At 37.5% G+C, this 57,671-nt stretch carries 53 protein-coding genes and 1 tRNA gene (2 of these 54 cut by a window edge); 21 read left to right on the top strand and 33 right to left on the bottom strand.

Annotation, left to right across the window (positions count from 1 at the left end):
• The 3 genes in view from zigA to AAV96_RS13695 are tightly spaced (at most 15 nt apart) and all read right to left on the bottom strand, a layout consistent with a single transcriptional unit that may run on beyond the window.
• Nucleotides 1–1,064: the 5' portion of a zinc metallochaperone GTPase ZigA gene (zigA, locus tag AAV96_RS13705; RefSeq protein WP_046739696.1), read on the bottom strand. Its footprint begins 163 nt before the window's first position; 1,064 of the gene's 1,227 nt are visible here — the first part of the coding sequence; its start codon is at nucleotides 1,062–1,064; its stop codon lies beyond the left edge, outside the window.
• A gap of 15 nt (nucleotides 1,065–1,079) precedes the next feature.
• On the bottom strand, nucleotides 1,080–1,478 hold the full coding sequence (locus tag AAV96_RS13700; protein ID WP_046739695.1) for a transcriptional repressor: 399 nt from the start codon (nucleotides 1,476–1,478) through the stop codon (nucleotides 1,080–1,082).
• A 6-nt stretch (nucleotides 1,479–1,484) separates the two neighbouring features.
• Nucleotides 1,485–2,198, bottom strand: coding sequence for a YcbK family protein (locus tag AAV96_RS13695; RefSeq protein WP_046739694.1), 714 nt, complete (start codon nucleotides 2,196–2,198; stop codon nucleotides 1,485–1,487).
• Between the two features lie 110 nt (nucleotides 2,199–2,308).
• Here AAV96_RS13695 and folE2 point away from each other — a divergent pair, with 110 nt between their 5' ends.
• Genes folE2 through AAV96_RS13670 form a run of 5 tightly spaced genes read left to right on the top strand, consistent with a single transcriptional unit; the run spans nucleotide 2,309 to nucleotide 6,949 of the window.
• The gene (folE2, locus tag AAV96_RS13690; protein ID WP_046739693.1) at nucleotides 2,309–3,211 is read left to right on the top strand and encodes a GTP cyclohydrolase FolE2; all 903 of its coding nucleotides are present in this window, start codon (nucleotides 2,309–2,311) and stop codon (nucleotides 3,209–3,211) included.
• A complete protein-coding gene (hisI, locus tag AAV96_RS13685; protein ID WP_046739692.1) occupies nucleotides 3,205–3,621 on the top strand; it encodes a phosphoribosyl-AMP cyclohydrolase in 417 nt (138 codons plus the stop codon). Before folE2 ends, hisI begins: the two co-directional genes overlap by 7 nt.
• 21 nt (nucleotides 3,622–3,642) lie before the next feature.
• Nucleotides 3,643–4,203, top strand: a complete 561-nt coding sequence (locus AAV96_RS13680; protein ID WP_046739691.1) for a carbonate dehydratase — start codon at nucleotides 3,643–3,645, stop codon at nucleotides 4,201–4,203.
• Nucleotides 4,193–5,548: a dihydroorotase gene (locus AAV96_RS13675; protein WP_046739690.1), complete on the top strand. Its 1,356-nt coding sequence runs from the start codon at nucleotides 4,193–4,195 to the stop codon at nucleotides 5,546–5,548. The genes AAV96_RS13680 and AAV96_RS13675 overlap by 11 nt, the downstream gene beginning before the upstream one ends.
• A 57-nt stretch (nucleotides 5,549–5,605) precedes the next feature.
• Nucleotides 5,606–6,949 carry a PepSY-associated TM helix domain-containing protein gene (locus AAV96_RS13670; RefSeq protein ID WP_046739689.1) on the top strand — a complete coding sequence of 448 codons (1,344 nt, stop codon included), beginning with the start codon at nucleotides 5,606–5,608 and terminating at the stop codon, nucleotides 6,947–6,949.
• Between the two features lie 41 nt (nucleotides 6,950–6,990).
• Here the strand turns inward: AAV96_RS13670 and AAV96_RS13665 are convergent, their stop codons facing one another.
• From AAV96_RS13665 to AAV96_RS13650, 4 genes are all read right to left on the bottom strand, one after another.
• Complete coding sequence (locus tag AAV96_RS13665) at nucleotides 6,991–7,140, bottom strand: hypothetical protein (RefSeq protein ID WP_005217193.1); 150 nt, start codon at nucleotides 7,138–7,140, stop codon at nucleotides 6,991–6,993.
• A 141-nt stretch (nucleotides 7,141–7,281) separates the two neighbouring features.
• A complete protein-coding gene (locus AAV96_RS13660) occupies nucleotides 7,282–9,699 on the bottom strand; it encodes a hypothetical protein (protein ID WP_046739688.1) in 2,418 nt (805 codons plus the stop codon).
• A 267-nt stretch (nucleotides 9,700–9,966) separates the two neighbouring features.
• Nucleotides 9,967–10,632 (bottom strand): response regulator, encoded by a 666-nt coding sequence (locus tag AAV96_RS13655; RefSeq protein ID WP_046739687.1) that lies wholly within the window; start codon nucleotides 10,630–10,632, stop codon nucleotides 9,967–9,969.
• 20 nt (nucleotides 10,633–10,652) lie between these two features.
• A complete protein-coding gene (locus AAV96_RS13650; protein ID WP_046739686.1) occupies nucleotides 10,653–12,782 on the bottom strand; it encodes a sensor histidine kinase in 2,130 nt (709 codons plus the stop codon).
• A 646-nt stretch (nucleotides 12,783–13,428) separates the two neighbouring features.
• On the opposite strand from AAV96_RS13650, the gene mutS reads away from it, so the two are divergent.
• The 4 genes from mutS to AAV96_RS13630 all read left to right on the top strand — a co-directional run bounded on the left by mutS (nucleotide 13,429) and on the right by AAV96_RS13630 (nucleotide 18,348).
• The gene (mutS, locus tag AAV96_RS13645; RefSeq protein ID WP_046739685.1) at nucleotides 13,429–16,086 is read left to right on the top strand and encodes a DNA mismatch repair protein MutS; all 2,658 of its coding nucleotides are present in this window, start codon (nucleotides 13,429–13,431) and stop codon (nucleotides 16,084–16,086) included.
• A 275-nt stretch (nucleotides 16,087–16,361) separates the two neighbouring features.
• Nucleotides 16,362–16,691 (top strand): ferredoxin FdxA, encoded by a 330-nt coding sequence (gene fdxA, locus AAV96_RS13640; protein ID WP_005217258.1) that lies wholly within the window; start codon nucleotides 16,362–16,364, stop codon nucleotides 16,689–16,691.
• Nucleotides 16,692–16,827: 136 nt separating this feature from the next.
• Nucleotides 16,828–17,541 carry a D-Ala-D-Ala carboxypeptidase family metallohydrolase gene (locus tag AAV96_RS13635; protein ID WP_004663009.1) on the top strand — a complete coding sequence of 238 codons (714 nt, stop codon included), beginning with the start codon at nucleotides 16,828–16,830 and terminating at the stop codon, nucleotides 17,539–17,541.
• Nucleotides 17,542–17,679: 138 nt separating this feature from the next.
• Nucleotides 17,680–18,348 (top strand): O-methyltransferase, encoded by a 669-nt coding sequence (locus AAV96_RS13630; RefSeq protein ID WP_004663011.1) that lies wholly within the window; start codon nucleotides 17,680–17,682, stop codon nucleotides 18,346–18,348.
• A 119-nt stretch (nucleotides 18,349–18,467) separates the two neighbouring features.
• Here the strand turns inward: AAV96_RS13630 and AAV96_RS13625 are convergent, their stop codons facing one another.
• From AAV96_RS13625 to AAV96_RS13575, 11 genes are all read right to left on the bottom strand, one after another.
• Entirely contained in the window at nucleotides 18,468–19,310 is an 843-nt protein-coding gene (locus AAV96_RS13625; RefSeq protein ID WP_004663013.1) for a universal stress protein, read from the bottom strand.
• Nucleotides 19,311–19,424: 114 nt separating this feature from the next.
• Complete coding sequence (locus AAV96_RS13620; protein ID WP_046739684.1) at nucleotides 19,425–20,042, bottom strand: acyltransferase; 618 nt, start codon at nucleotides 20,040–20,042, stop codon at nucleotides 19,425–19,427.
• On the bottom strand, nucleotides 20,032–20,634 hold the full coding sequence (locus AAV96_RS13615) for an IMPACT family protein (RefSeq protein WP_046739683.1): 603 nt from the start codon (nucleotides 20,632–20,634) through the stop codon (nucleotides 20,032–20,034). Before AAV96_RS13615 ends, AAV96_RS13620 begins: the two co-directional genes overlap by 11 nt.
• A gap of 83 nt (nucleotides 20,635–20,717) precedes the next feature.
• The gene (locus tag AAV96_RS13610) at nucleotides 20,718–21,908 is read right to left on the bottom strand and encodes an HlyD family type I secretion periplasmic adaptor subunit (RefSeq protein WP_005217271.1); all 1,191 of its coding nucleotides are present in this window, start codon (nucleotides 21,906–21,908) and stop codon (nucleotides 20,718–20,720) included.
• Complete coding sequence (locus tag AAV96_RS13605) at nucleotides 21,905–24,046, bottom strand: type I secretion system permease/ATPase (RefSeq protein ID WP_004663020.1); 2,142 nt, start codon at nucleotides 24,044–24,046, stop codon at nucleotides 21,905–21,907. The genes AAV96_RS13610 and AAV96_RS13605 overlap by 4 nt, the downstream gene beginning before the upstream one ends.
• A complete protein-coding gene (locus tag AAV96_RS13600; RefSeq protein ID WP_046739682.1) occupies nucleotides 24,043–25,578 on the bottom strand; it encodes a TolC family protein in 1,536 nt (511 codons plus the stop codon). Before AAV96_RS13600 ends, AAV96_RS13605 begins: the two co-directional genes overlap by 4 nt.
• A 301-nt stretch (nucleotides 25,579–25,879) precedes the next feature.
• Entirely contained in the window at nucleotides 25,880–26,626 is a 747-nt protein-coding gene (lptB, locus tag AAV96_RS13595; protein WP_004663024.1) for an LPS export ABC transporter ATP-binding protein, read from the bottom strand.
• Nucleotides 26,626–27,174 (bottom strand): lipopolysaccharide transport periplasmic protein LptA, encoded by a 549-nt coding sequence (gene lptA / locus AAV96_RS13590; protein WP_004663026.1) that lies wholly within the window; start codon nucleotides 27,172–27,174, stop codon nucleotides 26,626–26,628. The genes lptB and lptA overlap by 1 nt, the downstream gene beginning before the upstream one ends.
• A complete protein-coding gene (gene lptC / locus AAV96_RS13585) occupies nucleotides 27,158–27,706 on the bottom strand; it encodes an LPS export ABC transporter periplasmic protein LptC (RefSeq protein ID WP_005217281.1) in 549 nt (182 codons plus the stop codon). The genes lptA and lptC overlap by 17 nt, the downstream gene beginning before the upstream one ends.
• Nucleotides 27,707–27,745: 39 nt before the next feature.
• A complete protein-coding gene (locus tag AAV96_RS13580; RefSeq protein ID WP_046739681.1) occupies nucleotides 27,746–28,285 on the bottom strand; it encodes a KdsC family phosphatase in 540 nt (179 codons plus the stop codon).
• A gap of 3 nt (nucleotides 28,286–28,288) precedes the next feature.
• Nucleotides 28,289–29,266, bottom strand: a complete 978-nt coding sequence (locus AAV96_RS13575; protein ID WP_046739680.1) for a KpsF/GutQ family sugar-phosphate isomerase — start codon at nucleotides 29,264–29,266, stop codon at nucleotides 28,289–28,291.
• A gap of 420 nt (nucleotides 29,267–29,686) precedes the next feature.
• Between AAV96_RS13575 and cysS the strand changes: the two genes are divergently transcribed.
• The 3 genes from cysS (at nucleotide 29,687) to AAV96_RS13560 (ending at nucleotide 31,945) form a co-directional block, all read left to right on the top strand.
• Nucleotides 29,687–31,108 carry a cysteine--tRNA ligase gene (gene cysS / locus AAV96_RS13570; RefSeq protein WP_046739679.1) on the top strand — a complete coding sequence of 474 codons (1,422 nt, stop codon included), beginning with the start codon at nucleotides 29,687–29,689 and terminating at the stop codon, nucleotides 31,106–31,108.
• 62 nt (nucleotides 31,109–31,170) lie between these two features.
• Nucleotides 31,171–31,246: transfer RNA gene (locus AAV96_RS13565), tRNA-Gly, on the top strand.
• A 225-nt stretch (nucleotides 31,247–31,471) separates the two neighbouring features.
• Nucleotides 31,472–31,945, top strand: coding sequence for a copper resistance protein NlpE (locus AAV96_RS13560; protein WP_004663035.1), 474 nt, complete (start codon nucleotides 31,472–31,474; stop codon nucleotides 31,943–31,945).
• Between the two features lie 94 nt (nucleotides 31,946–32,039).
• Here the strand turns inward: AAV96_RS13560 and AAV96_RS13555 are convergent, their stop codons facing one another.
• The gene (locus AAV96_RS13555; protein ID WP_005217288.1) at nucleotides 32,040–33,644 is read right to left on the bottom strand and encodes an isocitrate lyase; all 1,605 of its coding nucleotides are present in this window, start codon (nucleotides 33,642–33,644) and stop codon (nucleotides 32,040–32,042) included.
• Between the two features lie 537 nt (nucleotides 33,645–34,181).
• On the opposite strand from AAV96_RS13555, the gene AAV96_RS13550 reads away from it, so the two are divergent.
• Together AAV96_RS13550 and AAV96_RS13545 are read left to right on the top strand one after the other, a co-directional pair.
• Entirely contained in the window at nucleotides 34,182–35,171 is a 990-nt protein-coding gene (locus tag AAV96_RS13550) for a LysR family transcriptional regulator (protein ID WP_004663040.1), read from the top strand.
• Between the two features lie 145 nt (nucleotides 35,172–35,316).
• Nucleotides 35,317–36,645 (top strand): hemolysin family protein, encoded by a 1,329-nt coding sequence (locus tag AAV96_RS13545; RefSeq protein ID WP_046739678.1) that lies wholly within the window; start codon nucleotides 35,317–35,319, stop codon nucleotides 36,643–36,645.
• A 34-nt stretch (nucleotides 36,646–36,679) separates the two neighbouring features.
• On the opposite strand, the gene AAV96_RS13540 is transcribed toward AAV96_RS13545, so the two are convergent.
• The 5 genes from AAV96_RS13540 to AAV96_RS13520 form a co-directional block, all read right to left on the bottom strand.
• Nucleotides 36,680–36,943 carry a ribosomal protein L7/L12 gene (locus AAV96_RS13540; RefSeq protein WP_004663044.1) on the bottom strand — a complete coding sequence of 88 codons (264 nt, stop codon included), beginning with the start codon at nucleotides 36,941–36,943 and terminating at the stop codon, nucleotides 36,680–36,682.
• A 50-nt stretch (nucleotides 36,944–36,993) separates the two neighbouring features.
• Nucleotides 36,994–37,509 (bottom strand): hypothetical protein, encoded by a 516-nt coding sequence (locus tag AAV96_RS13535; protein ID WP_046739677.1) that lies wholly within the window; start codon nucleotides 37,507–37,509, stop codon nucleotides 36,994–36,996.
• A gap of 198 nt (nucleotides 37,510–37,707) precedes the next feature.
• Nucleotides 37,708–39,321 carry a sulfate adenylyltransferase subunit CysN gene (cysN, locus tag AAV96_RS13530; protein ID WP_046739676.1) on the bottom strand — a complete coding sequence of 538 codons (1,614 nt, stop codon included), beginning with the start codon at nucleotides 39,319–39,321 and terminating at the stop codon, nucleotides 37,708–37,710.
• An 83-nt stretch (nucleotides 39,322–39,404) separates the two neighbouring features.
• A complete protein-coding gene (gene cysD, locus AAV96_RS13525; RefSeq protein ID WP_004663051.1) occupies nucleotides 39,405–40,313 on the bottom strand; it encodes a sulfate adenylyltransferase subunit CysD in 909 nt (302 codons plus the stop codon).
• A 325-nt stretch (nucleotides 40,314–40,638) separates the two neighbouring features.
• The gene (locus tag AAV96_RS13520; RefSeq protein ID WP_046739675.1) at nucleotides 40,639–42,084 is read right to left on the bottom strand and encodes a capsule assembly Wzi family protein; all 1,446 of its coding nucleotides are present in this window, start codon (nucleotides 42,082–42,084) and stop codon (nucleotides 40,639–40,641) included.
• A gap of 168 nt (nucleotides 42,085–42,252) precedes the next feature.
• On the opposite strand from AAV96_RS13520, the gene AAV96_RS13515 reads away from it, so the two are divergent.
• On the top strand, nucleotides 42,253–42,750 hold the full coding sequence (locus AAV96_RS13515) for a DUF2059 domain-containing protein (protein WP_046739674.1): 498 nt from the start codon (nucleotides 42,253–42,255) through the stop codon (nucleotides 42,748–42,750).
• Between the two features lie 64 nt (nucleotides 42,751–42,814).
• On the opposite strand, the gene lysS is transcribed toward AAV96_RS13515, so the two are convergent.
• Both lysS and AAV96_RS13505 read right to left on the bottom strand, forming a co-directional pair.
• Nucleotides 42,815–44,341 (bottom strand): lysine--tRNA ligase, encoded by a 1,527-nt coding sequence (gene lysS / locus AAV96_RS13510; RefSeq protein WP_046739673.1) that lies wholly within the window; start codon nucleotides 44,339–44,341, stop codon nucleotides 42,815–42,817.
• Nucleotides 44,342–44,503: 162 nt separating this feature from the next.
• Nucleotides 44,504–44,941: an SRPBCC family protein gene (locus AAV96_RS13505; RefSeq protein WP_005217300.1), complete on the bottom strand. Its 438-nt coding sequence runs from the start codon at nucleotides 44,939–44,941 to the stop codon at nucleotides 44,504–44,506.
• Between the two features lie 349 nt (nucleotides 44,942–45,290).
• On the opposite strand from AAV96_RS13505, the gene rubA reads away from it, so the two are divergent.
• The 4 genes from rubA (at nucleotide 45,291) to oxyR (ending at nucleotide 48,658) form a co-directional block, all read left to right on the top strand.
• The gene (rubA, locus tag AAV96_RS13500; protein ID WP_004663059.1) at nucleotides 45,291–45,455 is read left to right on the top strand and encodes a rubredoxin RubA; all 165 of its coding nucleotides are present in this window, start codon (nucleotides 45,291–45,293) and stop codon (nucleotides 45,453–45,455) included.
• Between the two features lie 83 nt (nucleotides 45,456–45,538).
• On the top strand, nucleotides 45,539–46,720 hold the full coding sequence (rubB, locus tag AAV96_RS13495) for a rubredoxin reductase RubB (RefSeq protein ID WP_046739672.1): 1,182 nt from the start codon (nucleotides 45,539–45,541) through the stop codon (nucleotides 46,718–46,720).
• Nucleotides 46,721–46,801: 81 nt separating this feature from the next.
• Nucleotides 46,802–47,746, top strand: a complete 945-nt coding sequence (estB, locus tag AAV96_RS13490; protein WP_046739706.1) for an esterase EstB — start codon at nucleotides 46,802–46,804, stop codon at nucleotides 47,744–47,746.
• 6 nt (nucleotides 47,747–47,752) lie between these two features.
• Nucleotides 47,753–48,658, top strand: a complete 906-nt coding sequence (oxyR, locus tag AAV96_RS13485; protein ID WP_004663062.1) for a LysR family transcriptional regulator OxyR — start codon at nucleotides 47,753–47,755, stop codon at nucleotides 48,656–48,658.
• A 59-nt stretch (nucleotides 48,659–48,717) separates the two neighbouring features.
• Here the strand turns inward: oxyR and dusB are convergent, their stop codons facing one another.
• Complete coding sequence (gene dusB, locus AAV96_RS13480) at nucleotides 48,718–49,743, bottom strand: tRNA dihydrouridine synthase DusB (protein ID WP_046739671.1); 1,026 nt, start codon at nucleotides 49,741–49,743, stop codon at nucleotides 48,718–48,720.
• A gap of 82 nt (nucleotides 49,744–49,825) precedes the next feature.
• Between dusB and AAV96_RS13475 the strand changes: the two genes are divergently transcribed.
• Entirely contained in the window at nucleotides 49,826–51,034 is a 1,209-nt protein-coding gene (locus AAV96_RS13475; RefSeq protein ID WP_004663064.1) for a DUF1615 domain-containing protein, read from the top strand.
• Nucleotides 51,001–51,675: an HAD-IB family hydrolase gene (locus tag AAV96_RS13470; RefSeq protein WP_046739670.1), complete on the top strand. Its 675-nt coding sequence runs from the start codon at nucleotides 51,001–51,003 to the stop codon at nucleotides 51,673–51,675. Before AAV96_RS13475 ends, AAV96_RS13470 begins: the two co-directional genes overlap by 34 nt.
• Before the next feature lie 37 nt (nucleotides 51,676–51,712).
• On the opposite strand, the gene proB is transcribed toward AAV96_RS13470, so the two are convergent.
• The 6 genes from proB to AAV96_RS13440 all read right to left on the bottom strand — a co-directional run.
• Entirely contained in the window at nucleotides 51,713–52,846 is a 1,134-nt protein-coding gene (gene proB, locus AAV96_RS13465) for a glutamate 5-kinase (protein WP_004663068.1), read from the bottom strand.
• A 15-nt stretch (nucleotides 52,847–52,861) separates the two neighbouring features.
• Complete coding sequence (gene cgtA / locus AAV96_RS13460; RefSeq protein ID WP_046739669.1) at nucleotides 52,862–54,082, bottom strand: Obg family GTPase CgtA; 1,221 nt, start codon at nucleotides 54,080–54,082, stop codon at nucleotides 52,862–52,864.
• A gap of 215 nt (nucleotides 54,083–54,297) precedes the next feature.
• On the bottom strand, nucleotides 54,298–54,978 hold the full coding sequence (locus AAV96_RS13455) for a hypothetical protein (protein WP_046739668.1): 681 nt from the start codon (nucleotides 54,976–54,978) through the stop codon (nucleotides 54,298–54,300).
• Nucleotides 54,978–55,718 carry a hypothetical protein gene (locus tag AAV96_RS13450; RefSeq protein WP_046739705.1) on the bottom strand — a complete coding sequence of 247 codons (741 nt, stop codon included), beginning with the start codon at nucleotides 55,716–55,718 and terminating at the stop codon, nucleotides 54,978–54,980. Before AAV96_RS13450 ends, AAV96_RS13455 begins: the two co-directional genes overlap by 1 nt.
• 131 nt (nucleotides 55,719–55,849) lie before the next feature.
• Nucleotides 55,850–56,317, bottom strand: coding sequence for a hypothetical protein (locus tag AAV96_RS13445; RefSeq protein ID WP_046739667.1), 468 nt, complete (start codon nucleotides 56,315–56,317; stop codon nucleotides 55,850–55,852).
• Between the two features lie 125 nt (nucleotides 56,318–56,442).
• On the bottom strand, nucleotides 56,443–57,671 hold the 3' portion of the coding sequence (locus AAV96_RS13440) for a glyceraldehyde-3-phosphate dehydrogenase (RefSeq protein WP_004663078.1). Its footprint extends 229 nt past the window's final position; 1,229 of the gene's 1,458 nt are visible here — the last part of the coding sequence; the start codon falls outside the window, past its right edge; its stop codon occupies nucleotides 56,443–56,445.

The following is a 57,671-nucleotide window of genomic DNA, read 5'->3' as shown; positions in this document are numbered from 1 at the left end:
CGAGCATCACCTGTTAAATCATCCCAATTTCTTTCAATTGCATTACGACTGTTTTGATCTTCAGGCCAATGCTCATCTGGGACAGCTGCCCACCAATACCCTGCTACACCGTGTCGAGCCATTGCACCTGCTTGTGACCACGAACCTGCAAACTCTGGATTGGAAGCGAGCCAAAAAAATCCTTTTGATCGAATCACACCTTGCCACTCAGAGTTTACAAAATCAAAAAAACGTTGGGGATGGAAAGGCTTTCTTGCTCTATAAACAAAACTACTGATCCCATATTCTTCGGTTTCAGGAGTATGCTCTCCTCTTAGCTCTTTCAACCAACCAGGTGCTTGAGCCGCTTCATTAAAATCAAATAAGTTGGTACTTAAAATTTTATCTAGCTTCACTTGACCAAATTCAGAAATTTCAATTTTTGCTCTTGGGTTAAGTGAATGTAGAATGCCAAATAATTTTTCTTTTTCTTCACTATTAATTAAATCAACTTTATTCAACACAATCACATCGCAGAATTCAATTTGGTCGATTAAAAGATCAACTACATTGCGTTCATCATCTTCACCCAATGATTCACCTCGTGAAGTTAAGCTATCTAACGAACTATAATCCTTAAAAAAATTATAAGCATCGACCACAGTCACCATGGTATCCAAACGAGCGAACTCACTCAGTGAAACACCATTTTCATCTTCGAAGGTAAATGTTTCTGCAACGGGTAACGGTTCAGAAATACCTGTTGATTCAATCACCAATTGATCAAAGCGATTGTCTTCTGCCAAACGACGTACCTCAATCAATAAATCCTCTCGTAAGGTGCAACAAATACAACCATTGCTCATTTCCACCAGTTTTTCATCTGTACGTGATAATTCAGCACCGCCCTCACGAACTAAAGCCGCATCAATATTCACTTCAGACATATCATTGACGATTACGGCGATTTTCCGCCCTTCACGATTGTTCAAAATATGATTGAGCAATGTGGTTTTCCCTGCCCCTAAAAATCCAGATAGAACAGTTACAGGAAGTTTGCTTGGAGTGGCTAAAGAATGATTCATTGGCGTTCTCTCTGATTAAATATATTGAGTTTCATGTTTGGAAAGACATGAGAAACATTGACCCACTACTTCTAAATATGGGTATCTCGGATTGAATTGTTTGGCTTGGATGGTACTTTCCACACAGGCTTTAAGTTGTGGAATAGCGATGCTTCGCACTCTTTGACATTCTGTACATACGGTAAAAAGCTGATAACTCGCTGAAATTTCAGCTTGATTTAATACATACATATTCAAAGTATTAAGTTTTACAATTAGGCACTGCTCTGACAGTTTTTTAAGAATTCGATAGATTTGAATAGGTGCTTGAAAGCCATAAGGTTTTGCCTTTTCTAATAACTCATAAGCACTCATGGCTTCATTTTCTGTTTTTAAAATATCTAAAATATTTTGTTGGGCGATAGTGAGCTTCATTTTTAACTACTCATTGTTATTATTAGAAAAATTATTCATACATGGAGATGAGCTGTAACGATGGTCAACACCCCAAGTTCGATAGCCTGCTGCATCAATATGGATTTGTCCTGATGCATACACACCTAAACCCATATTTAATGCTTCGCCTTGCTCTATCCAAAATTCACAAAGCTTCTTTTTTGTATTTTCGATATGAATTTGTTCAATGGGATCAGGTGATTCACTACCTATACGGAAATCGATTGCGGCATTAAAGACATGTTTAGATCCACCCGCACCACCTGCACATTGGTTTAGCGCAAAACTGCGATACACGGAAGTTATCGTAATCCGATCAACTCGTCCTTGTTGTAGCAATTGATGCAAAATATTTAATGTAGGAACGATGTTGTTCCATAGCTCTCTGGGGGGAACTTCGTATTCGACATAGTTACATTTTTGCCAATCTCTGGCAGTTTGAAAAAACTCAAAATCTGGAATATATGTATTAATTCCCTGTACTTTTAAAAAGTTCTTATAAGCTTGTATCTGTTGCTGATGATCAGCTTGCATTGTCCACATCTGATAAGAAGCTGGAATATGCTTGGGTTTAAGAATGATTTTTGGAATCGTAGTTTTTATTTCACGCTTGAATGGCTGATTCAACGAAATCGCTTGGTTTGGAGACTGGCAAGCAGATAGACCACATATGAATCCGAGCATGTATATTTTTTTCATTGTTGATTCGCTAAGGTCTACTAATCCCAATTAACTTCGCAGCGAGCTTGTCGATACTTATTGTTATGTTATAACATTACATTAAATATTACAACGTAAGCCATCAACAAATGAATCTTGCTCTTCCTGATATTTCAGCCGACTCCACTTTACCCAAAGTGTATAGCCATTGCCTTGATTGGGTTGGTATGGAAAAAATTGCATTACCCGTTCGTATCGAAAATACGCTATGTCAAAGTCAAGTTAATGCTTATGTCAGTTTGGATGATCCCTTAGCCAAAGGGATTCATATGTCACACTTGTATACACGAATGTTAGAACTGAGCTCAGTTGGAAATTTAAACTTGATGGTTCTAAAGTCTTTATTACAAGACTTTTTAGAAAGTCATCGTGATCTATCCAAACACGCAAAAATTGAAATTCAGAGCGAACTGTATATCGAACGACCCGCATTGATCAGCAAGCTTTCAGGTTGGAAAAGCTACCCTTTTGTTTTGTCTTGCCAACTTTTAGATGGGCAGTTTTTCGCAGAATTAAACGTTGAAATTCCCTATTCATCAACTTGCCCATGTTCAGCAGCACTTTCAAGAAATATCATTCAACAACGTTTTGAATCGGCACTCAACAATCATGACATTCGTTTAGATCAGCAGGAAATTTTAGATTGGCTAAGCAGTACGGATGCAATTGCTGCAACACCGCATAGTCAAAGAAGCTTTGCAATTCTTAATTTTAGACTTGATCAAAATATCCAACATATCCCACTGATTTTATTTATCAATCAGGCTGAACAAGCCCTCATGACACCAGTTCAAACCGCCGTTAAACGTATCGATGAACAGGCTTTCGCAATTGCCAATGGTCAAAACCTGATGTTTTGTGAAGATGCCTTAAGACGACTGTATGGCACATTTTTAAATCATAAAAGTATTAATGGATTTAATTTCAAAGTCATTCATGCAGAAAGCCTGCATGCGCATGATGCAGTGGCTCAAGGTTCGTGGCAATGGTAAAGCATTCTATTTTTGAGCAAATGGAACATGGGTCTTTGGGACAGAAATTTGATTTTGAGAATGTATTTGAACAGATCAAATGGAACCAAGATGGTCTAGTTCCAGCGATCACTCAAGATCAAACAAGCAAAGAAGTATTGATGATGGCTTGGGTTAGTCGAGACGCCTTAATCGAAACCTTGCAGACCAAACAAGTGTGCTATTGGTCGCGTTCAAGAAAATGCTTATGGCGTAAAGGTGAGAGTTCAGGTCATCGTCAATATTTGACGGATGCTAGACTCGATTGTGATGGAGACTGCCTATTGTTTTTCGTCCATCAGAATGGTCCAGCCTGCCACACCCTACGCCCGACTTGTTTTTATCTTGGTCTCACAGATCAAGTGACGATTTTAACTCAACCTGTGATTTAACTTATTTTAAGCGGTAATTCTATGCTACGTAAAAATCCATCTGGTCATTTGCCTATTATCGATCAATCTGCATATGTCGATCAAACGGCTATTATCTGCGGCAAAGTCATCGTTCATGCCAATGTGTTCATTGGTCCTTATGCCGTGATTCGTGCTGATGAAACCGATGAACATGGCGAAATGGAACCCATTATTATCGGTGCGAACTCCAATATCCAAGATGGTGTAGTGATCCATTCCAAAGCAGGTGCTTCAGTAAAGATTGGCGAGAACTCATCAATTGCACATCGTTCAATTATTCATGGCCCTTGCGAAATTGGTTGCCATGTTTTTGTAGGTTTTAACAGTGTCTTGTTTAACTGCAAAGTCGGTGATCATAGTGCGATTCGACATAATGCAGTGGTCGACGGTCGTGATTTACCGAGTCACTTTTATGTTCCTGCCATGAGCTACATCAATCCTAAAACAGATTTAAGCCAATATCCGCCTGTTGATGTTGCGATCAGTGAATTTTCTGAAAGTGTGGTCAGCACCAATATCGAATTAGTCAAAGGATATAAGGCATTGCACAATGAATTTTAGACAATTTCCCAAGATCATTATTCGCAATGCCAATCTAGTCAATGAAGATAAACAGTTTATTGCCGATGTACTGATTCAAGATGGGAGAATCGAGAAAATCGCTAGCAATATCACGGGCGTTTTCAATGCAAAAACTATAGATGCCAATGGTGCTTGGTTAATCCCAGGCATGATTGATGATCAAGTTCATTTCAGAGATCCAGGTTCACCACAAAAAGGCAATATCGCATCTGAATCTATGGCTGCAATCATTGGTGGTATTACCAGTTATATGGATATGCCCAATACAAATCCTGCGACATTGAACTTAGAAACTCTGGCACAAAAAAAGCAGATTGCAGCGCAACATAGCATGGCAAATTACGCATTTCATTTTGGCGTGAGTTCTGACAATTTAGACATTATTGAACAACTTGATCCTAAATTAGTCAGTGGTGTCAAAGTCTTTATGGGTGCATCAACAGGCAATATGTTGGTCGATGATCCTATAATTCTGGAGCGTTTATTTGCCAATGTACCAACCATCTTATTGACGCATTGTGAATATACGCCTCGGATTAAAGATCAGGAAAAACTATATTTGGAAAAATATGGCGAAAATATTCCAGCAGCAATGCACCCTAAAATTCGAGACAAACAAGCTTGCTTTGAAAGTTCTCGACTTGCTGTTTCCTTAGCCGAGAAATACGGCACTCAACTGCATGTTTTACATCTGACCACAGCCAAAGAATTATGTTTATTTAAAGATCTGCCTTTAAATCGGAAACATATTTCAGCCGAAGTCTGTATTCATCATCTCAGTTTTGATGATGCTGACTATGCTGCTTTGGGACATTTAATAAAATGTAATCCGGCAATCAAAACCCAACAAGATAAAGAGGCTTTGATCCATGCGATTTCAAACAGTAATCGTTTGGATATTATTGGAACCGACCATGCACCACATACTTGGGATGAAAAACAACAATCCTATATGAATGCTCCTTCAGGTCTGCCACTGGTGCAACATGCTCTGCCCGCATTGATGGAACTGGTTGCAGATGGAAAGCTCAATATCGAAACGATGGTGCGTAAGACATCTCATCAAGTTGCCGACTTATTTAAAATTAAAGACCGTGGTTATATTCGTGAGGGCTATTGGGCTGATCTCGTTCTACTCAAAGAAAATACCCACAGAATTGCGGTCAAAGATCAAAAAAATTATATGCAATGTGGTTGGAGTCCATTCCAAGATAAAAGCTTTCGTTATGAAGTGGATACCACCATTGTTTCAGGGCAACTAGCATGGCATCAAAATCAGTTATTTTTAAATTGTCGAGGTGAAGCTTTAGAAATTGACCGATAAATCGAGATAAACCGTTATAATCGGCAAAGAATATTCTGCAATACTGCTTTGATGCTTATGCCCCAATCTCCTCATTTTTGGCGAGATTTATTCCGCTTAATACATATTTATGCCGGAATATTAATCGCCCCATTTATTTTTATTGCTGCTTTTACTGGATTTCTGTATATAAGCAGTCCTCAAATCGAACAATACATCTATAAAAAACAACTTTTTGTTCAAAATGAAAATATTCCAGTACAACAGCTCAGTTTGCAAATAAAAGCAGCACAAGCACTCATGCCTGAATCTGCAAAGATTACTGAAGTGCGACCAGCGTCTACTTCCAATCAAACGACACGTGTTATTTATAGTGACCCTGTTGAAAATACAAGTAATCAGGCTATCTTCGTTAATCCATATACTTTAGAACTTGTGGGGCAACTTCCAGTTTATGGTACTAGTGGTGTTCTTCCTTTTAGAACCTTAATCGATCAACTGCATAGTAATTTACTGCTTGGCGACTATGGCAGACTATATAGCGAACTGGCTGCAAGCTGGTTAGCAATTCTAAGCCTCTCAGGTCTCTATCATTGGTATAAACGCCGAAAACATTTAAAACAGATCGCAACATCAAGAAATACACTTTTAAAATGGCATAGCTCAATTGGAATTATTTTATTTCCGCTGCTACTGATTGTTGCGATTACAGGTTTGACGTGGTCTAAATGGACTGGAGAAAATATCCGCATACTTCGCCAAGCCTTGAGTTGGCAAACACCAGCTCTCGTTACCTCTATTTCTAATAATAAGCAATTAGTTGATATACATGCACATCATCATACCGATATGCAACAAATGAACCATCACCCACTCATAAAGGCTGAGGATTTTGATCAAGCGCTACAAATTGCAAGACTACATGGGATTCACAGTTCTCAACTGCAAATCAAGCCTCCGACAACCATAGATACTGCATGGACAGTTTCAGAAATACGTCGTCGTTGGCCGACAGAAGCAGACAGTATTTCGATTGATCTGCAAAGTAATAAAGTGATTGATCATTTAAAATTTGATGATTTCCCAGTGGCGGCGAAACTCACCCGATGGGGTGTAGATGCGCATATTGGTGTGTTGTTTGGTTGGGTCAACCAACTTTTATTAATGATATATGCAATCGCTTTATGCGCACTCATTGTGATTGCATTTTGGCTTTGGAGTCGCAAATTTAATCTAAAACAAACCACAATCAGCCTAGTCAAACAGAGCTTACAGCTTTGGAAAAATGGCAACTTAAAACAGAAAGTTTCGCTTGTGATATCTATGTTTATTCTTCTGATTTGTTTGCCAACCTTAGCAATAAGCTTAATCATCGCGATTGCCTTCATCATGATTCAACAGCATAAATCTAGATTGTCATAATTCATTATGCTAGGCACTAAAAATAGTGCCTAGTCATTATCTTAGACAAGTTTATCAAGTTGGAAATCTTCAAAAGCTTGATATGGAATACCAGTTTTGCTTTCTAAAATTTCCACATAATCATCTCCTAAGATCAATTGATTACGCTCTTTCACATGTTGTAATTGAATTTTAATTTTTCCATGATCCATGAAACTAAAATTTTCAATTTATAACTCTTGTTTATTATATAAAAATTTTCATTAATTCATTTTTATATTATTTTTGCTAAATCAACATTAAAAAGGACATCTTTTAGATGTCCTTTAACGAAACATAAATCTTTTTTAAGATTAAAATTTCATCGTGCCATTAAAAGTTAAGTTTAATCCACCATTTACGGGCTTCGTTTGTTTCATAACGACATTATCAAAAGTAATCGTTCGTGTATTCGTATTCACTGTCAAACCAGCACAAGTACCATTTTCATCCTTACAGTTAAATGCCAAGTCCTTGACAAGATTAAATGATTGATCATATTGCAGAAATGTATATACCGTATTTTGTGTTTCGCCCATTATTTTTTGAAATCCAACACTAACGCCTGAAACTACAGCATTGGCTTTCAATTCACCACCAAAATAGGTAACGGCTCCACTGTTAGGTACTAATGGATTAAACTGAACTTGAGGTGCGCCATTAAAAAGCATTGGGTTGCCAATATGTTCATAATAACTTGCAGGTGCGTTTGTACCTGTAATAGTCACACAACCATATGGATTGGTATTACCAGTGCATGAACCTGTTGGAGTTGGGTTGGTATTATTTGCTTGATAAATCAAAGCACCATTTTTAATAGTTAAGTCCTGTTTTGCACCATTCACAATTTTTAATAGCGCATTATTAAAGGTAAATGTTGTACTACTATTTGTAGTTTTTGCAGTAATACCGCTACAAGCAGGCAATGTCCCGATACCACATGCCCATGCATAATTATTATTCTCAACAGCTACACTAACCAAACTACCATTGTTCATAATAATTTTAATATTTTCTTTTTTATCAACATTAAAGAATGTAAATGCATCAGGTGAAGTGATCGCTGTTACTGTAGATTTTGTAAAACTACAAAAATCACTTGGCGCATTTTTAAAACCAAGTTTGTCATCTGCACCATTAGATTCACATAGTTGTGAGGATGATGCAGATTTTTCTCCATAGAAACCCGTGAAGTCTGCACTTTCTACAGAATATTTACCTGTATTATCTTTAAATAATGTCACATATCCTTTATCGGTAATTACATAGTAATTAGTACCATTACTTTGATTATTTGCACCACAAACCTCAGCAATTGTAGCTGATTTACCTTTTGCAATTAATTTTCCAGTTTTCGCATCAAGACTAAAGACTACAGCACCTTTGTCACTATAATCACCACTATAATTGACTAAATCACTGAGCTTGCCTACAGGTAATTTTTTACTAGCGCAAGTTTCAATCACAGGTGTAGTAATATCTTTACCAATAACAACTTCATTCCCTTTAATAGTTAATGTTTTTTGGGATGGATTAGTCGCAACAAAAATACCTTTACATACACCTTTACTATCAGTCAATTTCCAAGGGTGTGTTATATAAGTCTGTTGATTATGCGTTTGTGAGTTTGCCAAACTCTTTTTATAGTTCACCAACTGACCTGTGTAATTGATCCAGTCAATATTGATGGTATCACTGCTTTGATTGATAAAATCTATATTTAAAGATTGGCCATTGGCTGATTTTAAATTTTGCTCATCTGAGCAAGCATATTCTGCCACTCCATCTACTGTGCGAATCGGTTTAGCAGTCGTCACTGGCGATGGTACAGGAATTTTTGGTGTTTCAACGTTAAATGCATCTAACCAAGCCGATAAATCAGTATCACTCTGCAAATTAAAAATTGAGTTATAAAATGTACTGACCCAATTTGACCAAGCTTGAACCCAAGCACTATTATAAGTGGTCAGAGCTAATGAATTTTGTTTTGCATCAAATGTACCATCAGAAAAATCTTTACTAAGTGCTTGTAAAATATCATAGGCTGGCTGTGTACTTGTTGCATTCAAGCGTTTAGCTTCTTTTGCTAAAGTTGCCAAATATGCTGCATAAGCACGTTGTGGTTCACTGATTTGTTGATAATTAATCAAAGATGCAAAATCATTTAACCTCACAATTGCAGGCGCATCAGTAATACTAAATTTATTGCCCAGCTTTAATTGTTCGGCAATTTTTTTGTTTGCAGCTTCTAAATTAGCCTGCGTCACCTGAGCACTTAATGATTGAGCATAAACTAAAGCTGCTTCGGTAAGAGCTGTGACTCCAAGATTCGTTTGATCTACGGTAATAGTGGTTGCTGCTCGCAAAAGTGGTGTATTGGCAGGCGCAGAAATTGTTACTAATTGATCTGTAATTGCTTCATCTGCATAAATCAATTTTCCTTCAACACTTGGTAGAACTTCCGCAATTATCGGGTTTTTAAGTTTATTGCTATCCACTTTAAAGGTGACCGTACCATCTGCACCAATATTTTGTATATCTACTATTGCCTGACCTGTAAGTGCGTCTTTTAAAATTACACGACCTTGAGTAATTTGTCCTAATGATGGTGTAACAGTGATACTTTTCTGACTTACTTGCGGAGGTGTATTGTCTTCATTATCGCTATGATGACAAGCGGTCAAGAACAAACTCGCAATGATACAGGCACTTAATAAATTATGTTTTAACATCTGATTCTCCTTAAATTATTTCATATTATTGGAGATCACAATATCGCTATTTTATTTTTAGGCGTATCCCCTGTTTAAGGGGGTGAAATGAAAAAATTGCTTAGAAACTACTTACAAGCATGTTATAGGCTAATCAACATTAAGGTATGACGTATTTTTCAATTTTATGAATGATATTTATACATTCATCACAATACAACTCTGCCCAAATGGATATCTGTTGATAAGATTGAGTTAAAAGTCTAAATAATAAAACAGAACTAGTAATTAAATTAAGCCATATTGCTTAGCTAATAATGCTGCTTCAGCACGAGAGGATATGTGTAATTTCCTATAAATTTCTTTCACATAACCACTGACTGTATGGCTGGAAAGCCCTAATTCATAAGCGATTTCAGACACCTGTTGCCCTTTAGCAATATGAATTAGAACTTGCTTTTCTCGATTAGTTAAAGCTAACGATTCTATGAGCTGTTGTTTTTTTTGATTAAGTTGTTCTTGTGTTTTGACATAGTTCAATAGTTTTTGCGTCATAGTCGGAGAAAAAGCATAAAGCCCAGCAATCAAGTTTTCTAAATGTTTTTTAAATACAACTGGTTCTAGATCTTTTAGCAAATAACCTTTTGCACCGTGACTAATTGCCTCAAACAAATATTGATCATCTTCAAAAATCGTCACGACAACACTTATAGTTTCAGCAGAATATTGTACTAACCAATCAATCACTTCTATTCCTTTACCATCAGGTAATGAAAGATCAATTAAAGCCAAATCATAATGTTGAGACATTAACAAATGTTTTGCTTCATCTAAACTATAGGCTTGCTGAATGCGAATTCCTTCAAAAGTTTCAAGTAACATTTGTTTGATCCATGCATTGACATCCACTATATCCTCCAAAATCAATGCCGTTTGAATCACTTTATTACCCATTTATGTTTACATTTATTTGGTTACAGTGGAAAGGTCAGCTCAATGCGTGAACCTTTTATTTCTGACAAACTTTGGAAATATAACGTCGCTGAGAGTTCAATTGCCCGTTCCCTTAGATTCCTAAGACCATTACCGTTTGTCTGCTCATTTTGCTCTCCCTCAAAACCATTTCCATCATCATAGATAACTGAAACTAGTTGCGAATCAGATATGCTTATAGAAATACTTATCTGTTGTGCATTAGCATATTTTATTATATTACTGACGATTTCCCGCAACATAGAAATATAATTCCTATACTGTGTATAACTCAGGATAATGGACGTATTTCCAAGATTCTGTTGCCAAATAAAATCTATCCCACAACTTTGTAGACGAGTAGCAACCTCATGTTCAAACTCCTGCAAAACTATATTTAACTCAACACCAGTACCTAATAATCCACTAACGATAGTACGCATTTCAGCAATTGTCTGACGAATGGTGACTTTGATTTGATCTAAATCTTTTTGATATAGACCTGATAATAGTTTTGCACCGAGATCATCATGTAAATCTCGGGCGATACGATGTCTTTCTTCAAGTACCCCACGATCATAAGCAACACGGCTTTCTATGGCCTGAGTTAAAAATGGCAACAGATTCTGAATCAGTTGCTGGTCATATTCACTAAATAAACGGCGGCCTTGCTGTGGGTAGCTGAGACGAATTGCCTCTAGCCCTTCAACCTGAGGAATATAAAGCACCAAACCATTATCACCAATATGGCTGTGGTTTTTTTGATTGCTGGTTTCTATATTCAATGGCTGAAATAAATCATTTAGTAAGGCTTTCCACTGTAATTGACGATCCTCCTTACTCACTGCAAAACTAACTTGTAATATTCTTTCAAATAATTGACTGTCGGATAGATTTTTACGCTGTAAAAAATTTTCTTGTAACCAACCTCGTAGTGGTAGCCAGACCAAACCACAAATAAGGATAGCTAAACTAAGCGAGACAAGTGGACTTAACACTATAACTAAAATGGCATCGAGTAATACCAGTAAAAAAAATCCCAGCATGGAAAATAGGATTCGGAATATCCAACTTTCTAGCTCAAACAACTTGTAACGTGCTACCCCTTGTACTACACCCACATACATTAGCAAAAAAAATAGAAAAGCATATCCTTGTGGCATTGCAGCATTAATATCTAACAAGTTTGGCATACTCACTATCAAAACAGGAATACCTGCACCCAACATGAGAGATAAACCAAACCAGCGCAAGGCAGCCTGAGCAATTGGATCATACTTTGCCTTACGATATTGCAACCAACTCAGTAATATAATAAGACTTAATGCAATCAAGAGCGGTACAAAAGCACCTATCGTAGGACCTACAAAAAACACTTTCAATATGTCGCATAGCCACCAACACAACATAACAGCTATAAACGAAAGTTGTAGTGTGAGTGGCAGTAAACGAGAGCTAGGATAATTAGAAAATAGTAATACCAATACAATGCCAAACAACGCGGCACCCGTATGGTTAAGATTGGACAGTAACTCAAATAAGGGGGCTGGTAATGCAAGTACCCGAGTACTATAAATGGCAGCTGAGAATGACGCTACCATTATGCAACAACCAGCAACAAACAGGATAAAAGTCGTATAACGTTTATGGCTAATAGCCCAAACCCAGCCTCCAATTAAAAAACTGCAAAGACCAACTAGAATTTGTATCCAGAATACAAATGGCAAACTGTTCAATGGTCGAGTAGGTTCTACATTCAGAACAACATTATTTCCATTAGCAAAATTTAAACTGATCTGTGGTTGGCTCACCATATTAGCAAAATGATTCTGACGGGAAAAAAACTGTCGAGTTAGCTGATAAGTTTTCAGTTGATCTGGATCTTCTATGATATCTGACTTAATCAATTCTATTTTATTTCGTCCATCTGCACTGCTAATCGATTGGACAACCTCTCCCTTCTGAACCTTTACATGTGAGATACTGATAGTATCAATCACTATATGATCATTTTCTAAGGCCAAAGTTAAACCAAACCATGGCTGAAAAAGTGCAATACTCACTGCAAATAATGTCAGCATTATTCCAGTGAGTAAAATTCCCCACATTGCAACAAAAGGTGTTTTTATCATCTATTTTATTGATGCCCTAGCTTTTCCATGCTCATGCATTGAAATTATTTCTATACTGTTAAAAAACTTAATGACTTCAATCTCTGGAACCAATCAATTAGCTGCCCCAAAGATCGAATAAGTTTATTAAGTTACTTTTTCCACTCTTATTAAAGCGGTTTATTAAAATTTTGCAAAGTAGTGCAACCACTTTTATAAGTTAGTTCAATAATTATTGATAATGGCATGACCTAAAGGTAACTTAATAATTTTTATAAATTAAAAGAGAGTTTAAAAAACTCTCTTTTATCTTTGGGATATTTGGCATTCAATCTTGATATTAATTTCTAATGCTACCAAACCTACTCAATTTTCCACAAAAAATTCTCAAGCCCTGATATTCACAAATATCGCTTTTATCAACATCACCAACTATCTTTATGTTGTGTAATGTCTCACTGATTAGAGCGATCATTTTTTCTTAATTCACTTTACTTTGTTAAAACTGCTACCCTAAGTTTAAAATATGATCTCACACACTATTAGCTCAATTTCGGGATATAAAAGGTATACTTTTTCTTAGAGGAGATACTGTTGACTCCCCATTGGTTAGGCAATTAGACTTTCTACAATTTAATTTATTCAAAAATTTAAGGACTTAATACGCATGAACAGCGCTGAAATCATGGCTGACTTATCTTCTCACACACCTATGATGCAGCAATATCTCAAAGTCAAAACAGACTATCAACATGCATTGCTGTTCTATCGTATGGGTGACTTTTATGAGCTATTCTTTGAAGATGCACATTTAGCAGCCAAACTACTCGGCATTACACTCACTCATCGCGGTAAAGCAAGTGGGCAACCGATTCCAATGGCTGGTGTGCCTTATCATTCAGCTGAAGGCTACCTTGCTCGCTTAGTTAAATCTGGTCGCACAGTTGCAATTTGTGAGCAAGTTGGGGAAGTCACAGGAAAAGGCCCCGTTGAGCGTAAAGTAGTTCGTATTCTAACACCAGGTACTTTGACTGATGATGCATTACTTAGCAGTTATCAGTCTTCAAATCTGGTTGCTTTATGTATTCAACAAAATCAAATTGGGTTTGCATTACTTGATTTGAGCGCGGGTATTTTTAAAGTTCAACAACAAGACTATAAGCCAGAACAATTGGCGATTGAGCTAGCTCGTTTAATGCCTAGCGAGATTCTAATTGATGAAGATCTGATTGATCAAAATATTATTGAACAAATTAAAAAGAATTTAGACTGCCCAATTACTAAACGTCCAAATGTTGATTTTAATTTAAATAATGCACAAAAAACCTTGTGTGACCAGTTCTCAGTTTCAACTTTATCAGGATTTGGTCTAGATCCACTCCCTTTGGCAAAAGCCTCAGCCGCAGCGTTAATTCATTATGCCAAAGAAACACAAAAAACGGCTTTACCACATATTCGTTCTATTCAAATTGAGCAAAGTACTGATTTTATTGCACTTGATCCAATTACACGTCGTAATTTAGAAATTATTGATCCGTTATTTGAACATGGCACATCTTTATTCCAACTGATTAATGACTGCCAAACCGCAATGGGTGGTCGTTTATTGAGTCGAACGCTTATGCAACCGATTCGTGATACTGCCATATTAGATGCTCGCTTAGATGCCTCAGAGCAATTATTAAAAGGATTTCATGAGTCTCCTGCTCGTTTAGTACTAAAAGAGATTGGAGATATTGAACGGGTACTGAGTCGTGTTGCTTTGGGCAGTGCACGTCCACGTGATTTAGTTCAACTGCGTCAAGCATGCGCACAAATTCCATTTTTAAGGCATGCTTTAGCACCTGTACTAAAAAACCAACAATCTAAATTATTAAACCAACTGGATAATCAATTAGGTGATTTCAAAAGTCTGCATCAACATTTAATGGCAGCAATTGTTGAAAATCCGCCAGTACTATTACGCGATGGTAATGTGATTGCTGAAGGTTATGATGATGAACTGGATGAATTACGTAAAATTCGCGATCATGCAGGGCAATTTTTAATTGATTTAGAAATTAAAGAACGCCAACGTACTGGAATCAATACACTTAAAATTGGTTATAACCGTGTCAGTGGTTACTATATTGAGTTGACTCGTAGCCAAGCAGAACAAGCACCAGGCGATTATATACGTCGTCAAACACTCAAAAATGCTGAACGTTATATCACACCTGAACTAAAAAGCTTTGAAGATAAAGTCCTTTCAAGTGAATCACGCGCGCTTGCCCGTGAAAAGCTTTTGTTTGAATCCTTATTAGATGAGCTTCGCCAGAATATTGCTCAATTACAAATGATGAGCGCAGCAATTGCACATATTGATGTACTGGCAAATTTTGCACATCAAGCTAGATTAAATAATTGGACACGACCTGAATTTACGGCTGAAACCAGCATCAAAATTCAAGCTGGTCGTCATCCAGTTGTTGAAGCTTTAAATAAAGCACCATTTACACCGAATGATACGACTCTAGACCCACAACATCGTATGGCCATTATTACGGGTCCAAATATGGGGGGTAAATCGACATTTATGCGTCAGACTGCATTAATCAGTTTACTTGCTTACTGTGGTAGTTTCGTTCCTGCAAAATCGGCAAAACTCGGTTCAATTGATCGTATCTTTACCCGTATCGGTTCTGCAGATGATTTGTCGACTGGTAAATCTACTTTTATGGTGGAAATGACTGAAACTTCACAGATTTTACATCATGCTACAAGCCAATCTTTGGTTTTGATGGATGAAGTTGGTCGTGGTACGAGTACTTATGATGGCCTCTCTTTAGCTTGGGCATGTGTACTTGATTTGACGAAGCGTGTGAAATGTCTATGTTTATTTGCAACACACTACTTTGAGTTAACCGAACTCGGTGGTGAAGCTGGTATTGATAATTATCATGTAACAGCACAAGAACTGAATGGCAATTTAATTTTATTGCACAAGGTACAACATGGCCCTGCGAGTCAAAGCCACGGTTTACAAGTTGCAAAACTGGCGGGAATTCCAGCTAGCGTCATTAAAGAGGCACAAAAGCGCTTAAAGATTCTTGAAAAGCAACAACATCATCACTTGCAAAATACAGTTCAAAATGATTTATTCAGTTCACTTGAACATGAAATTGAAACTCAAGTTGTTGAGAAAATTGTTGAAGTGGAAGCTCAATCCCCTGCTCTTGAATTGTTAGATAAAATTGATGTGGATGATCTAACACCACGTCAGGCACTGGAGCAACTTTATCAACTCAAAGCCTTATTCAAATCTAGCCAAGCACTCGAAAATTAAGATTAAATCATCAGCTTTGGGCCTAGGTCAGAGCTGATTTCTCTAGTTGTAAGATCGCAATTATATTTGTGCGCTCATTTTGCATCATATAATGTAAGAAGAAATTCGACAATTCATTAGGTTATTGAGACTTATTATCAATAAAAGTCATATAAATAAGTCCATTTCATTGATACGAATAATAAATATCAATAAAAGGAATTGTTTCTATCGGTATTTTTTGCCTAAAATACGCTATGCAAAATGAAAACCATATTTTTTAGGTAGCTGCCGCCATGACCTTTGTTGTCACAGAAAACTGTATTAAATGTAAATATCAAGACTGTGTTGAAGTTTGCCCTGTAGATTGCTTCTATGAAGGTCCAAACTTCCTTGTCATCAATCCAGATGAATGTATTGACTGTGCATTGTGTGAACCTGAATGTCCAGCAAATGCGATTTTCTCTGAAGATGAGCTACCTGAAGGTCAAGAAGTGTTTATTGAGCTGAATGCTGAACTCTCTGAAAAATGGGCAACTAATAACATTACTCAAATTGGTGAACAACCTGCCGATCGTGAAGAATGGAATGGTAAGCCAAATAAATTGCAATATTTAGAAAAATAATCTTAGAAAAGACCAGTATTAACTGGTCTTTTTTTATACTCGAATCACACATTTCTTTGCAATTGCACCATTATTTGTGCGTTATTTTGCATTAAAATAATTCATCTATCACTTATAGATTGTGAACTGCTTTTTTATGATGCGAAATAAATTACAGGGTCTCTTATCATTTTGTATCATCCCTGTGATGATGGTCGGTTGTGTCAGTTCAGCCACTAAAGTGAATCAAAATCAAGGTAAAAGAATTTACATCCCTCAAGAACAAGTTACTTTTACTCGCCCAATTCCAAATAAAGTTGAACCGAACTCTTATCGCCAATGGCTCAATCAAGGTGAAAATTACGCACGCGTCCGCGAATACGAGCAGTTCTTAAATCGTAATAATGTTGCACATATTATTCCAAGTTTTGAACTATTACGTACCGCTAGAGATTGGCAAAAATGTGGTCGCTCAGAATATATGGTGCCAAATCGTGAGCTATGGAATAATTCACTTTCAACCTTACGCGTCTTTAAATATTTAATCGCTGCTAAGATTTTAACTGATTTCGAAGTAACTTCTGTTTACCGAGATCTACCTTTAAATCAATGTGCAGGTGGTGCGGGTTCTTCTAAGCATTTGTTCAATTCAGCAATCGACTTCCGTATCGGGCCTGAAGTTCCGCAACCGCAAGACTATGCATATATTGAACAGACCAAATTTAAACTGTGCCAATTTTGGATGCAGCATGGGCAGAGTTTAAATCTTGGAATCGGCTTGTACAGTTCTGGTCAAATTCATATAGATACACAAGGTTATCGAACTTGGGGACCTGACCTCACCCGCAATAGTTCAATGTGTAACTTCTAATAAACAATAATTTAAATCGATAAGAGATATAAACGGTCTCTTTTTTATTTCAATGGTAGTGATTAATTCAGTAATCAAATTGCACTCTAAGCATAAATGTTTAAAATGCAGCTAACAGATTCATAGGTAAACTTGATTATGCAACAGATGTGGACCGACATTGATGACTATATCAATTCACATTTAATTCCCACAGACCCAAGGCTTCAACATGCATTAGACAACACCGATACTCAGGGGTTTTCTAATCATTTAGCTGTTGCGCCTAATCAAGGCATGTTTTTGCAAATGTTGATTCAGATGAACCAATGCAAACGGGTACTGGAACTGGGAACTTTTGGTGCCTACAGTACTATTTGGCTTGCAAAAGCATTACCTGAAGATGGCTATCTACTCACGGTTGAAGGTCGAGATACCCACGTCATTATTGCTCAGGAAAATATTGATTTTGCCAATATGCCAACCAATATCGAGCTCAAGAAAGGTCGTGGTGCAGATATTATGAAGCAACTCATTGCTGAAGGCAGTGAACCCTTTGATCTAATTTTTATTGATGCAGATAAACAAAGTTATCGTGAATACTTTGAATTAAGCTTAAAGCTTTCTCACTCAGGTACGATTATTGTACTTGATAACGTCATTCGTGCAGGTGCAATCTTAGATGAGAATAATAAGAAGCCTAGTATTGAAGGCATTCGTGAAGCATTCTCAGCATTAAAAGATCATCCTCAACTACTCTCTTGCACAGCTTTACAAACAGTAGGATCTAAAGGGCATGATGGTTTTGCAATTGCAATCGTAAAATAGAGATCAAAAAACAATCTAAAAAAATTATTTATTCAATATCAATACATTATATTTATCTACAATGCTTTTCCATATAGTTATCCACAGTAATTGCGGATAACTATATGGAAGAAAATGAATCACTTAGCTACGAGTAAGGGAACATTGGCATTTCGGAAGATTGTTGTAGTAATACTACCTAGGAAAAACTGATGAATTTTACTATGGCTAAAAGCACCTAAAACAATCAGTTGAATATCATGTTCTCGTTGATATTCAAGAATATTTTGGGCAACATCCCCGTATCGATAAATGGGTATAACATCTAAACCCGCATCTTTTAAATATTTTTCTGGCTCTGCCAGCATTTCTGGATGATCACCGACATAAAGCAAATGACATTGTAATTTTTTCAATAAATCACTTTGTGCTATACGTTGCAGCATTTTTTGACAGGTAGGTGAATACTCATAAGCGAAAATAAAACGTTTCGGTGGTTCAAAATGCTCTCCCACTGTAATCACTGTACAATTCGCGCCGCGTATGAAGTTTTCAACATTGCTACCAATCGGCTTATTCTTTTCTGCTGCTCGTTCACCCACACGGCCAATAATTACTACATCATTTTCTTTCAGAATATTAAAACTCTGTTCAAGAAAGTCTCCCTTTTCTTGAATCTTGGTACTGATTAAACCGTATTGTTTCTCTATAAGTTCTGAAATATGCTTGAGTAAATTATTACTATAATCGAGTGCAAGCTCGCTTTGCTTTTGCTCTAGCTCAGCTAATTCTTTGAGTAACATCGCATTACTTTCAAAACCAATTACGCCACTAATTTCACCTAAATGATAACTTGCGGGATAATAGTCCAGAATTTGCAACAGTACTAATTCTCTTTGAGTTTGCTTAGCAACCCAAACTGCCGCTTCAGCAACAGCATCAATACAGGGTGAAGAATCGATACATGCAATGACACGGTTCATTTTCGCCTCTCTTTAGGTATATACCTTAGGTCTTCTACTTATTTTTAACTTATCACAGATCAAAGTATGGTGGGTTAAATTTATGTATAGAATCTCACGAGCTTTTAATTGATTTTATTCAGTACGATAACGAATCAATCTAGCTGGATTACCTGCCACAATTGCAAAATCTTCTATATTTCTAGTGACCATACTATTCATCCCCACAACCGCATGATGCCCGATTTTCACGCCATCTTTTATTCCAACATGAGCCCCTAACCATACATCTCGTCCAATCTCAATTCCTTTGGAGGTAACAGCTTGTTGGTATATTGGTCGGTCTAAATCCATTCCATGATCAAATGCATATAAATGACTATAAGCTGCTATTCGAACCTGAGCATGTAACTTAATCCCTGCTCGACCACCATCTAAAATACAATGATGATTAATCGCGACTTCGTTACCAATCTTCAAAGGTCCATGTAAAGTACAATCAGCTGCAATAAAGGTATTATCTCCTATGCTGATCTTGCGACCACGCTCAGCAAAAATATGTGCTAAAGGTGAAATGAAACAATTTTTACCGATTTCTATAGTTTCCATTTCCATCAAATACGCTTGATATTCGGCCTGCCATACATCCGCCCACTCTCGATGTTTAGGCTTAAGTGACCAGTACAACCAAGGCATATAATTCAAACGATGCTTGTGCTGTTCTCGATATTTTAATAAAGGATCAGTTGTCATGCTCTTGTTCCTCAATCACTTTCAGTGATTCACGCCCACGTGTCACATCTTGAAGCTTGTTTCTTAAAGGTTCAATTTGATGTACTTGTAATCGTGCTTCAATAAGAACACCCGTTTCAATATAGCTCTCTTGATATTCAATCTGTTGTTGAATCAATTCATATTGGATAATTGCCCATTCATTAAATAGACAAGCAAAACGAATCTGTTTTTTCTCAATCAATTCGATTTTTTCAGCGAGCAATAAACACTGACCTGCACATCCACCATATGCCCTGACCAAACCACCTGTACCAAGCTTAACCCCACCATACCAACGATTGACTAATACAATGATATTGGTTAGATCATTGCCTTCAATGGTGGCAAGAATTGGGCGACCTGCGGTGCCAGAAGGTTCGCCATCGTCATTAAACCGGACATGATGTCCAATTTTCCATGCCCAGCATTGATGTGTAGTTGAAATATCTTTGGTGTGTTCTAGAAAATTTTTAACTTGCTGCTCATTCTCAACAACTGCTGCAATCGCTTGGAAACGACTTTTTTTAATGTCTTCTTCAAAAGTAACTGTATTCGCGATAGTGAAAGGCATAAAACATAAATACAAACCAAAAAGAAATTATAACTTTTCACACGACAATAAAAAACCTCGCTTTACGCGAGGTTTAATCAGAATCAACGTTCACGTAAGGCTTCTTTTGCTTTATTGAATGGTTTTAATAAATAATCCATCACTGTTTTTTCACCCGTACGAATATCAACCGTAGCAACCATACCAGGCGTGATACCAAAGGTTTTTCCTGCCTTATTTTTGAGCTTATCAGAATCTGTGCGAATATAGACACGATAATAAAATTGATCCTGCTTCACTTCATCACGAATCGTATCAGGTGAAATCACCGTCACTTTGCCCTTTAAACCACCATAAATTGAATAATCATAAGCTGTGATTTTTACCAATGCTTCTTGTCCGGGGCGAATAAATGCAATATCTCTTGGAGAAATACGTGCCTCAATTAATAACTTATCTTCCAATGGGACAATCGTCATTAATTTACCATTTTGAGGGATGACCCCGCCCAAAGTCGTAACATCAATTTCTTTTACAATTCCTCGCACTGGGGCTTTAAAAACCGAACGTTGTAAACTATCACTGCGTCCCATAACCACTTGTTGTTGTGTTTGAGTATCCGTATTCGCTTTAGACAACTCCTCTCTTGCCTTCACGTAATACTGATTACGGGTATCGTTCATTTTATTTTGTAAATCATTCGCTTCACGTTTTAATCTTAGTACTTCAACTTCACTTGCTGCGCCTTTAGCAACTAACGGTTCTGTCATGACCAACTCTTGTTGCACAAGCTTAAGTGCTTGTTGAAAACCAGCTAACGACTGTTCCAAATTTTCACGTCGAGAGTAATAAAGTGCTGTTTCTTCCCTAACCAATTTTGGTTCTTTTAAAACTTCTTCAGGAAAAACCAAAGGTGTTCCATTCACTTCTGCACGCAACCGCGCTGCTGTCGCTTGAGCAGAAACAAGAAGTGATTTGGATTCACCAACATTCGAAGCAAAACGTGTTGGATCAAGTTGAGCTAAAACTTCCCCCTTTTGCACAATATCCCCTTCTTGAACATCCAATCTCGTTAAGATACCACCTTCAAGTGATTGAACGATCTGCTCTTTAGAAGATGGAATAACTTTACCTGTTCCTGTTGAAACTTCTTCTAAATTAAACAACCACGCCCAAATTAGAAGTACAAGTAAACCGATTCCTACAATCCATATAACAAAGCTAGAACGCGGTAAATTTGGTTCTTTATAAGTAACATTCATGGGACGGCTATTGGCTTGTTCTAGTTCACTCATGAATTATCCCCTTGCTTAACTTGTTTTTGTTGTAAAGTAGATTGGTTTAATACTTGTTCACGAGGTCCATCCATCACCACTTTGCCATCATTCATGACAATAATACGATCAACCAATTCTAAAACAGCACGGCGATGAGTCGCCACCACTAACGTTCGGTGGGAAAGCCAACCTTTTAAATGATCAATCAATTGTTTCTCAGCAACATCATCAATTGCAGCTGTAGGTTCATCCAACAGTAGAATATTTGGTTGGCGAATAAGTAACCGTGCTAATAATAATGCCTGTCGTTGTCCTCCAGAAAACCCAACGCCTCCTTCTAAAACTAAATGATCTAAACCCTCTTTTTTCTCTTGTACAAAGCTTAAAGCGCCCGTAACTTTTAAGGCTTTTAAAATATCTTCATCACGTGCCAAGGGTGCACCAAGCGTTAAATTCTCACGAATTGTTCCATAGAATAAATGCGCATTTTGGTTCAATAATCCCATATCCCGACGCACATCAGCGGGATCAATTAAACTAATATCCAAGCCATCTAAATGAACTGAGCCATTGGTAGGAAACTGCATCGCCGAGAGAATTTGCAGTAATGTCGACTTACCTGCTCCATTACGTCCTAAAATCGCAATTTTTTCACCCGCTTTAATTTTTAATTGGCGAATTGCTAAGCTAGGTCTTGGGTCTTCTTCAGTATATTGGAACATTACATTTTTAAGTTCATACTCTCCGTTTAAGACTTCTTTATGTACTAAATGAGCTTGATCAGCTTGATCTACAGGTTTTTGCATGAGTTCATCTAGGCTTTTTTTCGCAACTTTGGCTTGTTGTAAACGTCCTAAGATACCCGTAATTTGAGAAATAGGTGCCAACATGCGTGATGATAAAATTGAACAAGCAACAAGAGCACCTGTGGTCATTTCACCATCCATCACCGCAAAACATCCCACCAAAATTACTGCGGCATAAGTCAAACCTTGAATTTTTTGAGTCCATGCAGTTAGAACACCAACAATTTTACGTTGCTGCATACTAATATCCGCGGAAACCTCATTCATATGATTCCACTGATTTTGAAATCGAGATTCTGCACGTAATAATTTAATATCTTCAATGCCTTGAACTGCTTCAACCAAAATTGCATTGCGGATAGAAGATTCACGCATCCCTTCTTGGGCAAGTTGAGCTAATTTAGTTTGTACTAAAATACCAGGTAAGATCATCAATGGGACAACAATGAGCATCACCCAAAATAAGTTACCACCAATAATTGCAAAGATAACCAAGAATAAAAAGAAAAATGGTAAATCAGCAATTGCACCCATGGTTGTAGATGTCACGAGATCACGGACACCTTCAAGCTCGCGAATCTGAGAAATAAATGTTCCTGTTGACTTGGAACGCTCACTATTTTTGATTCTTAAGGCATGACCAAATACACGATCCGAAACACGTAAGTCAGCACGTTTTCCAATAATATCTGACAAATAAACACGCGAAACACGGAGAACAAATTCAAAAATTGCTGCAATAAATACTCCACCCGCAAGTACCCAAAGTGTTGGAATAGATTGGGACGGAACGACCCGATCATACACTTGCATAGAGAAAATGATGGTGGCTAATGCAAGGATATTAGCCATAAGAGAGGCAAACATTATATCGATATAACGCTTCCAATCTTGTAATACAATTGACCAAAACCAGCTTGCTTCATAAGGCTTAATGTATTCATCGATACGTGCATCTGGTACTGATTTTTCTGGTCGAAGGATATAAACACCTTTGACAATATGTTTAAGTGCTCCAACAGCAAATTTTTGCGATAGCCCTTGATCACCACTTAATTGAACACTGACGTTACCTTCTGTATCAGCCTTATCAATAACACCAACTTGACCATCATTCAGTTCAACAATCACGGGTAAACGCCATGGATTGACCACATCATCACTAAACTTAACTTTGCGTAAATGAAGACCAACTTGTCGACACATTAATAATAGAATTTCATCTAAATTTTGATTTTGATTCCAATCAAGTTGCAAACGTACACGTTCTTCAGACGGCTCTATACGATAATGCTTTGCAATCATTAATACCGCTTGCAACCACGGTTGATAATTTATTTTTGTCATCATGGCTGAACTTCAAACCCCTGAATTTGTATATTATTTAAGTCGTAGGCTTGACGCGAACGTCCTGTGGTCGCTATATATTGCGCAATACTGCTATAAATATCGTAACGTGCACTTTCTAACTCAGAATTTGCGCCGTGAATTGCCTGTTCAGCATTTAATAAATCTACAAGTGATCGTGTACCTAATTTATATTGCTCTTGATAAAGTTCTTTTGTTCTCACGGTTGTCGCTTGACGACTCATGAGAACTTGCATTTGTCTTTGTTTATTTTCAATTTGTTCCCGACTCGTCCGAATCTGGTCAAGTACTTGTAGATAGACTGCATTGACTTGAGCTTTAGCAGCCTCTTCAGCAAAGCTAGCCGCTTTAATTTGTGAGGATGTTGCGCCACCTTGATAAAACTGACTGGTCGCTTCCAACATAATGGCACTATCGAAACCTCCCTCTTTATCATTATTTGGGTTTCGACCATGCAAAGCCTGACTCAATTCACCTTTCACAGATAATGTAGGATATCGACTTAATTGTGTTTGCTGTTTCTGCGAACGAGCAACGTCAATTCCTGCTTGCGCAGCAATCATTTGAGGAATGATGTTAAATTGTGGAGCTGAATATAAGTCTGACTGTTGAACCAAATCATCTGGAATCGCCCATTGCACGTTATTTACATCAAACCCAAGTAAAGTATTTAAATGCTGTTGGTATTGGGTAAGTAAAGATTGCTGCGCAATTAAAGCAGACTGAGCAGACTGTAAATAAGACTGTGCTTGTACTGGGTCCGCTTGGCTGCTAATTCCTGCATTTGCTCTTAAATTTGCCATTTCTTGAATCCGTCGAATTCCAGAAATTTGTTGATTCGCAATCTGAATAAGCTTCTGATAACGTTGTATATTAATTATCGTTTGAGCGACATCTAATGAAATATCATCAATTTTAATAAGCACTTTTGCTTGTTCTAATGAAAGTTTTGCCTGTTCCGTGTTGACACCTGATTTCACTTTTCCAAAGTCAAAAAGCATTTGTGTCGCATTTAATGCAAGGATCTGTTGTCCACGAGCTGATTTTTTTGTTAAATCACCAGTGTTAACGCCCCCTGTAATCTGTGGGTAATAGCCTGCTTTTGCAACATCAATATTTGCATTTTGTGCTGCTAAGGTCGCGAGTGTTTGGGAAATTTCTGGATTTCTCTGCACAACTACTTTTACCGCATCTTTTAAAACTTTCAGCTGGCTTTGCCATAAAGCACTTGGAACTGTATCAATCGCATGACTAGCACCAACTACAGGTAATTCAACGTTAGAAGGATTAAACGAAAAATTGCTAAGTCTCTGCATATTCGCAATTTTAAAGTCTTCATTACTTTTTGGTGCAAACAGCTGCGACAAATTATTTTTTAAAGTATGGTACTGTTCACTGGGTGTCTCAGCATGCGTAATCGGTACCGATAAAAGTGCTATAGAAAATAGCCACTTAATATCTCCATATTTTTTCCATGTTCTACTATTGACGTTTATATCTTTCTTTATGCTCATATTCTTTTCATATTATTATCGTTTAAAAGCACAATCATTCTACTCACTTTTTCCAACAAAAAACTATGCTCTTTCAGCTAATTCGGACACACTTAAGTGTTTGTTTTTTGTAAAATAGTTTCGTAATAATGCGCAAACAACAGCATAAAATAAAAGTAAAAATTAATTAAAAATCAATCATCTAAAAATTAAAACCTTTTAGTTTTAAATGCATTAATCACGTATCTATTTATTATTCATAATAATTTTAGATAAAAAAAGAACCAATAAATGGTTCTCTCTTCTCTTGATTGAATTTGATTCAAACAACGAAGTCATCGCCTAGATACACTTTACGTACTTGCTCATTATCTAAAATTTCTTGTGGAGTTCCTTCTGCTATCACAGAACCTTCACTGACAATATAAGCTTTTTCACAAATTGCTAAGGTTTCTCGTACATTATGATCAGTAATTAAAACACCAATTCCTCGACTCTTTAATGTCTGGATAATATCTTTAATATCACCTACAGAAATTGGATCGACGCCTGCAAATGGTTCATCTAATAGCATAAATTTTGGGTCAGCGGCCAAGGCACGAGCAATTTCAGCACGACGACGTTCACCACCAGATACACTCATTCCTAACGAGTCTTTAATATGATTAATTTTAAAATCATTCAATAATTCAGTTAAACGTTGCTGTCTTTGCTGTTTATTTAGATCTTTACGCGTTTCCAAAATTGCCATGATATTTTCGGAAATTGTGAGCTTTCTAAAAATTGATGCTTCTTGTGGTAAATATCCAATACCTTTACGTGCCCGCTCATGCATCGCTAGATCAGATAAATCTAAATTATCTAAATGGATTTCACCCTTATCCATACGAACAAGTCCGACAACCATATAGAAACTTGTGGTTTTACCTGCACCATTTGGTCCAAGTAAACCGACAATTTGACCGCTTTGCATCGTAAATGAAACGTCTTTTACCACCCAACGTTTACTATAGTTTTTAGCTAGGTGTTTAATACATAAAGTTTGTGATTGCTGCACTGATTGATCCATTAATCACGCGCCCCTGGAGAACTCTTAGAACTTGATGGCGGAATAATAATTTGAACTCGATTTGATGAAGAACCTTGCGCCTCTACATCACCTTTGTTCATACTATATTTCAAACTATTACCACGAATACTAGAACCATCTTGATACAGATACGCCTTACCAGTCAAAGTAATAATTCCTGTATCGGCATTATAAACAATGGTCTGCGCTTCACCACGTGCTAAACCTTTTTTAGCATCTATTTGCTGCTGAAATTTTGCCAACTGACCTTTAGCCGTAATCGTTTGTATTTCTTTTTTGCTATTCAATGTCGCAATAATAGAATCAGCCTGAAGCTTCATTGTTCCTTGCTCAATCACAACATTACCCGTATAGGTTGTTACACCTGTTTTATCATTATAGGTTGCACGATCAGCAACCAATGATAACTGTTGGCTACGGTCTGATGGCAAAGCAAAACTTGAAGCCGAAGAAAATACTACAGCGGCAATACAAGTGACTTGTTTTAGGAAAGTGAAACGAAATTTAGAATTAAGAGCTTGGCGCATACTTTCCTCGAATTTTATAGAATTCATATTGACCATTATTCAAATTTGCCTTTAGACCTTGACTAACAAACTCAGAACTTGGCGTTTGTACAGTGACTGAGTGTTGTGTCTCTAATTCTCTGGTTTTTGGATATCCTGTGAGTTCATTAGTATGAAACTCCATTTTCCCCTGATCAGACAATTTAGTTGCAACGACATTGCCTTGTAATATGATCTTTGTATTATCGTCATAGCCTTGTGCTTGTTTTGCATAAAACGTTGCATCAGCCTTACCCTGCTTGTACATCACGGCATTTAATTGATCAAGCTGGGATGTTTTCTGCTGCATATTTTGCTGCAACTGTTTCACCTCAGCCCGAATGTATAAATTACCCTGCTCATCAGTCTGTGTTAAGTGAACACCCTGCGCTGAATAAGTCATATTTTTCGCTGAATCAACATCCAACTTTTTTGCTTTGCCGCTGTAATAATAATAGCCACCACTTAAAGCAGCAATCAAAACAGCGACAACATATAAAACCTTGGTATCCATAAACAGAGTTACCTGACCTTTGGGTAATTCACGCTACTATTAATGTGGTACAGCTAAATATTTTGCAAGTAGCTCTTGGTAAACGCCTTTTGAAAATAAGAGCATATCGCATACTTCACGAACTGCACCACGTCCACCCATCGCTTGAGTGACTAAATTTGCACGACGACGAACTTCTTCATGCCCATTGGGAACAGTAATACTCATGCCAGCAATCGCAAATGCAGATAAATCAGGCCAGTCATCTCCCATATATAAACAATCTTCAGGTAAAATATTTAACTGAGCACATGCTTCACGTAATGCCACACCTTTATCTTCTCGCCCTTGAAAAATAAGATCAACGCCTAAATCTGTCATTCTTTTTTCAACAATATTGCTCTTACGTCCAGTGATAATAATCACTTTCATTCCTGCTTGTTGAACCAATTTCATACCTAAACCATCACGAATATCAAATGATTTAAGTTCATCACCAGAGTTTGTTAAGGTTACAAAGCCATCGCTTAAGATTCCATCCACATCAAGCACTAATGCTTGTAAATGACGTGCTTGTTCTTGTAAAGCATAAGATGCCATGGCTTAATTTACTCCTGCCTGAATAAGGTCATGCATACTAATCACACCAATCACTTTATTGGTATGATCAACAACTACAAATTGGTTAATTTTTTTCTCATGCATTTTTTCCAATGCTTCCACCGCACGGGCTTCTTGAGAAATAGTGAGTGGGTTTTTGGTCATGACTTCAGCAACAGGTAGATTTACATCAAAACCTTGTTGATGATCAATCATTCGACGTAAATCACCATCAGTAAAAATACCTAATAAGATATCGTTCTCATCAACAACCGTGGTAAGACCCAAACGTTTATCTGAGATTTCATATAACACCTTATTCATCGGTGTATCAGGTTTAACTTTGGGTAATTCAACGCCTGTATGCATCAAATGTTTAACATGCAAAAGTAAGCGTTTACCTAATGCCCCTGCTGGATGCGAACGAGCAAAATCATCGGCAGTAAAACCACGTGCTTCCAATAATGCGACGGCTAATGCATCACCTAAAACAAGTGTTGCAGTCGTACTAGACGTTGGTGCTAAACCTAGAGGACAAGCCTCATCCGCCTCACCTAATGTCAATGCAACATCAGCATTCTGTGGCATTGGTCCTTTATCATCACGACTGATAGTAATTAATGGTACGCCTAGATGTTTGATTAAAGGCATGAGCATCATGATTTCATCACTTTTGCCTGAATTTGAAATGGCAATCAGAACATCACCACGCACCAACATACCCAAATCACCATGCCCCGCTTCACCTGGGTGCATAAAAAACGATGGGGTTCCAGTTGATGCAAATGTCGCTGCCATTTTCCGACCGATATGACCTGATTTACCCATACCCGTCACAACAACACGCCCTTTACACTGCAAAAGAATTTCACAGGCACGATCAAAACTTTCATTAATTTGTGTTGCAAGAACTTCTAAGGCTTGTTGCTCAATTCGCAGGGTCTCTAATGCGCTTTTTTGAAAATTTATGGCTTGTGACATATGAGTTTGACCCAGAATAATACGCTATCCACCTGAAGGCAGATGATTTTAATCAAAAGAATGATACAGATTCTAGCATAACTGAAAAATATACACGTTTCTAAATGTAGTAGTTTTCATCGAAAATGAAGAGAGATTGAACTTATGTTAAACAAATCACAGCCGCTATAAATTCGATAGAATTAATCACTAATCTGTAAACTGAATTATTAAATTATTCCCTGTAAACAATATAGATAAATATGAATCGTACTCATTTTATAGATTTTTTAAACTGGCACCGTTTGGAAACAATCGATTAGATTTAAACTGAGCCAATCATGATTAGCGCTCCTCCATTTTTTTCGCCTGATAACTTTATGAAATATGATGCATACGTTATGATGAATAACGATTTTTGTAGAGTGTTTGAAAACCCTTATGCAACCTTTTGTTCTATATAATTCTGAGCAACGTAAAAAAGTTGAATTTGTCCCACGTAAAGAAGGTCAAATCGATATGTATGTCTGTGGTATGACTGTTTATGATTACTGTCATATCGGACACGCTCGAGTTATGGTTGCATTTGATTACATCATCCGCTTCTTACGCAGCCAAGGCTGGAAAGTTCGCTATATTCGCAACATTACTGACATTGATGACAAAATTATTGCGCGTGCCAATGAAAATGGTGAAAGCATCCAACAACTCACAGCACGTTTTATTGATGCAATGAATCAAGATGCGGCTAACTTAGGCTGTACTGAACCTGATGAAGCGCCTAAAGCAACTGAATATATTGATCAGATGCAAAACATGATCAATACACTGGTTGATAAAGGCGCTGCCTACCCCGCTGCCAATGGCGACGTCTATTTTGAAGTAACCAAATTTGATAAATATGGTCGCTTATCAGGTCGTAAATTGGATGATATGCAGGCTGGCGCTTCAGAGCGTGTTGATGTCGAAGTAGACAAGAAACACCCCTTTGACTTTGTTCTTTGGAAACATGCCAAAGAGAATGAACCAGCTTGGGCATCACCTTGGGGCAATGGCCGCCCAGGTTGGCATATTGAATGCTCTGCAATGTCGACTTGCTGCCTTGGCAATCATTTCGACATTCATGGTGGTGGTTCAGATCTCATGTTCCCGCACCATGAAAATGAAATCGCACAAAGTGAAGCATCAACAGGTGAACAATATGTAAATTATTGGATGCATGTTGGTTTTATCAATGTTGATGGCGAGAAAATGTCTAAATCTTTAGGCAACTTCTTTACCATTCGCGATGTCATGGAAAAATTCCATCCCGAAGTGATTCGTTACTTTATTGTCTCATCACATTATCGTAGCCCTGTCAATTTCTCTGATGTTGCATTAAAAGAAGCAAAGACCACACTAAGTCGTTTTTATCATTCATTTAAAGCTTATCAGCAAGTTTATGGTCAAAAAACAGTTGAAACTTTAGCGCAAGATCTTGTTGAACGCTTCAACAGTGCAATGCGTGATGACTTTAATACTGCGGAAGCAATCGCAGTACTATTTGAAATCAATAAAGAATTAAATCGTGCGGTTAAAGAAGAACAGGCTGAACAAGCAACTATTCTTTATTCAACGCTACGTTATCTGACGAACATTCTTGGTCTAGTGCAACATGATGTTGAAGATTTTTTAAAGTCTGATATTGGTCAAGAAGCACTTAATCTCTCTGATACAGAAATTGAAGATTTTATTCAACAACGTGTTGATGCGAAAAAGGCTAAAGATTTTGCAAAAGCCGATAGTATTCGTCAGTCTTTACTCGATCAAGGTGTCGTTTTAGAAGATACTCGCCAAGGCACAATTTGGCGACGTGCTGATTAATTCAACACTCAGTAACATAGAGAGTTGACAGTTGAATGAAACTCTCTATAATGCGTCCTATTGCGGGAATAGCTCAGTTGGTAGAGCATAACCTTGCCAAGGTTGGGGTCGCGAGTTCGAGTCTCGTTTCCCGCTCCAAAATTTAAAAAGCCTTTATCTAACGATAAAGGCTTTTTTATATTTAAAATTTACTGTTTTCTAAAATTTTAATACTTTGCAATAAGTAGGTTAAATAATCAATTTAAATTCTGCCATTTATAGATTTACCAAAGGTTAAATAACTCTTACATACTGTCACTACCCTTTCTCCTTAAAATCCCATAGTTTAAATAACAATATTTTCAAAAAAGAGTTTAATACCAAATGAAAAAGTCAATTATTGCAATTTCTCTAGCTTCTCTTGTATTAGTCGCTTGTAGTAAAACTGAAAATAAAAAAGTTGAAGAGCAAACACCAGCTACAACTGAAGCTGTATCAGAAGCAACTGTAGCTGATACTGCACATACTGCTGAAAATGCATTAGATTGGAATGGCACATATAAAGGCATACTCCCTTGTGCAGATTGTGAAGGTATTAAAACCGAACTAGAACTTAATTCAGATAAAACTTATGAGATTAAAGAAACGTATCTTGGTAAGGGTGATGGCAAACCATTTGAAAGCAAGGGTAATTTCCAATTCGATAGCAAAAATTCATCTATTATTGAATTAGATAAAGCTGGTGATAGCCGTAAATATTTTGTTGCTGAGGGTTATTTAAAAGCATTAGATATGGATGGTAAAGAAATTACTGGTGATTTGGCTGATAAATATCAACTCAAAAAAGAAGCTGAATAATCTTTTTAAATTTTAAATGCTCGCTGTTGCGAGCATTTTTATGATTAAAATAAAAAACCCTGCTTAAGCAGGGTTTTTTTGAATCAATCGAGGCTTAGTGAGCAGCGAATTGGTTCATTGTGTTTTTAGCATCATCGTGCGCTTTAAGAGCGTTGTCACCAGAGAAGATTTCTTTGTGATCATCACCGATGTCCGAACCAGCCATTGCTTGGTGTTTAACACAAGCAATACCACCACGGATTTCTTTACGTTGTACGCCAGCAACATAAGCCAACATACCTTCAGAACCGAAGTAACCTTGTGCAAGCTCATGAGTAGAAAGAGCAGCAGTGTGGTAAGTCGGAAGTGTGATCAAGTGATGGAACACACCAGCTTCACGAGCAGCATCTGCTTGGAATGTACGGATCTTAGCGTCTGCATCAGCAGCTAATTCAGTAGCATCGTACTCAGCGCTCATTAATTTAGCACGGTCGTAAGCAGAAACGTCTTTACCTTCAGCAACCCAACGATCGTAAGCTTGTTGACGGAAGTTTAATGTCCAGTTGAATGATGGGCTATTGTTATAAACAAGCTTAGCATTTGGAACTGTTTCACGTACACGGTTAACCATGTGAGCGATTTCTTCAACGTTTGGAGTCGCAGTTTCGATCCAAAGAAGGTCAGCACCATTTTGAAGGCTAGATACACAGTCAAGTACAACACGGTCAATTTGAGTGTCAGCACGGAACTGATATAAACCAGAAGCTAAACGCTTAGGACGGTGTAATTTACCATTACGTTTGATCAAGATTTCATCTTCTTGAGCATCAGCAATGTCAATTTCAGTTGTTTCTAAGTAGCTGATGTATTGAGAAGCGATGTCGCCTGGCTCTTTAACCACTGGGATTTTTTGAGTCAAGTCAGCGCCTTCAGAGTCAGTACGCGCAACGATGATACCATCATCAAGACCCATTTCTAAGAATGCATAACGTAATGCATGGATTTTAGCGATGAAGTCTTCGTGCGGAACAGTTACTTTACCAGCTTGGTGACCACATTGTTTCGCATCAGATACTTGGTTTTCGATTTGAAGCGCACAAGCACCAGCTTCGATCATTTTCTTAGCAAGTAAGTAAGTCGCTTCTTCGTTACCGAAACCAGCGTCGATGTCAGCAATAATTGGCACAACGTGAGTTTGGAAACCATCGATTTGAGCAGTGATTTCAGCAGCTTTAGCAGTGTCACCAGCTTCTTGAGCTTTTTTAAGAGCGCGGAATAAATCGTTTAATTCTTTCGCGTCAGCTTGACGTAAGAAAGTATAGATTTCTTCGATTAATGCAGGAACAGAAGTTTTTTCGTGCATAGATTGGTCAGGAAGTGGACCAAATTCTGAACGAAGTGCAGCAACCATCCAACCAGAAAGGTAGATATAGCGACGTTCAGTAGTACCGAAGTATTTTTTGTTCGCAATCATTTTTTGTTGAGCGATGAAACCGTGCCAGCAACCTAATGATTGAGTATATTTGCTAGAGTCAGCATCATAAGCAGCCATATCACGACGCATAATCGCAGCTGTATATTTAGCAATATCTAAACCAGTTTTGAAACGGTTTTGCATTTGCATACGAGCAGCATCTTCTGGGCTAATATCGCGCCAAGTGTCGCCGAATTTTGCTTTTAATTCGCGGATTGCATCAATCGCTGTTAAATATGTAGACATGATATATTCCTTTAGAGGGATTGGCATCGAATGATCGCAAAAAACCATGCTTTTATAGTCTAGATTTTAAGCACTTCATCAACATGTTGCACAGCTTAGTCTGTGCAAACAGATTAATCCAATATTCTTGGTTAATTTTCAGTATTTATTTATGAAATATACAGATAAAACGATATAGAATATTCAAAATAACAAACCAAGACTTTGATATATAAATATTTTTAAAAATAAAATTCATCATAAATTATTCATTAAACAATCTAACTCGTATTATTTCTATACATTTAAAACAACTATCCAATACCAAAACATATGAATGAATAAAGCGACAAAATGCAGAAATGGCTATAGTGTTTTTTTATATATTGAATATCATTTCCCGATGATAATGAATCTGTTACAAGCTTATTCAAATTTAATAAGAGCAAACCATTCAACTATTTGCTATACCTTTTATCTCGTTTTAAGTTACACAAACGGCTTTAGTTATGTCATAATTCATCACAATTCAAAAATTTTATTTTCGGTATTTTTTTTATGAATCTGGAGCGGGTTGATCTCAATTTATTAATTTATCTTGATGTACTTCTTCGTGAAAAAAATGTCACACGTGCTGCAGAACAACTGGGTGTCACTCAGCCCGCAATGAGTAATATTTTACGTCGCTTACGTAATTTATTTAACGACCCTCTGCTCATTCGTTCTTCTGAAGGAATGACACCAACTGAGCGTGCACTCGAATTACAACCACGTATTCGTGATGCATTATCAGATTTGTCGATGATTCTCGAACCACGCACCGAATTTAGACCTTATACCAGTACGCGCGTTTTTCGCATAATGACTTCCGATTATGCTGAAGCAACGCTTGTACCGCGTCTTGTAAAAGCACTTCGCTCTGAAGCGCCAAATGTTGTACTGGACTTCTTAACTCCAAGTGATGTCTCTTATCGAGATATGGAGCAAGGCAAAGTTGATCTAGCCATTAACCGCTTCAATGAAATCCCACAAAGCTTCCATCAAGTTTTGGTATGGCGCGATAGTTTTAGCTGTATTTTAAATGATAAACACCCTGCCGTAACCCATCTCAACCTTAAAAGCTATTTAGATGCTCAACATATTTGGGTTTCTAAAACAGGTATGGGCGTTGGCTTTGGTGTAAATCCAGATAAACAAGCAGGACTTGGTTGGATTGACCAAGCTTTGGAACGAATTGGTCAACGTCGTAAGATTTCAGTTTTTACTCGCCACTATCAAATGCCTGCACTTTTAGCACAAAATGTTGATCTGATTGCAACATTGCCAACACGTATGGCACGTTTGCAAGCACAAAATCCTCGTCTTCTTATTAAAGACCCTCCTTTTTACATTCCAGAATTTGAGCTTAAAATGGCTTGGTGTCCATTGCTACACCATCATCCAGCACATCGTTGGTTAAGACAACTTATCCTCTTTGTAGCACGCCAAATGATTGAAGAAGAAAATCGTGAGTTTCTTTTAAATAATTCACAATTTTCACAATACTAAAATATTGCTTTGTAACAATATGATTTCCTCTACGGATATGCTTGTTTCATAAGCAAAATTGTTATACTGAGGTAATACCCAATTACCTCTCTTCTTTTTTTATGTTACAACATATTCATAATAAACGATGAACCACAGGTGATGTGTGAGTCTCTTCCAAAATATTATTATCATTATTCTGCTCATTACTGCTGCAGGTTTTCTCTCGCTCACTGAAATTGCACTTGCTGGCGCACGAAAAGTTAAATTAAAAATTTTGGCTGAATCTGGTGAAATTCGAGCACAAAAAGTTTTAGATTTACAGGAACAATCTGCGGACTTTTTTGCAGCTTCTCAAATCGGTTTAAATGCTGTTGCTATCTTAGGCGGTATTTTAGGTGAAGCAGCTTTTCGCCCATTTTTTGTAGAAATGCTTAAACAGTTTTATGTGGGGCCTTGGCTAGAAACGATTGGTTTTGCTTTATCTTTCACTTTAGTAACCTCCCTTTTTATTTTGTTCGCGGATCTAATGCCAAAACGTTTGGCAATGATCGCTCCAGAAAAAATTTCCATTAGCGTTATTGAGCCTATTCAAGTTTTTATCAAAATTTGTAAGCCTCTAGCTTGGGGAATCAATGCAATTGCAAACTTGTTGTTCCGATTATTTAAAGTAAATACCATTCGTGATGACAATATTACGTTTGATGATATTTCTGCGGTTATGGATGCGGGAGCACAAGCTGGTGTATTACAAAAACAAGAACACCATTTCATTGAAAATGTTTTTGAACTCGAAGAACGCACAGTACCATCAAGTATGACCACACGTGAAAATGTGGTTTATTTCACTTTAAAAGAAAATGAGAACAGTATTCGCCAGAAATTAGCCGAATATCCTTACTCCAAGTTTTTAGTTTGTAATGAACAAATTGACCAAGTCATTGGTTATGTTGATACCAAAGACATTTTGGTCCGTATCTTAAACAATCAATCTCTCCTTCAGCTTAATGAATCAACAATCCGTACTGTTCTTATTATTCCAGATACATTAACACTTTCAGAATTATTAGATCGCTTCCGTTCAACCAAAGAAAAATTTGCGGTCGTTATTAATGAATATGCCTTGGTGGTTGGTGTAATTACTCTCAGCGACATCATGATTACTGTGATGGGTGATTGGGTAACACCAATGGAAGAAGATCAACAAATTATTAAGCGTGATAACCACTCATGGCTGATTGATGGTAGCACCCCAATTGAAGATGTGAAACATGTATTGGAAATTGAAGAATTTCCTGAAAATGAAAATTATGAAACGATTGCTGGTTTCATCATGTATCGTTTACGCAAAATTCCACGTCCAGCTGATGCAGTAGAATATGCGGGTTTTAAGTTTGAAGTAGTTGATATTGACCATTATAAAATCGATCAATTACTAGTCACTCAAATTATTCCCAGCTTAGAAAATGAACTGCCGTCAACAACAACTGAATAACTCATAAAAAATTAAGCCCTTTTAAGGGCTTAATTTATCTGGTCAAAAACCAAACTAGAATCACCAATATGATGAAAATCAAAATAAAGATTTGGATTCCGCCACGACTGCGTTGGGCTAACTGTTCCTGAATTAGCGCTTGCTCTTGTGGATGCTCTTTTAAATATCGTTCGACCAAGTCTTTGGATTCTTTCAACCCAAGACCTGTTTTCTCACGAGTAATTTTGATTGCATCTATCAACTGACCTGCTCTTAAAGCGTCTAGAGCCTCACGTGGCATCTCTATATTCAAACTCATAAATTTAACATCCTTGTTATTTATAATAATTTATTTGATTTATAGAAAATTTAATTTCCACCATATAGTGAAATTAATTGATCTAATGTAGCTTGATAATGAATTGCTATGTCTTCTGATAGGATTTTATACGCATTATCGAACTGAACCATTGGCCATCCTTCTTTCCAAAATGGGAAGATGTTATGCAGATCATGAGTTACTATTGAATCTTCACGCACAATTGCTTGAGCAACCTGAGACAGAACTTGAGCTGTTTCAGCCCCATCAATCGCAAGATAATCAATACCTCGCACTTTCAAAATACGAATACGATCTTTCTTATAACGAATTTTTTTAGCTTGTCCAGAATTTAAACCTAATGCAAGTGTTACTGCTTCTACAAACTTATCTTCAAAACTTGTATTCAGTACAACCAAAGCTTGCTTGTGGGCTTCTTGACGCCCGGCCTTCCCCCCATTACGGATGATTTCGTTCGCTTCTGCATCAAGCTTATCTTTTTTCATAGACTGTAAAATGTCTAAAATTTCGATATCGCTTAAATATTCAGGAGTTTGCTCAGTCATGGGAGTCCTTAGACAATAATTCAAAGAACTATTGTCTCATAAAAGACATTTCAAAACAGAATAAAAAAATATCAGCTCGATATATTTATCACTATTTGAAATTAAATCGAAGGATCAAGAACCTTAAAACATATAAATCTCGAATTTATAAAATAAAAAAGCCTGCATAAGCAGGCTTTTAGAAGTCAGTCTAATCTATTAAAGACGAACTAACTCCACGATTTTTTCAGCTGCTTCCTCAACCGTTTCAGCATTAATATCGGTATCTGTACCATCAACAGTTGTTGTAATAACCACTACACCTGTTTCACGTAATAAAGCAGTTTGCTCAGTCGTTAAACCAACTTTTGCAATCGCAACCACACCTTGCTGAATCAATAAGCTTTCTAAAGCTTGTGCATTCTCGATTAACTGTGCAGAAACACCAATCACAGCAGGTTTCTGACCTAAGCGAGCAGCACGATCTTCTGCTGTCACAGGATTGCTATGCGCAGTCCATTCTACTGCTGCTTCAATCATCCCCGCACCAACGGTAACGTTGCTTAAGCGGTCAATAAAGATCAATGAACCTGTATAACGGCTGTCTTGATATTGGTCAAATAACACTGGAGCATCAAACTCAATTACAAGATCTGCAATTGCATTTAACTCAAGCTCTTCAACTTGAGTATGTTCAAGTGTATTTACATTGACACGATAATTAATTGCACTGACTTTTGCAGGAACAGTTTGCGTACCAATTTTAAGGTTATACAGCTTACCTTTCACTAATGGATGTTCATTCATCCATACGACAGATGCACGAACACTACGCGAAATAAGCGGTTGTTCACCTGCACGAACTAAAACATTACCACGTGAAATATCAATTTCATCATTTAACGTTAAAGTAACCGCTTGACCTGCAATTGCTTGTTCAAGATTCCCGTCAAAAGTGACAATTTCTTTAACCGTTGATTTTTTACCTGAAGGTAAAGCAACGATTTCATCGCCAACGTTAATTTCACCAAGTGCAATCGTACCTGCAAAACCACGGAAATCAAGATTTGGACGATTCACATACTGAACAGGGAAACGAAATTCTTTTTTGTTCGAATCACGCTTGATTTCCACTGACTCAAGAATGCTCATCAAGGTTTGACCCTTGTACCAAGGCGTACTTGCAGATTGATTAACAACGTTATCGCCATTTAGTGCCGAGATCGGTACAAACAAAATATTCTCTGGACGGCGCTCACCAAGCTGGCTTAAGAATGCATCATATTCAACTTGAATTTCGTTGAAACGAGATTCAGAGAACTCAACCAAGTCCATTTTATTGATCGCAACAACGATATTTTTAATACCAAGTAAACTTGCAATAAAAGTATGACGGCGAGTTTGCGTTTGCACACCATAACGCGCATCAATCAAAATAATTGCAAGATCAGCCGTTGAAGCACCTGTTGCCATGTTACGCGTATATTGCTCATGTCCTGGCGTATCAGCAATGATGAACTTACGTTTTTCTGTAGAGAAATAACGATAGGCTACATCAATCGTAATCCCCTGTTCACGTTCAGCTTGTAAACCATCAACTAGTAAGGCGAGGTCAGGAGCATCTCCTGTTGTACCTACTTTTTTACTATCACGCGTTACTGCTTGCAATTGATCTTCATAGATCAACTTTGAATCATAAAGTAACCGACCAATTAGCGTTGACTTACCATCATCGACGTTACCGCAAGTCAAGAAGCGCAAAAGGTCTTTATTTTCGTGCTGTTTTAAATATGCCAAAATATCTTGGCTAATAAGATCTGATTGATGAGACATTGCTCAAAACTCCACAAAATTTGAAATCGAATTTTGTAATTTCCCTAAATCCCTCTTTTAAAAGAGGGATTTGCTCAAGGAAATTAGAAATAACCTTCCTGCTTTTTCTTTTCCATTGAGCCAGCTTCATCATGGTCAATCATACGACCCTGACGCTCTGAGCTAGTAGCCAAAAGCATTTCTTGGATAATTTCAGGCAATGTATCCGCCTCAGACTCAACTGCACCAGTTAATGGGTAACAACCAAGTGTACGGAAACGTACCGATTTCATTTGAGGAACTTCACCTTCCTTTAAACGCATACGCTCATCATCAACCATGATTAACGTACCGCTACGCTCTACAACTGGGCGTACAGCCGAGAAATAAAGAGGAACAAGTTGAATATTTTCTAAGTAAATATATTGCCAAATATCTAACTCAGTCCAGTTAGACAGAGGGAAAACACGAATACTTTCACCTTTGTTGACTTTACCGTTGTAAAGATTCCAAAGTTCTGGACGTTGGTTTTTTGGATCCCAGCGATGCTTCGTATCACGGAATGAATAAACACGTTCTTTCGCACGTGATTTTTCTTCATCACGACGTGCACCACCAAACGCAGCATCAAACTGATATTTATCTAATGCTTGTTTTAAACCCTGAGTTTTCATGATGTCGGTATATTTTGAACTACCATGATCAAACGGGTTAATGCCTGCATCACGACCTTCTTTGTTCTGATGTACGATCAAATCAAAGCCATGGGTTTTTGCCATGTTGTCACGGAATGTGATCATGTCTTTAAACTTCCAACCTGTATCTACATGCAGGAGTGGAAAAGGAAGCTTAGCAGGATAAAATGCCTTCAAAGCAAGATGTAGCATGACTGCCGAATCTTTACCAATTGAATAAAGCATCACTGGATTTTCAAATTCAGCTGCAACTTCACGAATAATATGAATACTTTCTGCCTCAAGTTGCTTGAGGTGAGTTAATCTATTTTCAGTCATGTACATATCCCCCCTTATCAATGTTACCCATAAAATCTATAAGTGGTATTAAACCACCACTTGGAAGACTGTGTGGAGGAACGAGTATCATAACAACTCCAATTTTTCGTGATATCGATATTCTTACTAGTGGACAAATGAGCAATCTAGTAAAGTTTATCCATTATAATAATTTAGAACGGCTTCTTTAGCTTGTTTTTTCATATCAATATGCAAAATTGTGATATGCATAGCTCGAAAAGAGAAGAAGAACTGTTAAAAATAACATGAAATTAAATTAAACAAAAAAGAAGCCGAATTCGGCTTCTTATCTATTTATTTAATATTAGAAACGGAACATATTTTTTTCTAATGGAATCTCAACGCCAACAGAAATACCACCATCATTACCATTGAGATCCGAGTCACTCACCCAACCATTAATTTTTAATGGAATCGTTGGCTTTAAATAATGTGTCCATGTTAAATCTAAACCTTTTAAGGTGTCTTGTTTTGGGAAAGCCTCATTAATTAACAAGTTAGATTCATTCACTTTTGCATAAAGTACACGTCCACTTAGACGATTCATCACATCAAAACGAATATCACCACCAACAGAATAGGTTTGCCCATCACCACCAATTGCATGTCCTAATGGGAAACCGTGCTGGTAATAGCCGTCTTTATAAATAGTATGGGCATAAGAAATACGTCTTACTTCGCCATTGGTACGCGTGTCAGCCCATTCTGCATATAATTGATATGGCATATCTTTATAAATTGAAGAAAAATCTGCACCACCAAGGTACATATATTTTGCAGGTAATCCACCAGCTTCATCTTCACCAATAAACTGACCATACAAACTGACTGGAACGTTCAATAAAGATTGTAAAAATAACCGACCATCAAATCCTGCAATCTGATTAGAAGGATCTTCTTTACCAGTACCGCCATTGTCTTTTGTTCCTGTAATGGCATCCCAAAGTGAACTTAAAGTTTCAGGTCGACCATCTCCTCCCCATTGAATGGCACGTGAAGCACCAATTTCTAATGCTGGAAATGGACGAGCTGTTAAACGTAAACCAATTAATTTAGCATCAGGTACAGCTTTGTAATCATCTAACTGGCCTGCAAAAGCCTGATATTGCCAAGGTCCAATCCATGATAACCATTTTGATTCAAATGCATTTTGATTTACTCTTTGAACAGTCACCCCATAAACAGGACGACTAGCATCACCACGAATCAAACTTCCATCATGTCCAGGCCCCCAATAAGTAGGGATTTGACCAGCAATTAACCATTGATTCCAAAGCTTTCCTGCAATATATGAACCTTCAACATTGGCATCATGACCATTATCAATTAAAGGATATTTCTCTCCATTAACACGTAGTTTTGCATCCCAGCTTTCCCCACCCGTGTTAAATTCAACGGCTGCTTGATATTGTGATTTTTGATTCTCGCCAAATGTTTGAGGAATAGTTTTTAAATCAGTAGCCGCATGCAAACCAACTTTTACGGTTTCATTATCGGCTTGAAGTGCATTCTTTACAGAATTGATGACTTTTTGCTGTGTATTATTTGCCACTTTTGCTTGCGACAAAGCTCGTTGAATTTCATCACCACTCAACGGCCAAGTTGAAGTACTGATTTGGATAACACCTTGCTGATTTAACCAATTTAAGTCAGTGCGTAAGTTTACATCATTCAATACAAGCCCTTGTGCAAAAGTAGTAGCTGAAATAGCCGAAAATAATGCGATATAAAGCGATTTTTTTACAAACATACCCTAACTGTTCTCAAATTTATTCATTAGCACATCATCGTTTTTTTATGCTTTTTTTTCAATCATCAAACCAAACAATTACACTTATTAACATATAATAAGAAATTGACAATAAAAGAGATGGCTGAGTACCATCTAGACTTTCTATAGCAACTTTGAAACTAGATAATGAGAAAGTTTATTCTAAGCCTTATAATCGGCACATTGATTTCCATGCCTACTTTTGCTCAACAGGCATCAAAAGAGTCGGTAAAAGAGCTATTAAAAGTCACTAAATCTGAACAGTTAATCGCTCAATCAAGCCAATATGTCCACCAAATTATGGCTTCAAGTATTGAACAAGCCACTCAAGGACAAGAACTCAATGCTAAACAAAAGAAAGCCATTGAGAATTTTAATCAAGATATTGCAAACATTGTAAAACAGGATTTTACTTGGGCTAAATTAGAGCCTGAAATGATTCAACTCTATGTTGAAGAATTTACCCAAGAAGAAATCAACGGCATGCTTGAATTTTATAAAACACCTGTTGGTCAATCGACAATTAATAAATTACCTATTGTAATGCAAAAAAGTCTGAAAATTGGTCAGCAACAAATGGGTGAGTTAACACCTAAAATTATGCAAGCCGCTCAAAAACTCGCAAAAGAACTGCAAACAAAATAACAAATAAATTACCGTTAAAAAAATAGCCACAAATTAGATGTGGCTATTTTTATTCAGCTTAAAATTAATCTTTACGGCGCATATGCGGGAATAACAATACATCACGAATACTTGGCGCATTAGCAAATAGCATAACCAAACGATCAATACCAATCCCTTGACCTGCTGTAGGTGGCAAACCATATTCTAATGCTTCAATGAAGTCTGCATCATAATGCATAGCTTCATCATCACCAGCATCTTTTTCTTGAACCTGTGCTTGGAAACGTTCCGCTTGATCGATCGGATCATTTAACTCAGAAAAACCATTGGCTAACTCACGACCACCAATAAAGAACTCAAAACGATCTGTAATATGTGGATTATCATCATTACGACGAGCGAGTGGTGAGGTTTCAGCAGGATATTCAGTAATGAATGTTGGTTGGCGTAATTTTGTTTCTACAGTTTCTTCAAACACGATTGTTTGTAATTTACCTAAACCAAAACCAGGCTTCACTTTTTCTTTCAACACATCTTGAGTAAATTTAGCCAAGAACTCACGATCATTTACATTTTCAGGCGTAAAGTCTGGATTGTGCTCAAGAATAGCGTCAAACATTGATATTTTTTTGAATGGACCTTTGAAGCTATACACTTCATCACCATAAGGCACATCGGTAGAACCTAAAATATCAATTGCGAGTTTTTCAAGCATATTCTCAGTTAATGCCATCAAGTCTTTATAATCAGCGTAGGCTTGATAGAACTCAATCATTGTAAATTCAGGGTTATGGCGTGTTGATACCCCTTCATTACGGAAGTTACGGTTGATTTCAAACACACGCTCAAAACCACCTACCACAAGGCGTTTTAAATACAACTCTGGCGCAATACGCAAATAGAGTTCCATATCCAATGCATTATGATGTGTTACAAATGGTTTTGCAGATGCACCACCCGGGATCACATGCATCATTGGTGTCTCAACTTCCATGAAACGCTCATTAGTTAAGAACGCACGAATACCTGCAACCACTTTGGCACGAATTTCAAAAGTCTTACGTGTTTCTTCGTTGACGATCAAATCTAAATAACGTTTGCGATATTTCGCTTCTGTGTCCGTTAAACCATGGAATTTATCTGGAAGCGGGCGAAGTGATTTGGTTAATAGTTCAAATCCTTCGAGGTGTACATATAGGTCACCTTTGCCTGAACGTCCGATATAACCTTCAGCGGCAATAATATCGCCAAGATCTAGGCTTTTAATCGTTTCTAAAACGTCTGCTGACAAACCTTTACGATCTACATAAAGTTGGATACGACCTGTCATATCTTGGATCACAATAAATGACCCACGGTTCAACATGACACGACCCGCGACTTTTACATAAACTTTTTCAGCACCTTCGATTTGTGCTTTATCTTGATCTTTAAATTGTTCTTGTAAGTCACCTGTATAGTGCTCACGTTTAAAGGTATTCGGCCAAGGACTCTTACCGCTTTGTTTGGCAGTCTCTTGGATTTGCTTTAACTTGGCATGACGCTGTGCGATTAAATCGTTTTCGGAAAGTGTTTGTTCAGAAGTCGATTGAGCGTTTTGTTGCGTCATCTCTGCCTCGATTTAAGTAAAATTGAAGTGGCATAGAATAGCAGATCAAAGCCCATTTTCGCACCATTTCAGTCACACAATCGTGAAAAAAGCAAAGATTTATCAATTTCAAAGCGAAAATAATACTTTTATCTTGCAATAAATATGTACTTAAAATGATTTCTATTGCTCAGCTAATTGTTTAACTATCGCCAATCCTCGTTCAAAACCTTGATTCATCATTTCAATGTATTCGGGTTGAATATCCACCTCAACATGTACTTGGGTGCAGTCATCTAAATCGAACAACATATACTTTTCTAATGCACCTGCCCATGTTTTAACTTCATCACTTTCTGTATCCTCATGTCCATTTTGAATCATTCCAATATGCTTAAATATAATGACATTCGGCTCATCCAAACGCTCAATAATTGAAATCATGCCATCCCCTTTGGCATCATAGAAATAGGTTTTACCGCCTACTTTCCAATCGGATTGCATCGTTGAACTACAAGAAAAGAACTGTGTCCAAGCTTGGTAACTTTCTTTTTGCCATAATATTTCCCACACTTTTTGCTTCGAAGCCTTAATTTCAATATCGTAAGATAAAGTCTGCATTTTTGTTTTCTCCATAATTTTGGTGTTATTTTTGATCTTTTAATTTTAAATGGTTATTTTTCACCCATCTTATATTTATACTTTTACTGTTTTTAAAATGCTATAGGGATATACAGATCTATAAAAAATTAGAGTAATTGCTCAAATAACAAGACTTTCAGAACAAATTGCCATTCCACTTTTTACATAAATGATTAAACTCTTGCATTTACTTTACTTAAATGGCGTTCTGCGTAAAAATCTAACTCCTGATCAACACAAGTTTGTTGTATTACAGCGATCGTAGCGACATTATGGAATAGTTTTACTGAAAGGCAATTTGAGCATACCTATCAGTTTGGAGAGTCACATGAAAAAATATCAATGTATCGTTTGTGGGTGGATTTACGACGAAGCAGATGGTTGGCCACAAGACGGCATTGCAGCAGGTACTAAATGGGAAGATATCCCTGATGATTGGACTTGCCCAGATTGCGGCGTTTCAAAAGCTGATTTTGAAATGATTGAAATCTAAATAGATCTAAAAGACCGTGATCATGATCATGGTCTTTTTTTTCCTATCGTTTGTTTTTATTGAAAGAAATACTGGAGAATATAATGCATCCTATCGTCATCATCGGATCGGGCATGGCAGGCTATACTGTTGCACGTGAGTTTCGCAAACTAAGCCCAGAACAAGAACTCGTTATGATCTGCGCAGATGATGCGGTAAATTATGCAAAACCAACATTGTCTAATGCATTTGCAGGTAATAAAGCACCTGAACAAATTGCCCTAGGTGATGCAGCTAAAATGGCAACGCAACTGAATATGCGTATTGAAGCTGAAACCTTGGTGAAAGAAATTAATGCTGAACAACATGAAATCACTTTAGAAAAAAATGGTGAAATTTTCACTCAACCTTATTCAAAACTGGTCCTTGCAGTGGGTGCAAACCCAATTCGTTTAGCAATTGCTGGTGATGGTAGTGATGATATTCATGTCGTGAATTCCTTGATCGACTACCGTACATTCCGTGAAAATTTAGCAAAGCGTAAAGATAAACGCGTTGTGATTCTAGGTGCTGGGTTAATTGGTTGTGAATTTGCCAATGATTTATTACATAGCAACTACGATGTCACAGTAATTGATCTTGCACCACAACCACTTGGTCGCTTGCTACCAAATCACGTTGCTGAAGCATTTAAAATAAACTTAGAACAAGCGGGTATTAAATTCGCATTGTCGACCACTGTTGAAAAAGTAACAAAAATCAATGATGGTGAAGATTACGAAGTGACTTTGGCAACAGGTCAGACTTTAATCGCAGATATCGTTCTTTCAGCGATTGGTTTACAGCCAAATATATCTTTAGCAAAAGCTGCAGATATTCAAACAAGTCGCGGTATTATTACCAATACCTTACTTGAGACTAATCAAGCAGATATTTACGCTGTTGGAGACTGTGCAGAAGTGAATGGAACATTACTGCCATATGTCATGCCAATCATGCAACAAGCACGTGCATTAGCAAAAACACTAAGCGGTCAAATTACTGCTGTACACTACCCTGCAATGCCTGTTGCGGTAAAAACACCTGCTGCACCGTTGACTGTATTACCTGCACCAATTGGTGTAGATGTGAATTGGGAAACTGAAGAGTTTGAAGATGGTATGCTTGCTAGAGCAGCAGATGGTGAAGGTACATTGAGAGGTTTTGTACTTTTAGGTGCGACTGCAAGCAAACAACGTTTAACTTTAACCAAACTTGTTCCAGACTTGATTCCAGCACAAGTTTAAGGTTTAAATTAGAGTCTGTTGAGAAAGGAATTTCTAGCAGACTCTAATTCTATAAAAAGAATTCAATTCGGAATGAATGCCATGAACAGTGCTTTACAATTTAATGTGTCACCTTATGCTCCATTTATGCAAGAAACCAAAGTCACTTTAGGTAATGGTATTGAACTGCATGTTGAAATGGGCGGCAATCCAGAACACCCAACAATTCTTTTGATTATGGGTTTAGGTGCTCAAATGCTGTTTTGGCCTGATTTCTTTTGTAAATCATTGATTGATCAAGGCTTTCGCGTTATCCGTTTCGATAATCGTGATATTGGTTTATCTTCAAAAATTCGTGAAAAAAGAAAACGCCTCAATACAATGAAACTCATGAGTCGCTTCATCGTCGGGCTTGGCAATGAAGGTGCACCTTACACTTTATATGATATGGCTGATGATGTTTCGATGTTAATCGACCAATTGGGGCTTGAAAAAACATATCTGATAGGCGCTTCAATGGGTGGCATGATTTCCCAAATCGTGGCAGCGAAATATCCAGAAAAAGTTGAGAAAGTAGGATTATTATTTACCAGTAACAATCAACCCTTCCTACCACCACCGTTTCCAAAACAACTTTTCAGTTTATTAGGTAAACCTGAAGCACATGACGAAGATGCGATTGTGAATCATAGTTTGAAAGTATTTCATATTATTGGATCACCAGGTTATGTGAATCAAGTTGAAGCAATTCAAACCATTCGTAAACTATATCGCCGTAGTTTTTACCCAGCGGGTGTACTTCAACAGTTTTTAGCAATATTATGTACAGGTTCTTTGTTACCATTGAACAAAAATATTACTCAACCGACTTTGGTTGTACATGGTTCAAAAGATCGCTTATTACCACCAAGTCACGGGAAAGCTGTTGCAAAGGCGATTTCTGGTGCTAAATTTGAATTAATTCAAGGAATGGGGCATGATATTCCTGCTCACTTCATTCCACAACTTAGCGGTTTGTTTGCTCATCACTTTAGATCATCACACTAGGACTCTATGGCTGCATTACCCTCATTAAGACAGCTATCGTATTTAGTTACGTTGTCAGAAACCTTACATTTTACTGAAGCTGCGCGCCGGTCATTTGTCACTCAGTCTACTTTGTCGGGTGGTATCATGGAACTAGAGCGCCTCTTAGGTGGCGTCCTAGTTGAGCGTGATCGTCAAAACGTTCGTTTAACCCCTTTAGGCGAACAAGTCGTTGCACGTGCACGAGTATTACTTGCCGATGCACAAGATTTAATGCGCCTAAGTAGAGAAATGAGTGAACCATTAACAGGTGATTTACATCTCGGTATTATTCCTACCATTGCACCATTTATTTTGACTCAACTACTTGATGAAGTGCATCGACAACTGCCGAAGATTCAGCTTCATCTACACGAAGCTCAAAGTGAGAAAATCGTAGAAAAGCTAGAACATGGCAATTTAGATATGATTGTTCTAGCACTTCCATTTGATACTCGTGGATTAAAAGTTGCAGAAATTGCAAAAGAAAATTTATTCGTTGTTTATAATAAAGATGACAATAATACAGCAAATGCAAACTCGTTGGATGACTTAGATTTATCTCGTCTGATGCTACTCGAAGAAGGTCATTGTTTACGAGATCACACCTTAAGCGCCTGTCCTGTGGGTGAGCGCAAAAATGATCATCGTTTAAAGGCAAGCTCACTTCCAACTTTAGTGGAAATGGTGTCGTCAGATCTTGGCTTTACTCTGCTACCTGAAATTGCCTTGAAAAACAGCATGATTCATTTCAATGAAGAAATTGCCGTAAAATCAATTGAAGACGCCCCGAGTCGCACATTGGCTTTAGTGACTCGTAAAAGTACCCCTCTACAAAGTGAATTTGATGTGATCTTTCAAATTCTGCAAAAAATCACTGCACATTTAGAATAATCGAAAGCCTGTAATGAAACTCATCATTACAGGCTTTTAAACGAATAAAAATAACATCACTATTTAATGTCTAGTAAATTGACTTGTTCAACTTCCACATCACTCATACGCTGCCCTAGATCAAGCAATTGATTAAAATATGCCTCTACAACTTTTGCCTGATCAGCAGTATTTTCCACTTTATACATATTTTGGCGGAATTCATTACTCGAACGTAAACCTTTGGTATACCAAGCAATATGCTTGCGCGCAATACGACAGCCAGAATATTCGCCATAGAATTGATATAATTCTGATAAATGCCCTAATAGCACAGCTTTGACTTCAGCAATATCAGGCGCTGCCAAGTGTTTACCTGTTTTTAAGTAATGTTCTATTTCTCGAAATATCCATGGTCGACCTTGTGCAGCACGTCCGATCATAATCGCGTCTGCGCCAGTATAGTCTAGTACATATTTAGCTTTCTCAGGACTATCAATGTCACCATTGGCAATCAATGGAATATCAATCAGTTCTTTTACCTGCTTAATCAGCTCATAACGTGCTGTGTTCAAATACATATCTTCACGCGTACGACCATGTAAGGCTAAAGCTGCAATTCCTGATTCTTCAGCACGCTTTGCCACACGCAAAATATTTTCATGACCATTTAAAAATCCCAATCGGGTTTTTAAAGTCACTGGCACATCCACTGCCGCAACCACCGCATCCAGAATTCGAGCTACTAAATCTTCATCTTGTAATAATGCTGAACCTGCCAACTTGTTACAAACCTTTTTGGCTGGACAACCCATATTGATATCAACGATTTGTGCGCCGTTAGCGACTTGGTAACGAGCAGCTTCCGCGAGTTGCTCTGGGTCAGAACCCGCGATTTGTGCTGAAATTGGCGCAAGCTCGCCATCAAAATTTGCCCGATATAAACTTTTCTTACTCATACGTAAGGTTTTATCAGCCGTCATCATTTCACTTACGGCATGACCTGCACCAAAATATTTACATAGTGTCCGAAAGGGTCTATCTGTTACGCCTGCCATAGGCGCAACAATCAAATTATTTGACAGTTGATATGAACCAATATACATATATATTCTTACAAATTCTGAGCAACATAGTATACTTCATTCGCCCATTTGACTCATCTTTTTATGTGGTGTTGTTCTGATTATGAATAAATCATTCCCTACTCGTCCTTTATTAAAAATTATGGGCATCCTCACTGCATGTCTTAGCTTAACAGCTTGTGGAGATAAAGCATGGTGGTCTAATGGTAAAGAACCAGAAATGGAAGCAGAACAAATTAAGAAAGTGCTTCCCCCTCGTGTAAATGATCGTCAGTCATGGGCGCAAGATATTTTTGATATCATGCAACAACTCAGTATTCCTAAATCCAAGGAAAATGTGTGCAGTATTGTTGCTGTTGTAGATCAGGAATCTAACTTTGTTGCTGATCCAGCCGTGCCAGGGCTTGGAGAAAAAGCAGTACAAGAAATTAATACTCGACTCAAAGAAAAATTTGAAGCAAAGTTGGGTGAAACCATCGGTGGAACAGTCGCAGGCTATTTTGAGGACGTACTCAAAAATCAACCTTCTCCAGAAAATAATTACATGAGTCAAATGCGTAAAGTTAAAACGGAGCGTGAGCTGGATTTACTCTACCGTGAAATTTTCGACTACATGTCAAAACATTATCATGTGAGTGCATTAACCGGTGCAGCTAAACTCGTTGGGCAAGATATCGGGGAAAAAATGAATCCAATTACGACATTGGGTTCAATGCAAGTCCATATTAATTACGCCAAAGAACATAAACGCCAAAGTGGTAGTATTGCAGAATTGCGTAATGATCTATATACCCAATATGGGGGTTTATACTATGGTATTCATCGATTAATGGAATATCCTGCTGATTATGACAAAGCAATCTATCGCTTTGCAGACTACAATTCTGGTGTTTACTCAAGTCGAAATGCAGCGTTTCAAAGCATGTTAAATGCACTTACCAAGACTGAAATCAGTCTCGATGGTGATCTATTACTTTACAATAAAGATGGCGATGTGAAATCAACCCAAAGCCAAAGTGAAAAAGAGCTCATCGCTGTTTTTGCTCAAAATAATATTTTAGTGACACCACGCCAAATTCGTGATGATTTGAAAAAAGAGAAAGAGAAAAAATTTGAAGATACTCAAACTTATTTAGCTGTACAAAAGCTATATCAAAACAAAACCAAAAAAGAACCAATTTATGCAACCATGCCACAAGTCGTTATTTCAGGACCAAAACTGAGTCGTGATTACAATACAAACTGGTTTGCAAGCCGTGTAAATGGACGATATGAGACATGCATGCAAAGAGCCAAACGCATAAAACTATAAATCTTGCTTTATTTGACTTTGATGGCACGCTCTATCCTAAAGATAGTTTTACGGGGTTTATTTTCTTTACCCTATCCAAGCGTCACATTGTAAAAAAAGGCTTAACGATACTCCCTTGGATTCAAGCCTATTATTTACGCTTATATCCTGCACATGCGATGAGACCTCGATTATTTCAAACGATGTTTGAAGGTATCTCAGCCACATTTGTAGAAAATTTGGTTGATGAATATGCACAAAAATTGATAAAACAATTAGATCCAGCTTTACTGAAGCAGCTTTATCTCCATCAACAGCGTGGTGATCATATTGTTCTTGTTTCTGCATCAGTCGATTTATATTTAGCACCAATCTGTGAATTGCTTAATATTGAGTTGATTTGCACCCAAACAGAAATTAAGAATGGTACTTTAACGGGTCGTTATCGCTCTGAAGATTGTAGCCGTGAACAGAAAAAATTACGGATTTTGCAACAATACAATTTAGAGGACTATCAATATATCTATGCTTATGGAAATAGCGAAGAAGATCTGGATATGTTGTCATTGGCTGACCACCCGTACATGATGGGAGAAAATAAATCACTTCCAGAATTAAAATTTGATGCACTAAGAGTTAGTCCCAATATAGAACGAACGTAAAAAAGCTCGCCTAAGCGAGCTATTTTTATGTTTGTATTTAGTAAATTGCCATGTGGTCTCGATGAATCATTTCTAAAGAACGTGCCTCACCTAAAACTTGGTAGACTTTCTCAGAAGGTAAACCCTTCACCATTTCTGCTGAACGAGAACTAAAATTCACACGACCAACAGCAATACGAGCACCATTCTTATCAACACATTCAACCACATCACCGCGATCAAAATGACCTTCAATGGCTTTCACACCAACAGGCAATAAACTACGATGCTTCAGTTTAATCGCTTCAACAGCGCCATCATCTATCACTAAACGACCTGCTGTTTGCAAATGAGCTGCAAGCCATTGTTGATGAGCGGTCACACGGTCATTATCAGTTGTAAATAATGTTCCAAGCATCTCACCCGCCATTAAACGAGCCAACACATGGTCACTTTCACCACTAGCAATTAAAGTAGGACAACCAGACTTCGCTGCAAGACGTGCTGCACGAACTTTAGTCACCATACCACCGCGACCTAAAACACCACCACCACCCGCCATTTCAAATAAAGTATCGTCTAATGCACGAACTGAAGAAAATAACTTGGCATTTGGATTACTACGCGGATCAGAATCGAACATACCTTGCTGATCAGTCAAAATAATCAACAGCTCAGCCTGAACCTGCCCTGCTACCATTGCGGCTAGAGTATCGTTATCACCAAAACGAATCTCATCAGTAGATACTGTATCATTTTCATTAATAACAGGAATCACACGCCAATCAATCAAGTTTTGCAAAGCATCACAAGAGTTGAGGTAACGACGACGATCAGCAAGATCATCATGCGTGAGTAAGACTTGTGCTGTTTGAATCCCATGTTGATCTAATACGCTTGACCACGTATGGATTAAACCCATTTGGCCAATAGCAGCACAAGCTTGCAAACTGGGTAAATCAGTGGGTCGACTCGCAAGTTTCATGCGTACCATCCCTTCTGCAACTGCACCTGAAGACACTAAAATAATTTCGTGCCCAGCATTGTGTAGATCTGCAATTTGTTTCGCCCAATGCGAAATTGCATTTAAATCTAAACCTTGCCCATTTGCAGTGAGTAAAGATGATCCGATTTTAACAACGATTCGTTTACACGCATTGAGCTGACGTTGCCCATCGACCACTTCTATCATTTTTTCCTCGGTTCACTAATCACGAACGTAAATGCTTTCTACGCCGCCTTCATCCTCATCGTCATCAAAATCATCTTCATCGTCTTCTAAGCCAGCTTCACGCTGAGCCTTACGCATAGCACGATAAGCTTCTTTTGCTGCGATGGTTTGTTCACGTGTCTCAGCTTCAAGCTGCTCACGGAATGCTTTCATTTCTGCTGCATATTCAGGATCTTCAACTTCACGCTCACGCTGTTGCTCGATCTGATCCATCAAATAATAAACAACATCTTTCGTCCCTTCCGACATCAAACCAGAAGTTTTAAATACAGGACCTTCCCATTGCAATTCATCAAGAATATGTTGACACCACTCTTCTCTTGATTCTTCAGGAAGTTGATCAAGTTTGTTCAAGACAAGAACCACAGGGAGCTTTGCCAAAGTTGGCGAGAATTTTACTAACTCACCCAAAATTGCTTTGGCGTTATGCGCTGGATCTGAACCATCAATCGGTTGAACATCAACAATATGTAATAGGATACGAGTACGTGCCAAATGCTTAAGGAAGCGAATCCCAAGACCTGCACCTTCTGCTGCACCTTCAATCAGACCTGGAATATCGGCCATGACGAATGAACGATGACGGTCTGCATCAACCACACCAAGGTTAGGAATCATAGTGGTAAATGGATAATCCGCAACTTTGGGTTTTGCTGCACTGACTGCACGAATAAACGTTGATTTACCTGCATTTGGCATACCCAACAAGCCAACATCTGCAAGTACTTTCAACTCTAAACGTACTTCGCGGTATTCACCTTTGATACCATGAGTGCATTTACGTGGAGAACGATTCGTTGAAGATTTAAAGTGTGTGTTACCTAAACCACCATCACCGCCATTGGCTACTTTGACACGTTGACCATCGGCAACTAAGTCACCAATAATGTCACCAGATTCAATATCAACAATGGTTGTACCCACAGGTACTTTTAAAACAACGTCTTCACCACCGCGGCCTGAACAGTTTGCACCACGACCATTTTTACCACGTTCAGCACGGAATCGACGCGTATAACGATAATCTACGAGCGTACCTGTGTCATCATCGGCTTGGATATAAACACTTCCACCACGTCCCCCGTCTCCACCATCTGGGCCACCAAAAGGGACAAATTTTTCACGGCGAAAACTGGCTACGCCATTGCCACCGTCGCCAGCCTCTACGGTTATGACTGCTTCATCAACAAAGCGCATGTGCCAATCCTCTAAATTCTTAAAAGCGGACTATTTTGCCACATTTTAATAAATTTCTCGAATAGATTTACTCAGCTCTGCATGAATTTTATTAAACAACAAATGAATTCTGTGCAAATGTTGAAGAAATTCAGTATTTAGTAAATATTACACCTAGTAATATGAAATTTAGAATTTAACCAATTACTCAAGATATAATTCAAATATCTCAAAAATTAAGGATGCACATTCTTTAATGGCAAATCCATTTGCATATCTAAATTTGCTTTGGTCTGTTGAACCGAATTAAACATAAGTGCATTAAAAGATGAAATATTGCTCATATTAATCGCATCATTCATATAAAAATTCGTTTTAAACTCATGTTTAATCGGCAAATTTACTGATTCATCAAATGCAAAGTAAACAGGCCCATTAAATACTATTTTTACAGGAATGGTATAACTACGTTTAAGTTGAAATGGAATATCCAATTTCACAGGGACATCTAGTTTTAGAGGAAATTTTGGCAATAATTTGCTCTGATAAATTAAATCCGTCGTGGTCTGAACAGGCATCACTTCATCAACTTTTAACATCGTTTCATAATTGATGTTCACAGTAATCGGTGTTTCTACTTCAAAACTTAAGTCAGCCAAATATTTACCTTTTAAAGGCAACTGTAAATTTCGATCAATAGAAACAGCAGTTTTTAACATCCCTTCGGATCGGACACGTAAATGTTCACCGACTTGAATTTTAGTGGCAAGAGATGCTGGCAAACGAATATCAGTTTGCTGAGCAGAAACAATCAGCGATGCTTGGATATTAAGATAAAACCAAAACAAGATTGCAACCAAAATCGTGAGTATGACAAAGCTAATCAATAAACTCTTAATAGATTTCATCATCAGCATCATTCACCTTTAATAGGTTGCTGTGTATTAGGTACTACTACGTGCTGGTCTTCAATCCGATTTAAACGCATTGTTGATAAAGGAATCTTCAGCTCTCCCTTCGCGATTTTTACTGGCAACGTATTTTTCACATCTACCGAAGCATTAAGTTCCGATGTAATCGGGACATTTAATTTTCCTTGAATTGGAATATTAGCATTTAGCTGAGCTTTCAAAGGAATATTTAAGTTTTCTTTCAAAACAGTGCGAACAGGTGCATCGAATTTTAAATGTACTTTCCGTTGTAATGGTACTTGAATATCAATTGGAACATCTAAATTTAATGGAATTGAACCCTTTAAAGGTAAAGTGACATCCTGACCCAAAATCTTGACTTGAACCTTGGTATCAATCGGTAAACTTTGATTTACTTTAATGGTTTCTTTTACAGGAATTGTAGTACTAATTGGAACTAAGTTATCAAAATAAACTCGGGGGGTGAGTGTTTGAGTTAAAGGAACATTGAGTTGCTCATCAATTGGAATTTTTGCATCAACGCGCCCATTTACATCGACATTTAAAGCATCTTTAACCTTTACGCTTACTTGTAGGGGTTCCTGTAAATCAATTGCGACATCTTGATTTTTCAATGGAATATAAATATTAAAATGTTTAAATACCCACATGGCAATATATACACCACATAAGTTTGCGACAACAATAAGAGCAAAAACTGCAAATAAACGCTTCAACTGCAACAATGGCATATCCCTATCGAACTATTTTCCTATGCAGTTATTTTCATTCATTTATCTATCTTGTTCAGCCCTTATTTTGTACGATTAAGATTAATAAGGAATATTCGTGTTTTAAATATCCCCAAAGTCGGTATCTAGTTTTTTTGATCTGTCCAAGAGCAATATACAGATGTCATATTCCCCTCTTTGGTAATGTCTAGACTTGCATCTGCTTTAGTTTGCTTACGCTTAAATTGAATTTTACTAAAGCTCTGTTTCGCTTTTGCGGTTGAAAGATCGAAATATAAAGCTTGATTCACTTGTTTAGCTAGATTCCCATACGAGAACTCTATCTTAGTAACGGGTACACCCCGATATTCCACATTTTTCAATATAAAAACATTACTAACAAAGGCAGGTTCTTCTTCCAATTCATTCTTAACCACATAGGCTTGTAGTTTTTTCGAAATATCAGGAAATTTATATAAGTCATAATCAGAGCGAACTGCACAATCTTTTTCATAACGATCTTGTAAAACTGGCGTTAAATCAAAAGCTTGAGGATTTGCTTGTATATGCATGCTGATACTTGCAACTAAAATAGTGAATATATATTTTTTCATTATGAAGCACTTTTATTTATTAGAAGCATAATTAAACATACGGTAAATTAAAATACAATATTTTAGATATACCTAAGCATAAAAAAAGGAGCTTTAAATCAGCTCCTTTTTTCAACTTTCACAAATTATGCATTTGTTTCAGCTGGAATTTTTGTATAACTTACGCCACACATTTGTTCAGCGATACGCAATACTTGGCAGCTATAACCCACTTCGTTATCGTACCAAACATACGCTGTTAAACGTGTGCCAGAAGTGATTGTTGCTTGCGCATCAAACACACCTGCAGTGCGTGAACCAATAAAGTCACTTGATACAACTTCAGTCGAGTTTGTATAACCAATTTGACCTTGTAGGCTAGAATTAATCGAGATTTGACGAATGTATTCATTCACTTCTTCACGATCAACTTCTTTCTCTAAGTTTAAGTTCAAGATTGCAAGTGAAACGTTTGGCGTAGGAACACGTACAGAGTTACCTGTTAACTTGCCTTTAAGACCTGGTAATGCTTTCGCAACCGCTTTCGCAGCACCAGTTTCAGTGATAACCATGTTCAATGTCGCAGCACGACCACGACGGTCAGCCTTGTGATAGTTATCAATTAAGTTTTGGTCGTTTGTGAATGAGTGAACTGTTTCAACATGACCATTTAATACTTTGTATTTGTCATCTAAAACTTTTAATACAGGTGTAATTGCGTTTGTAGTACAGCTTGCAGCAGAGATGATTTTGTCTTCATCTAAGATATCTGTGTTGTTTACGCCATATACAACGTTCTTCATCTCGCCTTTACTTGGTGCAGTCAATACCACACGTGCAATACCTGCACATTTCAGGTGTTGGCTTAGACCTTCAGCATCACGCCATTTACCTGTATTGTCGATAAGAAGCGCATTTTCAATACCATAAGCGGTGTAATCCACTTCGCTTGGGCTTGAAGCATAGATCACTTTAATGAATTGACCGTTTGCAATGATTGCTTCGTTTTCTTCATCAACAGAAATTGTACCGTCAAAAGTACCGTGAATAGAATCACGACGTAATAATGAAGCACGTTTTGCTAAGTCACCATCAGATGATTTACGAACAACGATTGCTTTAAGGCTTAAACCACGACCTAAACCAGATTGGCTGATGATTAAGCGGGCCAAAATACGACCAATACGACCAAAACCGTAAAGAACGACATCTTTAGGTTGTTCAGATTTTGCTTTACCTTGAATCGAAGCAACGGCATTTGCAACAAATGCATCTACATCGCCACCTTGATTTTTATATTCAACAGCAAGTTTACCGATGTCTACTTCAGCAGAACCAATGTTTTCAATTTTCATTAACGCTTCCAAAATTGGGA

This window comes from Acinetobacter sp. AG1, from assembly GCF_001005525.1.
Taxonomy (GTDB): domain Bacteria; phylum Pseudomonadota; class Gammaproteobacteria; order Pseudomonadales; family Moraxellaceae; genus Acinetobacter; species Acinetobacter modestus.
Note: the sequence above shows the minus strand (reverse complement) of the source record. Positions and strands in the feature narration are given on the sequence as shown.

What these genes read in the sequence shown, in the direction of transcription:
- AAV96_RS13700 (WP_046739695.1), bottom strand. Translation starts at nt 1,478, where the DNA reads ATGAAGCTCACTATCGCCCAACAAAATATTTTAGATATTTTAAAAACA.
- AAV96_RS13695 (WP_046739694.1), bottom strand. Translation starts at nt 2,198, where the DNA reads ATGAAAAAAATATACATGCTCGGATTCATATGTGGTCTATCTGCTTGC.
- folE2 (WP_046739693.1), top strand. Translation starts at nt 2,309, where the DNA reads ATGAATCTTGCTCTTCCTGATATTTCAGCCGACTCCACTTTACCCAAA.
- hisI (WP_046739692.1), top strand. Translation starts at nt 3,205, where the DNA reads ATGGTAAAGCATTCTATTTTTGAGCAAATGGAACATGGGTCTTTGGGA.
- AAV96_RS13680 (WP_046739691.1), top strand. Translation starts at nt 3,643, where the DNA reads ATGCTACGTAAAAATCCATCTGGTCATTTGCCTATTATCGATCAATCT.
- AAV96_RS13675 (WP_046739690.1), top strand. Translation starts at nt 4,193, where the DNA reads ATGAATTTTAGACAATTTCCCAAGATCATTATTCGCAATGCCAATCTA.
- AAV96_RS13670 (WP_046739689.1), top strand. Translation starts at nt 5,606, where the DNA reads ATGCCCCAATCTCCTCATTTTTGGCGAGATTTATTCCGCTTAATACAT.
- AAV96_RS13665 (WP_005217193.1), bottom strand. Translation starts at nt 7,140, where the DNA reads ATGGATCATGGAAAAATTAAAATTCAATTACAACATGTGAAAGAGCGT.
- AAV96_RS13660 (WP_046739688.1), bottom strand. Translation starts at nt 9,699, where the DNA reads ATGTTAAAACATAATTTATTAAGTGCCTGTATCATTGCGAGTTTGTTC.
- AAV96_RS13655 (WP_046739687.1), bottom strand. Translation starts at nt 10,632, where the DNA reads ATGGGTAATAAAGTGATTCAAACGGCATTGATTTTGGAGGATATAGTG.
- AAV96_RS13650 (WP_046739686.1), bottom strand. Translation starts at nt 12,782, where the DNA reads ATGATAAAAACACCTTTTGTTGCAATGTGGGGAATTTTACTCACTGGA.
- mutS (WP_046739685.1), top strand. Translation starts at nt 13,429, where the DNA reads ATGAACAGCGCTGAAATCATGGCTGACTTATCTTCTCACACACCTATG.
- fdxA (WP_005217258.1), top strand. Translation starts at nt 16,362, where the DNA reads ATGACCTTTGTTGTCACAGAAAACTGTATTAAATGTAAATATCAAGAC.
- AAV96_RS13635 (WP_004663009.1), top strand. Translation starts at nt 16,828, where the DNA reads ATGATGCGAAATAAATTACAGGGTCTCTTATCATTTTGTATCATCCCT.
- AAV96_RS13630 (WP_004663011.1), top strand. Translation starts at nt 17,680, where the DNA reads ATGCAACAGATGTGGACCGACATTGATGACTATATCAATTCACATTTA.
- AAV96_RS13625 (WP_004663013.1), bottom strand. Translation starts at nt 19,310, where the DNA reads ATGAACCGTGTCATTGCATGTATCGATTCTTCACCCTGTATTGATGCT.
- AAV96_RS13620 (WP_046739684.1), bottom strand. Translation starts at nt 20,042, where the DNA reads ATGACAACTGATCCTTTATTAAAATATCGAGAACAGCACAAGCATCGT.
- AAV96_RS13615 (WP_046739683.1), bottom strand. Translation starts at nt 20,634, where the DNA reads ATGCCTTTCACTATCGCGAATACAGTTACTTTTGAAGAAGACATTAAA.
- AAV96_RS13610 (WP_005217271.1), bottom strand. Translation starts at nt 21,908, where the DNA reads ATGAGTGAACTAGAACAAGCCAATAGCCGTCCCATGAATGTTACTTAT.
- AAV96_RS13605 (WP_004663020.1), bottom strand. Translation starts at nt 24,046, where the DNA reads ATGATGACAAAAATAAATTATCAACCGTGGTTGCAAGCGGTATTAATG.
- AAV96_RS13600 (WP_046739682.1), bottom strand. Translation starts at nt 25,578, where the DNA reads ATGAGCATAAAGAAAGATATAAACGTCAATAGTAGAACATGGAAAAAA.
- lptB (WP_004663024.1), bottom strand. Translation starts at nt 26,626, where the DNA reads ATGGATCAATCAGTGCAGCAATCACAAACTTTATGTATTAAACACCTA.
- lptA (WP_004663026.1), bottom strand. Translation starts at nt 27,174, where the DNA reads ATGCGCCAAGCTCTTAATTCTAAATTTCGTTTCACTTTCCTAAAACAA.
- lptC (WP_005217281.1), bottom strand. Translation starts at nt 27,706, where the DNA reads ATGGATACCAAGGTTTTATATGTTGTCGCTGTTTTGATTGCTGCTTTA.
- AAV96_RS13580 (WP_046739681.1), bottom strand. Translation starts at nt 28,285, where the DNA reads ATGGCATCTTATGCTTTACAAGAACAAGCACGTCATTTACAAGCATTA.
- AAV96_RS13575 (WP_046739680.1), bottom strand. Translation starts at nt 29,266, where the DNA reads ATGTCACAAGCCATAAATTTTCAAAAAAGCGCATTAGAGACCCTGCGA.
- cysS (WP_046739679.1), top strand. Translation starts at nt 29,687, where the DNA reads ATGCAACCTTTTGTTCTATATAATTCTGAGCAACGTAAAAAAGTTGAA.
- AAV96_RS13560 (WP_004663035.1), top strand. Translation starts at nt 31,472, where the DNA reads ATGAAAAAGTCAATTATTGCAATTTCTCTAGCTTCTCTTGTATTAGTC.
- AAV96_RS13555 (WP_005217288.1), bottom strand. Translation starts at nt 33,644, where the DNA reads ATGTCTACATATTTAACAGCGATTGATGCAATCCGCGAATTAAAAGCA.
- AAV96_RS13550 (WP_004663040.1), top strand. Translation starts at nt 34,182, where the DNA reads ATGAATCTGGAGCGGGTTGATCTCAATTTATTAATTTATCTTGATGTA.
- AAV96_RS13540 (WP_004663044.1), bottom strand. Translation starts at nt 36,943, where the DNA reads ATGAGTTTGAATATAGAGATGCCACGTGAGGCTCTAGACGCTTTAAGA.
- AAV96_RS13535 (WP_046739677.1), bottom strand. Translation starts at nt 37,509, where the DNA reads ATGACTGAGCAAACTCCTGAATATTTAAGCGATATCGAAATTTTAGAC.
- cysN (WP_046739676.1), bottom strand. Translation starts at nt 39,321, where the DNA reads ATGTCTCATCAATCAGATCTTATTAGCCAAGATATTTTGGCATATTTA.
- cysD (WP_004663051.1), bottom strand. Translation starts at nt 40,313, where the DNA reads ATGACTGAAAATAGATTAACTCACCTCAAGCAACTTGAGGCAGAAAGT.
- AAV96_RS13520 (WP_046739675.1), bottom strand. Translation starts at nt 42,084, where the DNA reads ATGTTTGTAAAAAAATCGCTTTATATCGCATTATTTTCGGCTATTTCA.
- AAV96_RS13515 (WP_046739674.1), top strand. Translation starts at nt 42,253, where the DNA reads ATGAGAAAGTTTATTCTAAGCCTTATAATCGGCACATTGATTTCCATG.
- lysS (WP_046739673.1), bottom strand. Translation starts at nt 44,341, where the DNA reads ATGACGCAACAAAACGCTCAATCGACTTCTGAACAAACACTTTCCGAA.
- AAV96_RS13505 (WP_005217300.1), bottom strand. Translation starts at nt 44,941, where the DNA reads ATGCAGACTTTATCTTACGATATTGAAATTAAGGCTTCGAAGCAAAAA.
- rubA (WP_004663059.1), top strand. Translation starts at nt 45,291, where the DNA reads ATGAAAAAATATCAATGTATCGTTTGTGGGTGGATTTACGACGAAGCA.
- rubB (WP_046739672.1), top strand. Translation starts at nt 45,539, where the DNA reads ATGCATCCTATCGTCATCATCGGATCGGGCATGGCAGGCTATACTGTT.
- estB (WP_046739706.1), top strand. Translation starts at nt 46,802, where the DNA reads ATGAACAGTGCTTTACAATTTAATGTGTCACCTTATGCTCCATTTATG.
- oxyR (WP_004663062.1), top strand. Translation starts at nt 47,753, where the DNA reads ATGGCTGCATTACCCTCATTAAGACAGCTATCGTATTTAGTTACGTTG.
- dusB (WP_046739671.1), bottom strand. Translation starts at nt 49,743, where the DNA reads ATGTATATTGGTTCATATCAACTGTCAAATAATTTGATTGTTGCGCCT.
- AAV96_RS13475 (WP_004663064.1), top strand. Translation starts at nt 49,826, where the DNA reads ATGAATAAATCATTCCCTACTCGTCCTTTATTAAAAATTATGGGCATC.
- AAV96_RS13470 (WP_046739670.1), top strand. Translation starts at nt 51,001, where the DNA reads ATGCATGCAAAGAGCCAAACGCATAAAACTATAAATCTTGCTTTATTT.
- proB (WP_004663068.1), bottom strand. Translation starts at nt 52,846, where the DNA reads ATGATAGAAGTGGTCGATGGGCAACGTCAGCTCAATGCGTGTAAACGA.
- cgtA (WP_046739669.1), bottom strand. Translation starts at nt 54,082, where the DNA reads ATGCGCTTTGTTGATGAAGCAGTCATAACCGTAGAGGCTGGCGACGGT.
- AAV96_RS13455 (WP_046739668.1), bottom strand. Translation starts at nt 54,978, where the DNA reads ATGCTGATGATGAAATCTATTAAGAGTTTATTGATTAGCTTTGTCATA.
- AAV96_RS13445 (WP_046739667.1), bottom strand. Translation starts at nt 56,317, where the DNA reads ATGAAAAAATATATATTCACTATTTTAGTTGCAAGTATCAGCATGCAT.